The sequence below is a fragment of the Ruminococcus sp. B05 genome (genome assembly GCF_003628495.1).
Classification (GTDB): domain Bacteria; phylum Bacillota; class Clostridia; order Lachnospirales; family Lachnospiraceae; genus Schaedlerella; species Schaedlerella hominis.
In genome coordinates, this window is sequence record NZ_RBZR01000027.1 from 1 (window position 1) to 40,461 (window position 40,461).

Sequence of the window (40,461 nt, forward strand, 5' to 3'; positions counted from 1 at the left end):
GTTTTTGTGTGTTACCCAAACGTTTTGTGCACCTTATTTTTTTTTTTTTTAGTGGCTTTTTTGCTCGAAAAAAAGCCACTAAACTCCTTCCCTATCTGGTCCACTAAACTCCATCCCGGTTGGTCACATCTGATACTTTTTCAGATCCACCTTTCCATCTATAACCTCCACACCATCTTCTCTCAAAAGTTCTGCCTGCACATTCGCTCCGCCAAACGCAAATGCTCCGGCAAGCTCTCCTTTTGCATTCACGACACGGAAACATGGAATATGCTCCGGATCTGGATTCTTGTGAAGTGCATTCCCAACAGCCCTAGACATCTTTTCATTTCCTGCCATCTTCGCAACCTGACTGTAAGTTGCCACATGCCCTTTCGGAATCTTTTTCACAGCCTCATAAATCCTTTTCGTAGGGCTGTCTGTCACAAGGTCATAGCTCTCGCCGATCATCTGCTTAATATCCTTGTCCGGAACAGATCCATCCAGAATAATTGTATTCCAATGCTCTTTGTTCTGATGATATCCTGGAATTACTGACGGATACGCAGCACGCCAGAAATCTCTCCATCTAAAATCAGTCTTTACATTCAAGCAAATCTTTTCGTCTTTTTCATAAATCCACAAAAATATCTTTTTACTTGGCTTTACACGGATTACTTGCCATCGTTGGTCTTTGAAGGGTCTGTCTTCATAGCTGTCCTGAAAAGTCAGACCATAGGTAACTGCTTCCTCTCTTGTTTTCATCTTATCTCACCACTCTTTTTTTGTTTACTCTAAGCATAAAGTATATTTTCCAAAATGAACACCCCTTGGAGCAAAATTTGTCACCTATTAGAAATGTGCACCGCAAGGCGCACAGTAACAAAAACAGGAACAATCTCTGCTCCTGTTTTTGTTAACCATATTATATTCTTACAGCATAGCTCCAAAATCTGTTACAATTGCCTGTCCTGTAATCGCCTTTGATTCATCACTTGCAAAGAACAAAATTACATTTGCTACGTCTTCGGCTGTACAAGATGGTGTTCTAAGATTACTATGTGTTGACATCGCACCAATCATATCCGGATCAAGTGCTGCCGGATTTGTTCCTGATGTCATTGGTGTAATAATATTTCCCGGGCAGATTGCATTACAACGAATACCTGTTGCCTGGAAACGAAGTGCTGTATGCTTTGTCACACCTACGATTGCTGCTTTTGATGCTACATAAGCAGCTCCGCCACATCCCTTTACTCCGGCAATAGAAGCAACATTTACGATGGATGCTCCTGCCTGCATCTTCCGTGCTGCTGCACGCATGCAGCGCATAGTTCCTTTTTCATTCGTCTCTACGATACGATCAAGATCTTCATCTGAGAATCGATCGATTGGTTTCAGCCCTTCCTCAAGGATTCCTGCATTATTCACAAGAATATCTACCTTGCCATACTTTTCAATCACGAGATCCATCAGTCGCTCCGGATCCCCTTTCTTCGAGATATCTGTTGAAACAGCATAAACTTCTCCGCCTGCTGCCTTAATCTCTTCTGCTACTTTCTCCAATGCAGCCTCTCTTCTTGCTGTGATAACAACAGTTGCGCCTTCTTTAGCGAACATTTTTGCTGTTACTTCTCCAACTCCTGAGTTACCTCCTGTAATAATAGCCACTTTACCTTTCAAACGATCCATTTCAAAGATCCTCCTTTGTTGTTATAGGTAAAATTATACAATTTTTCTTTCTGTTTTTCAATCTTTTTATATATATTCTATATTTTAATATAACATAAATACTTTACTGAAATTCTGCCCCAAAATTGCAAGCCTTAGTTATTTTCCATCCCCAGCGGCTCTAACCTCTTTCGGTGTCTTCCCATAATACTTCTCAAACAAATGATAGAAATGACTCACGTTCTCATATCCCACCTGCTGTGCGATCTGCTTCACCGGAAGTGTCGTCTGCTCCAGCAACTGTTTCGCATACTTCATACGCACCTCGATCAGATATTGCTGAAACGATTTTCCACGATATTTTTTTAGGATCAGAGAATAATAGTTCCACTGCACGCAGACGTTGAAGATGCCGGTAAACTGGCTGCATTCGGTTCTGCCAATCCGATTACGGAGGAGAATTATACTACGGGAGATTTCACTTCCTATCGTGGAGTTGCAACAGCGATTGTTCAGAGCGGATATGAGGCGGGGCTGTGTACTCTGACCGTATCCGGTGAGGGATTTGAGGCGAAATCCGTAGAATTAGAAATAAAATAAAATCAACTACCTAAAATATCGAGAGCAGAAAATGATTTTCCTGCCCTCGATATTTTTAATTTCTATCTATAATTAAACCTGTCCCAATGCCGCATTCAGCATCTTCTCCTGCTCTTCTTCCATCTCTCCTGCAAACATCTTTGCCACATCTCTCAAGGACATGTCATATACGATATCCGGAATTGTATCCACATCCATCATAGAACCAAGGAAACTTCTCGTCTTCGGATTACTTAGGATCTCTTCCATCGTGGAATCCACGCTGTAAGTTTTCTTCAGCGGTTCTGCCGCTTCATAGGTCACTTCATAGTTTCCGGCTTCTACCAGGCATACTCCGTCTTTCACATTTGCAAACAATGGATTCTCTTTCTCTTCATATACACTGTCCGGTGCATACGGCAGACTGATTTCCGCTTCACATCCAAAAGGGACAGAAAATCGAAGTTGTATTTTATTTCCATCCAGTATCTTCCAACTGCTCTGATAGGTTCCACAGGCAGAATCATAGGAAGCATCTACATAACCTAATTCCGCATTTATCTTTGGATAAATCTTCATCTTTCTTCCACCCGGATTCTGTTCTGTTACATCAATACCTGCCACATGTCTGTAAACCCATTCCAGCACTGCTCCGTAAGAATAATGGTTTAGGCTGTTCATCCCTGTACTTGAGACATGTCCGCTCTCATCTAGTGAGTTCCATCTCTCCCACACAGTTGTCGCACCCAGTTTCACCTCATAGAGCCATCCCGGAAATTCTTCATTCAGAAGCAGCCGGTAAGCAAGATCTGACATGCCATTCTCTGTAAGTACATTACACAGAAGTGGAGTGCCCACGAATCCGGTATTCAGCTTATATCCATTCTGTCGGAACAGTGTTTTCAGCATCTTGGCTGTCATTGTTTCATTTTCTGACAGGTGATATTTTAATGCAAGAGTAAGACCTGTCTGTGTCTTGATCGCGCATCTTCCAGTTGCTGTAAAGTATTCGTCCTTCACTACCTTCCACTGCTGATCGGCAATCTCCTGATATTCCTTCTGCAACTCAGATTTTCCTAATACTTCTGCTGCTTTCGCAACAATCTGCGCACTGGCTGCATAATAGACGTCTGCAATATAAGCTTCGTCTGTCGCACCATATACATTTCCTTCTTTTGCTCCCGGACGGTCGAGTGCCAGCCAGTCACCGTAATGGAAAGAGTTTCTCCATCCATGATGCTCGCCATCCACCTTTCTGATATAATCCACCCATGCTTTCATGCTGTCAATCTGCTGTTCCAGTATGGTCTTATCTCCACTGAACAAATAGACATTCCACGGAATGATACATGCTGCATCTCCCCATGCACAAGATGTCTTACTCGGACCAAATGTTGGTACAACTTCCGGTACCATACCATCTGCAAGCAACTGTTCCTGATACATGTCATATAAAAATTTTCTGTAAAACGCATAAGTATCCGCAAGATAACTTGCTGTTGCAGAGAATACCTGTGTATCTTCCGTCCATCCCATTCGTTCATCTCTCTGTGGACAGTCCGTCGGGACATCCAGGAAGTTTCCTCTCATTCCCCACTCTACATTGGAAATCAACTGGTTCACAAGCTCATGTCCTGTCTCTAAGCGTCCTGTTTTCTCATAGTCACTGCAAAGAACAAGCGCTGTAAAATCATCACAGGACAGATTTGTAACACCACTCACTTTCACATATCTGTAGCCATAATAAGTAAAATGCGGAACGATTTCTTTTTCTGTTCCATCGGAAATATAATGATATTCTGACTTTGCAGTTCTCAGGTTTCCATTATAGAAGTTCCCATCCTGAAGCACTTCGCCTGTCTGAATCAGGATTTCAGTTCCTGCTGGTTCCTTTACATGGAACTTGAAAATTCCCGTAATCTCCTGTCCGAGATCAAATACTTGTTCTCCTGCCGGCGTATGAATCAGCTCAATTGGTTTCATTTCTTTATAAACCATTACAGGAAGAGATAAGCGTTCCATCAGTCTGCCCTTTGGCTCCTCTGTAAGAATCGCCATTGATTTTGGAACATCCGGTAAAGTATCATCTCTCTTCTCCCCATCATAGATATTTGAAAAAGAAATCTTACTTTCCGTTACTTTCCAGGATTCATCTGTACCGATCACCTCTTTGGATCCATCCATATAATCGACATGAACTTCTGCGATCAACTTCCATGCATCTCCAAAGAAACATTTCTTCTCCGGCTGACTGAAACCAAATCTTCCCTTGTACCAGCCATCTCCGAGAAGAACAGAAAGTTCTCCTCCAGCTTTCATCTGCTCTGTAACATCATACGTCTGATACTGGATCCACTGATCATAATTGTTGCAGTATGGAGCCAGATATTCCTTTCCGATTTTTTCTGGTTTTCCGATCTTATTCGAGGTAAAATATGCCTCGTACAGTCCCAGACCACAGATATAGAGTCTTGCCCGCTCAACTTCTTTTTCTGTTGAAACCGGTTTGGAAAAGATTGGATGTCTTCCCTCTTTCCATCCACAGGTGATCCATTTTCCTACCCATGGTTCGTCCTGCTTTGCCGTCTCAAAAAACTGAACATCGGATTCTACTACTTCTTCCTGATCTGTTGTCACAATAACTTTCCAGTAATATCTCGTATACGGTGCTGTCTGGAAATCCACTTTTGTTCCACAGCTGTCAAGCTCTGCTTCCTTTGTATCAAAGAGGATTTCTGAAAAGTCTTTCTCTTTACTAATCAGAATTCTTGCATTTTTCTGCTTCTTCCCCTTACATTCCTTTACTTTCCAGGAAAATACAATCTGCTCCATATAAAATCCAACCGGATTTGTAATGTGATTTGTCTTTGCCGCGTAAATCTTACCCATAACGTTCTCCTTATACTACATTACCGGCCATTCCCATACAAATGACCGGTATCCATGAATCTATTTTATTCTGCTTTGTCTGCGGAATGTCTTTCCTGCAGAATTCTTGTCTGCTCCGCCAGTTTTTCACTTGTCAGAGGATATGCTTTTGCAAAAATACCAATTCCAACCACGTTGATGATTGCCGGAAGGATAATCAGACAGAAAATGATTACATTGATTACACTCTGTGTCTGTACTTCAGCTGCTGCATTGAATCCTGCCATCTGAAGCATATATCCCGGAATTGCTCCTCCAATTCCCATTGCACATTTTGAAATAAAGCTGGAGAGAGAAGCAACTGCGCCCTCTGCACGGATTCCCATTTTCATCTCAATATAGTCTGTGTTGTCTGCCTGAATTCCATAATTCAGTGGAGCCGCAAAACCACTTCCAATTCCTGTGATCAAAGCTGAAATAATCAGAATCGGAATACTTCTCACATCGATCAGACGCATCAATGGTGTTAAACCTGCAATTGCAAGTCCGATTGCGTACATCTTTTTCTTTCCATATTTCGCAATGAATTTTGTCACAACCATGGTTGCCGGAAAGATTGTAATACACATTACTAATGACAAAATTGCTGCCCAGCTTAAGTCTCCTAATATATAAGTATAAAAATATGTGTTAACTGCACTGACAATATTGGTTCCAATTGTATAAAGCAATATAACGAGGAATGTAATATATACCGGTTTCTGTGCTAAAATCTGGAATAACTGTTTAATCGTATAACTCTTTTCTTTCTGTGGTTTGATACGCTCTTTTACACCAAGTGTTCCGATAATCGAACAGAAGAAAATCACTGCAACTGTAATGATGATCAGTTTAATATATCCATCTTTATTTGATGTATCTCCGAGGATCAATGGTGCTGCAACACCAACAACCAGCGCACCTACCACATAAGCAAGGCCTTTTACCGAACTAAGAGAGTTTCTTTCGTTCATACCCTCTGTCATAACCGGAAGAAGACTGTTCAGGGAAATATCCATAACTGGGAACAAAACTCCAAGTAAAATGTAGGAAACATAAGCAATCGCCAGTTTTCCGGATGGAGCCATCATCGGTCCAAACCACAACAGCAGGAAGTTTGCACTGCAAAGAATGGTTCCTACAATTAATGTCGGACGGAAATGTCCAAATTTCGTGTTCGGACAGTGATCGATCACGAATCCAACCAGAGGATCATTTAAGCCATCCAGGATTCTTGCAATCAGGAACAATGTGGCGCATGCCGCCGGACTTAATCCACAGATATTCGTATAGAAGATCAGCAGATATCCGTTAATGATCGTCATAATCGGTATGTTACCAAAGTTTACGGTTGCATAGGCCAGTTTTTCTTTGAATTTGATTTTGTCTTTGCCCATCTTTCGTTCTCCTCTCCCTTTTAACACAACTCATTCAATTTATGAATAATTTCTTCTGTCATCTCTCCACTTACACCTGCAATAGATAATGATTTTAGCGGCAATCCTTCCAAAATTGCCTGAATCATCTGCTGATCCGCCTCACTAATCTCTTCTCCATTCTCTCCTGTCTGCTGCAGTGGTGCAAGTAATTCCATTGCCGCTGCGGCTGTTCTTGAATCTGCAAGCAGTTCTCCGATCGTCGTAGCACCTGTAACATGGAATGGAAGCTGCTTCTTTGTTGTGAACTGAATCTCACATCTTACCCGGATATCATCACTTGCATGTCCCACCAGAAGTTCGTAAGTTCCTGACGGTGCATACCAGTCTTTGATTTCTTCATTGTAGAAGGACAGATCTCTGGCACTGATCTTCATCTGTGCTCTCTTCGTTTCGCCTGGCTGAAGAGCTAGTTTTGTAAATCCTTTCAGTTCTTTTACCGGTCGGTTTACAGTTCCATTCTTGTCTGCTACGTATAACTGTACCACTTCTTTTCCTGCACATGCTCCAACATTTGTAACATCTACTTCTACTATGATTTCGTTCTCGTCATTCAATTCTTCTGATGAAACTGTCAGGTTATCATACTTAAATTCTGTGTAAGATAATCCATGTCCGAACGCCCAGCGTACCGGCTGTTTCTTTGCCTCGTAATAACGGTATCCGACATAAATTCCTTCTGTATAATCCACTGTTTTTCCATCTCCGCCAAAGGAGAGATAACTCGGATTGTCTTCCAGACGAAGTGGAAATGTCTCAGCAAGTCTTCCGCTTGGATTTGCCTGACCGTAAAGTAATCGGTCACATGCTTCTCCGACACCCTGTCCGCCAAGATACAGTTCCAGAATTGCAGCGGTCTTCTCAGCCCATGAAGTCTCAACCGGACTTCCGTTGTGAAGCACCACAACAAGATTCGGCTGTACCTTAGCCACCTCTTCGATCAGATGATTCTGACACGCCGGAAGCTTCATATCTTTCCGGTCATAACTCTCGGACTCGAATGCATCTGGCAGACCTGCGAAAACAACTGCAATGTCTGCTTCTTTTGCAGCCTGAACGGCCTTCTCTACTTCCTGTGCCTCGATCTCATCCCGCTCACTGGAAAAGCCTTTCACATAAGTTACATTCCTGTTCTTTTCCTGTGCTGCTTCTAATGCGGACACTACTTTGCTTGAATTGATATGGCTCGATCCACCGCCCTGATAACGCGGCTTTTCTGCGAATTCACCGATGTAAACAATCTTCTGAGTCTCTTTCAGAGGAAGGACACCGTTATTTTCCAGAAGAACCGCACATTCTGTCTCAATCTCTACGGATTTCTCATGATCTTTGTCTCTGTCAAAGACTGCTTCCGGATGTCTGTGATCCACATAAGAAAAGATCACTTTCAGAATTCGCTCCACCGCACGGTCGAGCACTTTCTCGTCCAGTTCTCCACTCTTGACCGCTTCCACAATCTTCTTATCATTATAACCACCGGTTGATGGCATTTCCAAATCTACTCCGGCTTTCAGTCCTTTGACTCTGTCGTTGACTGCGCCCCAGTCTGTCACAACATAACCTTCGAATCCCCATTCGTCTCGCAGGATCTTTGTCAGCAGATTTTCATTCTCGGAAGCAAACACTCCGTTGATCTTATTATAACTGCACATTACTGTTTTCGGTTGAGATTCTTTCACTGCTTCCTCAAACGCCGGAAGATAGATTTCATGTAGTGCGCGTTCTGACACTTCCGAAGACACACACATTCTCTTATATTCCTGATTGTTTACAGCAAAATGCTTGATGCTTGTTCCAACATCCCAGCTCTGCACACCATTGATATAAGCAGCTGCCATCTTCCCTGCAAGATATGGGTCTTCTGAAAAATATTCAAAGTTTCTTCCGCATAATGGACTTCTTTTTATATTCACTGCTGGTCCAAGCAACATACTCAAATCTTCCGCCTGACACTCTTCTCCGAGGATCTCTCCCATCCTCTGAATCAAATCCACGTCAAAGCTGCTCGCTGTTGCACAGGCTGCCGGAAAACAAACCGCTTCAATGCTCTCATTTAACCCCAGATGATCTGCTTCCCCTTCTTGCTTGCGCATTCCATGAGGACCATCAGACATCATCACGCTCGGGATTCCGATCCGTTCCACAGCCTTTGTATTCCAGAAATCTGCCCCAGAACACATCCCGGCTTTTTCTTCCAGTATCATGGACACTACCAACTTCTTCAAGTCACGTTCCATTGCTTTTCCTCCATTCTCTTTTTTCTGATGAGTCCATGCTAACAAATTTCAAGTCTTGTTTCTGTTATAATTTCTTGTTTTCTATTACATTTTCATGTTCTTTTTTTATCTTTCATTAATTTTTGATAGAAATTCTTATTTTTTAATATATAATGGTGAATAGAAGTTTAAAAGTTGATAGCGCGAAAGAACTGGGAGGAACTACATTTGAGCAATTATGCATATCTGAACTATATGGAAGACTTATTTTTAAATACTGCATCACTCTATTCCTGGCACCTGACACCGGAATACGATTTTTCCTACAGCAACCATCCGGATTCCGCTCCTTTAAAGAATATTTTTTCTTTAAGTTCCTGCAATGCATATATGAAACAGCACTTTCAGACTTCCATGGCGCCGGTCTTCTTATTCGATGACTTTTTCTTTCTGTGGGCGGCCATTCCTGCCTATACGGAACAGAAGCAACTTGTCAACATTCATCTGCTTGGACCAGTCTTCAGTTCCTACACTTCTGACAGTTATATAAAAGAAAAAATGGACATCCAAAATATGTCCGTAAAATCAAAAACAGAGCTGCTCAGCCTGATTGACCAGATCCCGGTTCTTCCAACCGCTTTTCTAAGTCACTACGTCTGTCAGCTCTACTATACACTGAATGATACACCAATTACAGTGAACGATATTAAATTACAAGAAAATCCAATGTCACAGAGAAGGGAGAAGAAAGAGGATTTCACCGCTTCCAAACATTCCCCTTACTACTATGAAACACTCCTTTCCCAAAGTGTACAGGATGGAATTCCTTTTTCTGATTTTTCAAACCAGATTTCTTCCGCACAGGTCGGTACGATGTGTCCGGGAGATCCTCTGCGCCAGAAGAAAGATGAAGGAATCGGTCTTGTCACGATCTTCACACGTGCTGCCATTCAGGGGGGAATTTCATTCGAGAAAGCTTACACCTGCAGTGACTACTATATCCAGTCGATTGAAGCTGCAAGCAACATTACAGAAGTCATACAGTTGATCGAGACGATGTATTTTGATATCACGAATCAGGTACATGAAGCCACACTCTCTGCAATTAAAAATCCAATGATCTGTGAATGTATCACTTATTTGGACACACATTATAGAGAGAAGAGCGATCTGGAAGAACTTGCCAGCACACTCGGCTATACAAAATACTACCTCTCCACCTGCTTTAAAAAGGAAACCGGTGTTTCTATCTCCGAATATATCACGGAGAAACGGATTGCCTATGCAAAATTAATGCTTAAAAATCCTTCGATCGACATGCAGGAAATCAGTGATGAACTGTGTTTTGCCAATCCGAGTCATTTTTCTGCTGTGTTCAAAAAAATGACTGGATTGACACCTACGCAGTATCGGAATGGAGAGGATTGTCATCTATATTAACCTTATATACCTTCACCGTACTATAAATTCCGATTGGTGCCTGTTTTCCTTTGTTCGCTCCACGTTCCCGTTCCAGAGTTGTAGCCACTTCAATCCGGATGTCATTCTCTCCATCCTGTACTGCCTCCGTAATATCATAGAGAAACGGTGGTAGAATCTGGATTCCCTGGCTTGCTCCATTTACAAAGAGCTCCACATCCTCTCCTGCTTCCGTGATAAATAAAATATATCTTCTATTCTGCTCTTTCGACAACTCCATCTGATTTCTGTAGGCAATGAATCCTGAGAATTTCTTCTCCTTCTTTCCATAATCTTCAAATTTCGTGATTGGCTGGAAAGTGGAGAACTTCGGATAATCAATTGAACGAATACCTGCGCAACCAGAAGATTATTGCACTCACACCGGAATACTATCCTGATTTTGTGGAAGAATTGAAGAAATCTCTCACACTCTTTGCAACTGATGAAAGGCAAATAAAAAAATGGCGGTTACTGTATCGTCCGCTGATCTGCCCTACCACTCTGTTTGCATTCTCAACCAGCCATTTGCTGCTTGAGTTTCATCCGGATTACCAAAAATACTATTCGAAAATTCATGCGTGCTGCATGATGCTTAAAGATTATCTGGACAGTAAAGAAGGCGAGGAGTTTAAAACTCTTCTCGCCTGTGCTTTTCAAGATAGTTATGATTTTGAAGAAAGTAGTTATGGGGAACTCGAAGTTGCTGCCGCTTTTCATAAGAGTGTGTATAATATGATGACTGTAGATGAAATCGAGACGTTTTTATATTAACATCTCCTGCTCGATCTCCATCTTATTTTCCAATATGCACTGTTTCAGCGTTTCCAATTTACCGGCATTTAATGCCTCTAACTTTTTCTGCTTTTCGCTGCTTAGCTTAATTCCTTTTCCATTTTCCAACGCTGCCTTATAAGAGGGAGCGTCCATCTTCCATGGAATCAGATTTGGGAAAATATTATTCTCATTGTATAAAAAGATCTGTATTCCACCATAATCCATATCTCCCCAATGATAACACCGGATTTCTTCCGGTGCTGTCTTCATTAACATTTGCAAAAAGCGAACTTCTTTTGGCGAAAAGTAGCCATGACAAAAGAGATACAAAACTTTTGAATCATACTCCATACTTTCATAATTCGCTTTGTTCTCAATCACTATGATTTTTTCAACACCATTTCGTAAAGTTGGAATAGCATGCTCTAATGTCTGTGCATTAATTACTGTACCATAATAATTCAAAGAAGTGTCAATTTTCTCCTCGCTCGCTATGCCATTTCGATCTGTCAGGCAATACTCTACAGCACCTTTCCATTCTAATGTCTGAGAATAACTCAATATTCCATGTACTGCCAGTATCTCATCATCTGACATGCCCTCTTCATATTGCGGAGAGTATTTCAAAGCTTCAATAACTGCACCTTGATAAATGCGTTCGAAAACTTTAGATGGTGTGATATCATTTTTCTTTTCAAATACTTTGGAGCTGAACACACGCTTCCATTCCGGTTCTTTCAGATCAGCTAATGCTTTCAGGCATTTAAGAAAATCTTCATCCTCCGCTTTGGATAACTCTTTTGTATTTCCTTTATTCAGCTTTTCTAACACATGATCGCAATAAGCGCACAGACAGCTTTCAGATACATCCACCTGCAGTTTGCATATTCTTGAAATTGCCTGTAACTGGCGTTCTCCAGGATCCATGATTCCGATCAATTCACATAATCTTGGAATCACTTCTACGCGATAATCAATCTTCGTGATATCCGTATTCATTTCTCTCCAGTCAAAATGCAGATATTCTTCTCCACCTAATGCTGGAATTCGTTCCAAAACTTTTGCCTGTCTGACCAGTTCATCTCTGCCACCCACAGTTTTCAAAAGATCCCCATCCACCTTTGGGTGCTTCATTCCTGAGAGATTTCCTATGCGATAGTCCTTTGTATTCGTCTTATCGATCAGCCATTTTGCCAATGGCAGATTCTTTTCGTTCAATTCCATATTTTATCCTTTGATTCTCATCATACTCTATATTGATCTCAACGTTTTCTAATCTGTGAGTAGTCTATCAAGCAACATCTGCCTATTATTTATGAACATTTCCGTTATCTGATAACTCTCTGTTTCTTCATATTCACATAAATGAATCCGCCCATTATCAAAACAATAGATGTCTGCATCTGGTATACCTAATAGAATAGGTGAATGGGTAACTATAAAAAACTGTGCTCCTTCTTTTGCAAATCGGTATATTTGCATTAACAATGTAAGCTGTCTTTGGGGTGATAATGCAGCTTCTGGTTCATCAAAAAGATACAGGCCATTTGAATGCAAATTATTCTGTGCTAATTCAAGAAAACTTTCTCCATGTGACTTTTCATGATATTTAGCGGAAGGGTGTGTTAAATCTGCATATTCTTCTTCCTGCGTTGCAACATTATAAAAACTTTCGGCTCTAAGAAAATATCCCCACTTTTCCTTACGATAGCCTTTTGAAATTCTTATTGCATCACATAATTCTGAATGTGTATCATGAGTAGAAAAAATATAATTCTTTGTTCCACCCTCTGGATTAAAACCATGTGCCACAGCAAGTGCTTCTAACAAAGTCGATTTACCGCTGCCATTTTCTCCCACAAAAAAAGTTATCGCTTTGTTAAAATCAAGTTTCTCAATGCCTTTAAAAGCCTCAATTTTCTTTAAATAGCTGTCATTATCAATTCTATCCCAATCGAATATTACTCCGTGTATAAATTGATCATTCATTTTAAACCTCTATTCTTCTATTTTCATCATAACCTTACATTTCTTTTTATAACATGCGATTCCATACTTTATAATCTTGTGAATGCCTTCCTGTTCCAAAGATTCTGTATATCTGACATCTGTGATCTGCTGAAGTGCATTTTCACATTCTTTTTCCATATTTCCGTCAGATGCATATTTCACCTCTATGACAATTCCAACATCCTCATCTTCGATACGAATCAAAATATCACTGAATCCATCTCCTGATTCCCTGTTTGACATGACAGACCAGTTTTCTTTGAATCCGAGAATTCCAAGAAGTAATCCGTGATAAAAGTTCTCTTTCGTTGGTTTTTTCACAAAAGTATCTCTGATACTGACTGTTTTCCTCATATAGTCTGTGAAAATACTTTCGACTTTTTCCGGATTTTGTTTTAATAATGCCTCACAAAACTCACCAACGGTTTTCCCGTCCTCTTTAATGCTTTCTTTAAACATCTTTAAGATATGATTCGTAATGATATTTCGTATCTCACGGTTTGGAATCACCAGATTGTATCTGTCCCCATTCGGTTCACCTCTCTGTGTCAGATATCCTGTCATGAAGAGCGTACTCCACAGATTCTCAATAGAAGAATACAATTCCTTATAGGTCAGTTCTGGATTGATTTCTTTCTGCACAATTCCGCCGTTCACCAATTGTTCCAATTCCATTTTTGTCAGCTTATGTGGCTCATTTACGCTTTCAATAAAATGGCTGATCACACTATTCCCACTGGTATTCGCCCAATAATTCTTCGGTGCAAGCTTAGGATCTGTCCGATGATCACTACAGAAATTGATTACGTCCCAAGGGCAATAAACTTCTACATCACCAAACCGATATCCATCGTACCATGCTTTTACTGTCTCATAATATTCTTCCTGCCCATAATACTTGAGGAGTTCTCTTACTTCATTATCTGTAAATCCAAATGTTTCATCAAAACTTTTATCTGTAATCGAATATATTTTGAAATTGTTAAGACCTGTAAAAATACTTTCTTTTGCAACCCTGAGACATCCTGTTAAAATTGCAAATTTCAGGCTCTTATTCGTCTTCAGGCCATTCTCAAACAAGTTACGGATAAGTAATACCATCTCATCGTAGTAACCATTTTCATTTGCTTTTGCTAATGGAACATCATATTCATCAATAAGCACAATGACTTTCTTCTCATAATGCTTCTCCAATAATTCTGTAAGCTCTCTGATACTATATACCAATGAATCATTTGACATTTCTTTTTTCTTTAGTTGATTTAATAGTTCCTGATCTGTCTCATCAAGTTTTTGACTCTCGGAAAGAAATGACAATCTCCGCCCCTGATTAGTTTCTTAAAGTGTCGTCCTTATCCACTCATCTGCCAGCTCCGGCCAATCCTTTACTTCTTCATTCACCTGTTCTTTCTCACGCTTCGTCTGTCCGGTGAACATTTTCGCCATCTCATTCAAAGCCTGTTTCACTTCATCCGGCACTGGAAATGTCCCATCGTTCACAGCCTGACCTAATGCGAAAGTCTGCTCCAAAGTATACGGTTCTCCAAACTCTTCATTTGCCCATGCTTCATCAGCAAGCGACAATCCGTGCTTTCCTTTTGAAAATGCATGGATTGCATACGGAATCTTCTTTTCCTGCAGAGCCTGTGCAAATAAAAAGGAATTCTGAACCGGAACCAGCTCATCCGTTACAGTCTGCCATAAGAAGCATGGAGGCATATCTTCTGTCACTTGTTTTTCCAACGACATATATTCAAGTTCTTCCTCAGAAGCATCCGCTCCTAAAAGTGCTGTAAAAGAACCTCTATGTGCACAGTCACCGGAAGTAATTACCGGATAAGAAAGAATTACCGCATTTGGTTTTGCTGAGACAGATGCATACTCACCCGTCTCAGATTCTTCAAATTCCTGCCAGTGTACAGCAACACTTCCACATGCATGTGCGCCTGCCGAAAATCCACAAAGCATGATTTTATCTTTCTCTACATGTAATTCTTCGGCATGTTTTCTAATATAACGGATTGCACGCATCAGATCCTGCATTGGCTGCATTTTTAATGGAATCATCTGCAACAGATTGGTTGTATACGTTACAACTGCTGTCTGATATCCCATCTCATAAAATTTCTTTGCTACAATCTCGCCCTCTGATGGAGAAACCACAGTATATCCACCACCTGGAACAATCAGCATACATGGTCGTATTTTTTCGTCTTTATGAAAATATAATCTCATATTCGGAATAAATCCACATGCTGCTGCATAATTGTATTCCAATTCATTCCATAATTGCACTTTATTCATAACTAGCTGCCTCCCCTACTACTGTCAGATTGCATTCTTATCCAACTGAAACTTCCCATTTTCATACTTCAGTGGCATGAAAGATGGATGTTCTTTTCCGAATTTATTCGGATAATGTAAAACCAAATAATATTGATCTGAAAAGCTTTTAAAAATCATTCCATGCCCTCCATCATGATCATATAATGGCTGACTGTCAATTTTCCATTTTCCGTTAATTTCATTATTATCTGAATATGCCATAGCTTCTACATATCCTGTCTTTGCATTCGTTGACCAGAGCATATGCAATTTTTCATCCTCTGTTCGAATCAAAAATGGTCCATCTGTAATATAATTTCGGAAGAAATATCTCTTTATAAAAGGCTTTGCTTCGGATGCTGAAAATAAAACAAATGGCTTGCCTACGCTTTCTTTTAAATCTTTACTCAACTCGATTGCACACATTGTCCCATCATGAATTTCTCTCCATTCATGACAGAAAATCATGTATGGGGTTCCATTTTTTGCAATATATAACGTTCCATCCAGACATCTCCAGTTCTTTGGTGTCACATAACCATCTGACCAGAGTGTAAATGGTCCTTTTGGATTTTCTGCCACAAGTACAGCTGTCCCAAGCCCTTTTTTCTTATTTGCAAATGTCGCAAACATATAAAATTTTTCCTGGTAAAAATACACTTCCGGAGCCCAATAGCTCTTCTCACTCCAGAATCCTTCCGGTCTGTGAAAGACCTCGAAAGGTCCTTCCCAGTTTTCCAGATCATCACTTACATATACATCAAAGCCATACGCCTGCCCTACAAATGCAGTTTCACTTCTGGTCCCGTAAAGGTAGTATTTTCCATCATATGGCAAAATATATGGATCTCTTATATTAATTTCATTACTCTTCATACTTAATCATTCTCTTTTTCTTTTTCCTTCTGATTCAACGCATTAACAACTGCTTCATACATCGGTCTTGCCTCCGGTGCAGCTCCAAGAAGCTCAGCCAGTGTCATTCCATATGCGAACTGAATCATAGGTCCTTCCAGCATTCCCGGTGCCATCTGATTAAACATTTCTACAGCAAGTGGTTCCGCAACGATTTCACCAAGTGTGCTGTCCATACTGAATCTCTCTACTGCAAGACTTGTCTCTGTGTCATATTCATAATCATATACACCGGAACCAACTTCGTGTACTTTCTCTTTTTCCGGAAGAACAATCACAGCTGTTGTATTGGCCGGAACTTCTACATGGACATGAATTTTTCCATCCTTACAAGATGTATTAGCCACGATTTTTCCGTAAACAGATTCAAATTCTGTACCACACTCTTCAATGCCTTTTACAAACATCGGTTTTACCTGGAATCTCTTATATCCCGGCTCTAACTGAAACAATCCAGCAACTTTACGGTACATCCAGTCACCTACAGAACCATACGCATAATGATTCAAAGAATTCATTCCTGACTCATCAAATGTTCCATCTGGCTTAATTGAATTCCAACGCTCCCAGATTGTTGTTGCTCCCATGTTTACTGCATAGAGCCATGACGGATAATCTTCTTTCATAAAGAGTGTTGCCGCCATCTCATGTGCTCCATTTTCAGAAAGTGTATGACAGATATAAGGTGTTCCGACGAATCCTGTAGCCAGGTGATTTTTGTGGTTTCCAATATTTGTAAGAAGCGTATTCAAGATACGTTTTCTGTCTTTTTCTCTTGCAAGATTAAAGTATAGGGAAATGATAGCACCTGTCTGTGTTTCACTTACAATACGACCTGTCTCTGTATAATATTCTCGCTGGAATGCATCCAGAGTTGTTTTATAAAGATCCGCATACTTTTTCGCTTCTTCGTCTTTTCCCAGTACCTCTGCTGTATTCTTCACAAGCTCTGTCACATACAGATAATACGCATTTGCAATCATATATTTGTCTGTTGCTCCGGTTCTGTCCGCACCCTCTTCTTTATCAAGTGCAAGCCAGTCTCCGTACTGGAATCCACTCTGCCAGAGACCATTCTCTTCACAGTTGTTCTTAATGTAGTCTACCCACTCATGCATACATTTCCAGTTTTCTTTCAGGATACCTTTATCGCCATACATCTGATAAACAACCCAAGGAACAATAACTGCTGCATCACTCCATGCAGAGGAACTGTAAGATTCCAGAATATCCGGCACAACATGTGGCACACCTTTTTCCAGAGAAGATTCTGCTGCCACATCACGCATCCATTTCGTGTAGAACAGTGCTGTATTTCTGTTAAATGCGGCTGTCCAGGAGAATACCTGCGCATCTCCGGTCCATCCAAGACGCTCGTCTCTCTGCGGACAATCTGTCGGGATATCAAGGAAATTATCTCTCTGGCTCCATGTAATATTACTTTGCAGCTGATTTACTTTTTTGTTAGAACAATGGAAATCGCCTGTCTTTTCCATATCAGAATGTGTCACACAGGCAATAAACTGATCTGCTGCAAATTCTTCCATTCCTTCCACACAGATATAACGGAATCCGTGGAATGTAAAATGCGGTCGGAAAATCTGTTCTTCTCCGTTGCAGATAAATGTGTCGATTGATTTTGCCTGGCGAAGTGTCTCTGGATAGAAGTTTCCATCTTTGTCCAGAACCTCTGCGTGACGGAGCACAATCTTCTGTCCCTTTTCACCTTTCACATGCACTTCTACAACGCCTGTAACGATCTGTCCGAAATCAACAAGTTTTTCACCCTTTGGTGTCACAATCAACTCTTTACCCACAATTTTCTCTGTGATACGAACAGGCTCATTTTCCTGTGCTGTTAATACTGCTTTGTCAAATTCTTTAACGACAACATTTCCTTCTGTGATCTCCGGTGCATCTGTGTCGATTGTCTCACCCATGTAGATTTCACTGTAACGGATCTCTCCTGTTTTTACAGACCATGTTTCATCTGTAGCAATTACATCTTTGCTCCCATCTTCATATTCAACATGAAGCTCTGCAAATGCTCCTGCCTGTGTACCGTACTGATTTGGCAGACAATAGAAACCTAAGATTCCTTTGTACCAGCCGTTTCCAACTGTGATTGCAATTTCATTTTCTGCTGTAAGCTGCTCTGTCACATCATAGATCTGATACTGCAGTCTGTTGTGATAGCTTGTCCAGCCAGGTGCCATACGGTAATCACCTACTGTCTGTCCATTCAATGTCACCTCATATACACCATGTGCAGTTGCATACAGACGGGCTTTCTTTACCTTTTTATCAATTGTAAATGTTTTTCCAAATACCGGGCATGCTGTCTCTTCTTCCGGAAAATCACTTGTGATCATCTGTGCTTTGAATTCTGTCTGATCAAAAATTCCTGTTTCAAAGGAACCTTCCACTGACTCTACATTTCCATGATTATCAGCTACAGTTACTTCTACTGTATAAAAAGTCTCATCTGCCAGTACTTCGCCTTCATATGAAATCAAGACAGACTGGTCAGACACCTTTTTTCCACTATCCCATACAAGTTTTCCACTCTCATCTGTCACTTTAATCTCATAGGATGTCTGTACTGTATCTTTCTCATCAGACTCTATTTTCCAGGAAAATCGTGGTGCCTTCTCTGTAAGTCCGATTGGATTTTCTCTGTATTCGGTTCTAAAATCATATAATCTCATTCTATTTCCTCCATTTTCAATAAATCCACAAAAGGACAGAACCTCATTAGCAGTTCCGTCCCTTCATTTTATTCTATCATTACTATTTTGCTTCTTTTCTCTTCTGCAGTTCAGCTACAATCTCAGGATATCTCTTCTCAAGGTCATTCTTCAAAAGAAGGATAAACATGATTACGAAAAGTGCAAGTGGAATGTAGATACCAAATGCGAAGATTGCTGTATCTACTGATGCAGGTTGCACTTCAAGTGCTGCATTGTATCCAGCCGCTGCCAGAAGCCATCCAATCAAAGATGCTCCAATACCGGATCCAATCTTACTTCCAAAAGAGTTTGCACTGTTTGTCATACCTACGATACGTTTTCCGAACTTGTAATCATTGTACTCAACACAGTTATTTACCATTGCTCCGAACAGACACATCAGAGGAATGTTAGCAAATGTTGTTACTGCTCCACCTACAATACATGTCATAAGACTGTACGGTGTAAATACTCTCACCAGGCAGGCTGCTGCTCCCATTGCACAGGAAACCATACAAGTTTTTGTCATACCTAATTTAGATGCCAGTGGTCCTGTCAAAATAAATCCAAGGAATGTAGGAATCAGTCCGACTGCACCAAGAAGCGCAACGATATTATCGTTTCCAAGAATATATTTTGCATAATATGTACCACCTGAAGAACTCAGTCCATATGAAATATTCATCATAAACTGGAGTACAAGCATGATGACCCAGTATTTATTCTTGAAGAGCATTTTAATTCCTTCTCCAAAAGTTACATCTTCATCTTCACTCTTCTCAACAATATGTGCATTTTCTTTTGTTACTTTATAAAGTACAAGTAATGAAAGAAGTGAAATCAATGCGAAAATTACTGATACTTTGATCCATGCGCTCTGAGTACCACCAAGCATATTTGTGATTGGAATCAAAAGGATTGCGATTACCATTCCGGCAATATATCCAAATGCTGCACGGAAGACACCCATCTTACCACGTTCCTCTGAACTCTCTGTACGCATAGCCATTAATGCACCGTAAGGAATTGCAACTGCTGTATAAACTACTGCTGTGATCAAAATATTAGTGATCAATACATATGCTGACTGAAGACCGCTGGCTGCATTCTTCGGTACTGTAAACAGAAGAACGATCATTACAGCCGCTGGTATTGCCATTCTAAGAAACCATGGACGACATTTTCCCTTTGGTGACTTTCCTTCATCCATAATCTTACCCATGATAAGATCTGAAAATGCATCAAAAATCTTTGCAATCAGAAGCATTGTAGCAACCATTCCTGCTGCCAGTCCAACTTTCTCTGTGTAAAAGTAAGTCAGCTGTCCAACCAGACCAGCCATAATATTCAGCGGTAACTGTCCGAGACCATCACCAAGATAGTCTGTAGTTCTCATTGATTTCTGAACTCCCATTGAGTCCAGGCCAAGTTCTTTTTTTGTTTTAGCCATCTTTATCCCTCTCTAATTTTTCCTTATCCTAATATTCTTGTCTTACTGTGAATAACAACTCTTTGTTACAATCTCATCCTATAATTGATTCAACGCATTTACCATCTGCTCAAGCATCTCTCTCTTAATTCCCGGAACAAAGCTTAGAAGCTGACGAAGCGGCATACCTTCCATCATCGCTGCCATCATTTCCTGATTCACAACTCCTGACTGATCATTTTCATTTGCTTCTGCCATATCCATTGCCGCATCATTCTGTGCCATTCCTTGCATAAATGGTGCCATTACAGTCTGTGCTTTTGGATCACGCATCAGTTCACCAAGGCAAGTATTTAAGGAATATGTTTTTGGAAGTTCTTTTGTAGGATGTACTGTGATTTCTTCCCCTACACACATCTGATCTGCATTTTTGCCGATCATGACTTTATAAGTGCCTTCCTCTGCATACCAGTCATGGATCAATGTATTCCAGTAAGCAAATGCTCTCTCGCCCAGTATAAATGTAACGGTCTTTTCTTCTCCGGCTTCTAAGAAAATCTTTTCAAATCCTCTCAGTTCTCTGACCGGACGTACCACTTCTGTCTCCGGCGCCCCAACATAAAGCTGAACAACCGTTTTACCGGCACGTTTTCCTGTATTTTTAACCTTTACACTTACTTCTACATGTTCTTTGTCGGACATTTCTTTCTTATCCAACTGAAGATCACTGTATGCAAATGTTGTATAAGATAATCCGTAGCCAAACGGGAATGCTGTTTCCATCTTTCTGGATGTGTAATAGCGATATCCGACAAACACACCTTCCTGATAAACTGCATTATCAAATCCTTTTCCATAAATCAGATAACATGGTGTCTCTTCCAGACGAAGTGGAAATGTCTCTGCCAGACGTCCACAAGGATTCTTGATTCCTGCAAGCACTTCCGCAACCGCTTTTCCTACAGCCTCTCCTCCAAGATAAGCTTCCAGAATTCCTTCCACCTGATCCTTCCAAGGCATAAGTACTGCAGAACCATTGTGAAGAACAACAACTACATGTTTCTGTACTTCGAGCACTTTTTTCACAAGCTCATTCTGGCAATTTGGAAGATTCATATGCTTTCTGTCATATCCTTCCGATTCAAAGTTGTCCGGAAGTCCAAGGAAAAGAACCGCTACATCAGCCTCCTCTGCAATCTTCACCGCTTCGCTCTGAAGTGTTTCTACAACTTCGTCTTTCTCATCCTGATATCCTTCTGCGAAAGTCACGTTCGCAAGTTCCGGAATTTCTTTTGCCGCATCCAGTGCTGACTCTACTTTCCAGCTATTGATGTGAGAACTTCCTCCCCCCTGATATCTAGGTGTCTTTGCATATTTTCCGATAAATGCAATTTTCTTATCAGAAGTCAGTGGAAGAATTTCATTTTCATTCTTTAATAATACCATACACTCCGCTTCGATTTCAGCCGCTGCTTTATGATCTTTTTCATAATCAAATACAGCTTTCTCATCACGATTCTCTGTGTAACGGAAAATAATATTAAGAATTCTTTCACAAGCCTGATCAACTACGCTCTCATCAAGTTTTCCTTCCTGAACAGCTTTTACGATCAGTCGGTCATTTTCATAATCTCCAGGCGGCATCTCCAGGTCAAGCCCCGCTGCAAGAGATGAAATTCTGTCATTGACTGCACCCCAGTCAGAAACAACATATCCGTCAAATCCCCATTCTTTTCTTAAAATATCTGTCAGATATTCTTTACTGTCTCCAACAAATTTTCCGTTGATACGATTGTACGAACTCATTACCGTCCATGGTTTTGCTTTCTTAACTGCACCCTCGAAAGATGCCAGATAAATTTCTCTTAATGTTCTTTCATCTGCATCAGAAGAGTTTGTCATACGACGCTTTTCCTGATTGTTCGCCACGAAATGCTTTGCACTGGTTCCTACATTTTTGCTCTGAATTCCTTCGATCAGTGCTGCTGCTATCTCTGTAGATACATACGGATCCTCTGAATAGTATTCAAAGTTTCTTCCACAAAGTGGTGAACGCTTAATATTCAGGGCAGGTCCTAGAAGTGTACTTACGTTCATTGCCTGACATTCCTGTCCAAGCAGCTCTCCCTGTCTGCGAATCAAGTCACGGTCGAAACTAGATGCTGTTGCACATCCGGCCGGAAAGCAAATTGCTTTTTCGCTCTCATTGATTCCAAGATGATCTGCTGATTCTGCCTGCTTTCTGATTCCATGCGGTCCGTCTGTCACCATGATTTGTGGAATTCCAAGTCGCTCAACGCACTTAAGTTTCCAGAAATCTGCACCGGAACACATTCCGGCTTTCTCTTCCAGTGTCATCTGAGAGATCAAGTTCTGAATCTTTTCTTTCTCCATACTGTCGTTTCCTCCTTATTATGATGTATTGCTAGTTACATTGTTATCGGGTTTTCATCATGGCTATATCATAACGGGATTACGCGTTATTTTATTTCATTTTTAAATTTTTATTTATATATTTATACTTTTATTATGCTTTTTTCTATTGACTTGGGAAATATTTTCGATTACGCTGATGACAGAAAGAATTCAAATCGAACGTCTATTTTATATAAAGAAAAGAAAGTGAAAACTTATGAAAAAGAATTATTCTCTGATTAATTTTATAAAAGCTTATTACCCAGATTCGAATATCCCCATGTATCTTTTTTCGGCTGAAAAATGTATTTTCTGCATGCCGGAACAGGACGAACTGACTTATCCTCCATTCCAATATCTTCAAGAACTTTTTTCAGGTTCCGAGCGTATCACTTACTGTATAACTGAATATGGCATTATTTTTTGCTCTCTTAGATTAAATCACTTGAAAAACGGTTACATTGTTTTTGGTCCAGTCACAACTGTGCCTTATTCTGAGTCCGATCTGCAGCGTTTATACAAAGACTACATGGTATCAAATGACATTCACTCTGATTTTAATTCTTTTCTCCGTCAGATTCCGTGTCTGTCTCTGAGTTCTCTGTTAAAGAAATGTATCTTCCTCAACTATTGTCTGCACGAAGAACTGCTTTCATTTGAAGAGCTTCCTTCTGTCGGACAGGCATTGTCTGATGGTGACGTTATGTCAGATACCTCTCTTCTTTTGGAAGAAACTTATCAGAAAAAGGAAAATGAACAGCACAACCAGACTTATATTCTTGAGGAACAGCTTCTAAGACTTGTCCGCACCGGTGACTACGAAGGCTTCAAAAGATTTGCTTATAGTGAAAGCAATTTTCATACCGGTGTCACAGGATCTACTGCTCTTCGTCAGTTAAAGAATAATATTATCATCACAACGACCTTATGTACCCGTGCCGCGATTGAAGGCGGACTGGATTACGATACTGCTTATCAGCTCTCCGACTATTTCATTCAATCTTCAGAGCGTCTGACAAGTGCAGATCGTTTAACTGATCTTCTTGGGAAAATCAGTTATACTTTTGCCGAAAAAGTAGCGCAAGCAAAAACGCCCGTCTCTACAGACGAGCGTATGCAAAAAGCAATTCGATATATTCAGCAGAATACAAACCAGCATCTTACAGTCGGAAATGTTGCTGATTATGTTGGATTTAGTAAATCTTACTTCTCTGCTTATTTTAAGAAAACGCTTGGTTTTTCCGTCAGTGCATTTATCCTTCGCTGTAAACTGGAAGAAGGAAGAGAACTTCTGCAATACACGGATAAGTCTATCAGTACGATCAGCGAATTCCTGTGCTTTTCCAGCCAGAGTCATTTTCATACCGCATTCAAAAAACAATTCGGAATGACACCTTCTGAATATAGGAAGAGTACCAACGGGTGAGCCAACGGGGACGGGGTTAGTGGCTTTTTGCTACGCAAAAAAGCCACTAACTCCGTCCCCATTTGGCTCACGTCCCCTGTTGGTTCACCTAATTTTCTTCTTCACTATCTTATACCCAATCACACCTGACAGGATTCCAAACACAATTCCACCCAACACATCTGTTGGAAAATGTACATAAAAATATAATCTTGAAAATGCAATCAATACTGCCAAAACTCCTGCAATTTTCCATCCTTTTTTTGCACCTGCCAAATACAGAGCCGCTACGGAAGCAAAGGATGCTGCCGTATGCCCTGATGGAAATGAATAATCATGTGGTTTTGCTATAATAATCTGCACCGCAGTATTTATATCATATGGTCTTGTCCTTGCAATCAGATTCTTTAAGATTACATTGCACAATATTAAATCTACGATTAAAGCAGCCGCTACAATAATTCCTGTCTTTCTAGTCTTCGGATAAATCAATAACACCGCTGCCAGTATAATCCAGATAATGCCTGCATTTCCCAAACTTGTAATTGCTGCCATGCACTTGTCCAATATTGGTGTATGGATTTTCTGTAAAGCATCCAGAATTTGAAATTCAATTCCCATGTTTCTTATACCTAATTAGTTAATAAATGTTTCATGCAATTTACGCATTGCAAGATCTGTGTATTCTTCATCGATCAGAACTGTAATACGGATTTCTGAAGTAGTGACCATCTCTGTATTTACACCGATACTAGCCAGTGCCCCGAACATTTTAGCAGCGACACCGGAATGTGAACGAATACCCGCACCAATGACAGATACCTTAGCAACTTTTTCATCGGAATCTAATTTTTTAATTCCAAGATAATCTTTGTTGTCGTTCAATAAATCTAACGCACGAAGAAGGTCTGGTTTAGCTACTGTAAATGAAACAGATTTTGTTCCGTCTTTGCCAAGTGACTGGATCATAACATCGATATTGAGGTTATTCTTGTCTAATAAATTCAATAAACGGAATGTGCTGTCTGGGTCATTTCCGAGTCCGGCAACACGAATTTTAGCTACATTTTTATCGGCTGCTACACCGCTGATTAACATTTTTTCCATTTTTGTATTCTCCCTTACAATTGTTCCGGAATTTCGGTTCAGGCTGGAGCATACTAAGAGTTCCACACCATATTTTTTTGCGATTTCCACACATCTGCTATGGAGGACTTTTGCCCCAAGAGAAGCCATTTCCAGCATCTCGTCGTAAGTAATCTCTTCCATCTTTTGTGCATCCGGTACGATACGTGGGTCTGCAGTATAAACACCATCTACATCTGTATAAATCTCACAGACATCTGCATGGAGTTCTGCTGCTAAAGCAACTGCTGTTGTATCCGATCCGCCACGGCCAAGAGTTGTAATATCTTCATATTTGTTAATCCCCTGAAATCCTGTTACAACTACAATCTTATTGGCATCCAGCTCTTTTCGGATACGCTCTGAGTCGATTCGTTTAAATCGTGCATTCTGATAAGTTGACGTTGTCTGCATCGGTACCTGCCATGCATTTAACGATACTGCGCTGACTCCCATCTGGATCAGCGTCATGGCCATCAACGATACAGATACTTGCTCTCCTGTTGAAAGCAGCATGTCCAGTTCCCTTCTGGACGGCTGTTCAGTAATCTGCTTAGCTGTTGCAATTAAATTATCTGTTGTTTTTCCCATTGCGGAAAGAACAACAACAACCTGACTGCCGGCCTGCTGTTTTTCGATACAGCGTTTTGCTACATTGCGGATGTGTTCCAGATCAGCGACTGAACTTCCGCCAAATTTCATTACTGTAAGCATATTTTTTAATCTCCTTTGATTCCTCAATAAGCCTTCCGTGAAATGACAGACCTAACAAGGAATTTAATACTTGAATAGTATAGCACAATTGATTTCACGGAACAACCATCGATAAATGCCACCTTCTATTACGTTATTGTTCACAGTGCCAAATAACTCTATTGCACCAATATTACACACTGGTTGCCCCTTGATTCAAAAACAGACTCGAATTGTTCTTTTTCATATTCAACCACACCGGTTATCGGGTCTGCAATTGTGACATGATTCTCATCGTATCCAATCAGCACCGCTCCGTGGTCATTCTGGCTCCACTCAACATAATCACCATTTTCTGTATACCACCCACTTGTTTCATAACGATCTGCCATATCTATGGTACACCACACCACCACAGGTGTATCTTCACTTACCCATTGATATAATTTTTCCAGTGATACTCCTTTTTTGGCGATTGAGCGCATAGTGCTTCCATTCTCATCCAAATATTGATTTACCGCTGTAACAATTGCCTCTGTTCCGCAAATGATTCCATTTACAGTAGTAGGATCCCCTATAAAATATTTATTTATATCACTCCCATAAATCTTCCCGTCTTCACCCACATACATTTCTGCTTCATATAATACAGGTAGATATTGTGTTGCCATCTCTATTTTATCTGCCTGATATCCGTAATAATTCAATACCATTGTCATTGCTGTAATCTCGCATCCTGTCGGTAACTCCGGCATCTGGTTTATAATCGGGAATTCCTCAATTATATACGACTTTGGTAACTCTTTTTTTTCACTTTTTTCTTGTGTGCTTTTACTTTTTGAATCTTCGTTGGAATTAACCATACTGATTGGTTTTATACTTTCTAGTATCGCTGTTAGATCCACGCGCTTCAAATTACTCGTATTTTCTTTTTTTATTGCAACTATTTTATTCTCAGACTTTGCTATTGCCGAAATTGGGCAAAGCCCTACACCCCCTGCAATACATGTAATTGTCACTAATGTAAAAATGTGACTCTTATTTTTATTCATCTCACAAATGTTACTTCGCAAACTGACTTTCATACAAATGCTTATAAAATCCACCGACCTGCAATAATTCGTCATGCGTTCCCTGCTCGATAATATTTCCATCCTTCATCACAAGAATCACATCTGCTTCCCTGATTGTAGACAATCTATGGGCTACAATAAAACTCGTTCTTCCTTCCATCATCTGATGAAAAGCTTTCTGAATTCGGATTTCTGTACGTGTATCAATAGATGATGTTGCTTCATCCAAAATCAACATTGGTGGTAAATTTAACATTACCCTTGCAATACAAAGCAATTGTTTCTGTCCTTGCGAAAGATTTCCTCCTTCTTCCTGGATCATCGTATCATACCCTTCCGGCATTTTCTTAATAAAGCTGTGGGCATGGGCTGCTTTTGCTGCCGCTATGATCTCTTCTCTTGAAGTCCCCTCTCTTCCATATGCAATATTCTCAGCAACAGTCCCTGATTTAAGCCAGGTTTCCTGCAAAACCATACCAAAATTTTCTCTCAGACTGTCTCTTTTAATTTCCTGAATGTCATGACCACTGACAATAATCTGCCCTGCATCAATATCATAAAAACGCATCAACAAATTAATCAGTGTTGTCTTTCCACATCCTGTCGGGCCTACGATAGCAATCTTCTGTCCCGGCTTTACCTGCAGATTCAAATGTTGAAGTAACGGAACATCTTTTCTATAAGAAAATGATACTTCTTTTAATTCCAGACTTCCGTCTGCCTGTTGTAAATCAACCGCCTGCTCATAATCAGGGATTTCTGGTGTTTCTTCTATAAAATCAAACACTCTTCTCGCACATGCCGCAGCATTCTGAAGTTCCGTAATGACACTGGAAATCTCATTAAACGGTTTTGTATACTGATTTGCATAGCTTAAAAAGCAAGATAATTGTCCTACGGAAATATATCCCCGGATTGCACTTAACGCACCTGTAATTCCAACACCTGCATATACAAGTCCATTTACAAAACGAGTGCTTGGATTCGTAATTGATGAAAAGAAAATCGCACGCAGACTAACTTTTTGCAAATCTGCATTTATCTCATCAAATCTTTCCAAAGCCCTTGAACCATATCCAAATGCCTGTACTACTTTTTGGTTCCCCACCATCTCATTAATAAGCGATGTCATCTCTGCGCGCTTCTCTGATTGTGCTTTGAACATCGTATATGTTCTCTTTGCAATAAAGCTCGCAACAAACAATGACACTGGCGTGATTAAGATAACAACCAGAGAGATTTTCACATTAATTGTCAACATAAAGAGTAATGTCCCCACAATTGTAACAATTCCTGTGAATAACTGTGAAAATCCTATCAGCAGTCCATCTGAAAATTGCTCTACATCTGTTATGATTCTGCTGATTGTCTCACCATACTGATGTGAGTCAATATATTTTAGTGGAAGTTCCTGTAATTTTGCAAATGCCCGGATTCGAACATCTTTTACTACCCGGTAAGTAATTTTATTATTACATAAATTCATAAGCCATTGTGCCACACCTGTCAGAATGATCACAACCGCATATTTTTTTAAAATCTGAAATGCACCGGCAAAATCTACATGTCCTTTTGACAATATCAAGTCAATTGCATTTCCTGATAAGATTGGTGCATACAAAGTCAGTGCTACAGAAATTGCTGCAAAAATCAACGATAAAATCAGATAATGCATATATGGACGTATCAGCTTAAAAACTTTTTTTATTGTATCCTGATTCTTTTTTTCTAACTGATTACTCATGGTCCTGCACCTCCTCTTTTGAAAATTGAGAATAGCAGATTTCCTGATATACCTCACATTGTTTCAACAATTCCTGATGTGTTCCATAGCCAACCATCTGTCCGTCATCTAATACAATGATCTTATCTGCATGCATAATCGATGCAGCTCTTTGAGACACAATAAATACAGTCATATTATTTGTATCTTCCGCGATTGCTTTTCTTAAATTAGCATCTGTTGCAAAATCCAACGCAGATGCACTGTCATCCAAAATCAATACTTCCGGATTGCGGACCAATGCTCTTGCGATTGTGAGTCTCTGTCTCTGTCCTCCTGACAGATTCTTTCCGCCCTCACTTAACACTGTGTCTAATTTACCAGGTTTATTTTCTACAATTTCTAATGCCTGTGCTGTCTTAAGTGCCTCAAAAATTTCTTCATCGCTGGCATCTTCTCGTCCCATCTTCATATTATCTCGAATTGTTCCATGGAACAAAACTGCTTTCTGCGGAACCGTGCCGACTTTACTTCTCAGATTCTCTACTTTATATTCCCGGACATCTTTCTCATTGACAAACACCCGGCCTTCTGTCACATCGTAAAATCTTGGGATTAAACTTACCAAGGTTGACTTTCCTGAACCGGTACCACCGATAATTCCGATTGTCTCACCTTTTTTTGCTGTAAATGAAATGTGCTCCAGAGCAGGTTCTTTACTCTCCTGATAATAAAATGTTACGTCTTCCATGCTTACAGCTGTTTTTGGTTCTTCTGTCTGTTGCACTGCTGACTCTTTTTCATTACCATCTACAATGCCCGGCTTCATTGCAAACACTTCATTGATTCTTCCTGCCGATGCCAATGCTTTTGTAAATGTTATGATCAGATTTGCCAAGGCCACAAGTGCCAACAATGTCTGTGTCATATAGTTTACCAGTGCAATTACTTCTCCTTGTGTCATATCGCCTACATTTACCTGAATTCCACCAAACCAGATAACTGCAATAATCCCGGCATTTACAATAATATATGTCAAAGGATTCAATGATGCCGAAATTTTACCGACATGCATCTGAATATCCATCAACATATCACTCTTATGTTCAAAGGTCTCTCTCTCCAGCTTCTGAGTACGAAATGCACGAATCACACGAACTCCTGTCAAATTCTCACGGGTTGTCAATAATACTTCATCTAATTCTCTTTGAACCTTCTTGTATAAAGGAATCGTAATAACCATAATTCCATAGATAACGAATGCCAACAGCGGAACGGTCACAACAAATACCATTGCTGCCTTCCAGTTAATTGTAAATGCCATAACCAGTGCGCCGACAACTATAAACGGTGATCTTAAAAATAGTCGTAATACAAGATTCACCCCTGATTGTACCTGATTGACATCACTTGTCATTCGAACAACCAATGTTGAACTTCCGGCCTTATCAACTTCTGCATGTGACAAATTTTCAATATGCCAGAATAAATCATGCCTGAGTGCAGTTCCAAATCCAACTGCTGCCTTCGCCGCAAAATATTGTGCCAGCAATGAACATGTAAGCCCTAAAATTCCAAATATTACAAGCACGGCACCCATTTTCCAAATATAAAGCGTGTCGTGATTCTTGATACCAATATCTATGATGTGTGCCATAATAACCGGCACGATCAATTCAAACGTTGCTTCCAATAATTTAAACAATGGACCTATAATACTCTCTTTTTTATAATCTTTTAAATAAATAAGCAGTTTTCTCACAAATTTACCTCCATTCTAACCCACGTTTTTTTATTATAACATTTTTCTTCCCGAATGAATACTTACATCTTGCTTTTTTCTTTCTGACAATTTATTATGTAAGAAGGAATTTTCATACATTGCTTAGACGAAACGGAGGAACGAAATTATGAAAAAAAGAGCGGTTATTGCACTGGGTCATAGAGCGCTTGGCACAACATTACCAGAACAGAAAGTTGCTGTAGCTAAAACAGCCAAATCTATTGCTGATTTAATTGAAGAAGGATATCAGGTTGCGATCACTCACAGTAATGCACCTCAGGTCGGTATGATTCATACTGCTATGAATGAGTTTGGCAAAACTCATGATAATTATACATCTGCACCAATGTCGGTCTGCTCAGCCATGAGTCAGGGTTATATCGGATATGACCTGCAGAATGGAATTCGCGAGGAATTATTGAACCGTGGTATTTATCGTACAGTCAGCACAGTCCTGACGCAGGTTATTGTAGATCCGTATGATGAAGCTTTCTATACCCCAACAAAAGTACTCGGACGTTACATGAATGCTGAAGATGCCAACGAAGAACGTAAAAAAGGAAATTATGTAGTAGAAGAACCTGGTAAAGGATTCCGTCGAGTTGTATCCGCTCCAAACCCGGTTAAAATCGTAGAATTAGATGCTATCAATGCTCTGCTTAATGCTGATCAGTTAGTTGTTGCATGTGGCGGTGGCGGTATTCCTGTTCTGGAACAGGATAATCACTTACGCGGTGCCAGTGCTGTTATTGAAAAGGATCTTGTCGCAGGTAAACTTGCAGAAGGTGTCAACGCCGATCTCCTTATTATCCTTACAAGTGTAGATCAGGTTTGTATTAACATGGGCACTCCAGCTGAAGAAAAACTCGGTTCTATCTCCGTTGCTCAGGCAAAAGAATATATGGATGCCGGACATTTCGGTACTTACAATATGTTTCCTAAATTTAAGGCTGCTGTTGAATTCATCGAACAAAAAGAAGGTCGCGAGGCTCTGATCACTTCTCTTGAGCAATTAAAAGCCGGTTTACATGGAAAAGCCGGAACAAGAATTCATGGATAATTCTAAAATAGGATGTGAAAAATGTTATAACATTTTTCGCATCCTATTTTATTTTCCTCTTGCATTTTTTCTTTTATTGATATAATATAGGCATATGTTAGATGTAGTTTTGAATACTATATATAGCGTTATTTAATTCTATTTTGTATGTTAACTATTCATATAATCAAACAAACATGAATATATTTCAATTGATATAAAAGAGGAGGAATGAATCATGAAATCACAACATCATATTAAAGAACCCGGCAGTGCGATCACCCATTTTATAGGAATGTTAATGGCAATCTTTGCAGCTGTCCCATTACTGATCAAAGCTGCTCATGAACCTAGCCGTATTTACGTTATCTCACTCGCAATCTACTCTGCAAGTATGATATTATTGTATGCAGCCAGTACTACTTATCATACATTTGATATTTCTGCTAAAATCAATACGATTTTAAAAAAATGGGATCATATGATGATTTCTGTATTGATTGCAGGAAGCTACACGCCAATTTGTTTATTAGTATTAAAAGGAAAAACCGGACTTATTCTCCTGGCCATTGTGTGGAGCTTCGCTATCGTAGGTATTCTTATTAAAGCCTTCTGGGTTTACTGTCCGAAGTGGATTTCATCCATTCTCTATATCGGAATGGGCTGGACATGTGTTCTTGCTTTCACTCAAATATTAAACTCCATGAGCCATACTTCTTTTTTATGGCTTCTGACAGGCGGAATTATTTATACTGTTGGCGGTATTATCTACGCATTAAAGCTTCCGATTTTTAATAGTAAACATAAAAATTTTGGAAGTCACGAAATTTTTCATTTATTCGTAATGGGTGGAAGTATGTGTCACTTCGTAGTTATGTATGCACTATTACCTTAATCTTAATGAATACTTTTTCTTATTCAAGTCGAACGGTTGGGACTATGTTATAGTCCCAACCGTTTTAATACATCTTTTACTTTTTTAACCGGTATAATCTCCAGCTTTTCTTTTACTTCATCTGCAACGTCTTCAAGGTCTTCCACATTTTCATATGGTATAAATACCTTCGACACGCCTGCTCTCTGCGCTGCCATAAGTTTCTCTGGAAGACCGCCTATTGGCATTACCCCTCCACGTAACGAAACTTCTCCTGTCATCGCATATTGAGGACTGACCGCTTTGCCTGTCACCAATGACGCCAACGCCGTTGTCAGTGTTATGCCGGCAGATGGGCCGTCCTTTGGTACTGCACCGGCCGGAACGTGGATATGCAAATCATTTTCTTTCCACATTGCTGCTGATTCCGGATACATTGATTTAACCAGACTAACCGCAATCTGAACAGACTCCTTCATCACATCACCAAGCTGACCTGTCACCTGAATCTTACCACTTCCTTTTGTAAACATCGCCTCTATAAATAAAATCTCACCGCCGGCTGACGTCCATGCCAGTCCGGTAACGACTCCCGGCTGCTTTTCTTCTAAAATACTCTCATGATGGATTGGCTTTTGATCCAAAAATTCACGAAGCCGTTTTGGATTTACTGTAATGCTCTTTTGTTCCCCTTTTACCAATTTTACAGCGGCATAACGGCACAATGTATTCATTTGTTTTTTCAGTCCTCGAACGCCTGATTCTGCCGTATAATCTTGGATAATTGTTCTAATTGCATCATCCGTCACTTTCAGATTCTTAGCCTTAATTCCCATTCCTGCCATTGCTTTTGGAAGCAAATGCTTTCTTGCAATCTGAAATTTTTCCACTGCTGTATATCCCGGAAACTGTATTACTTCCATTCGATTTAGTAAAGGCTCCGGAATTGTATCCAACGAATTTGCTGTACAGACAAATAATACATCTGATAAATCATATGGTACATTCAAATAGTGATCTGTAAAATTGTTATTCTGCTCGGGGTCTAATACTTCGAGCAGTGCACTTGCCGGATCTCCGCTAAAATCTTTTGACAGCTTATCAACTTCATCCAATACCATAACCGGATTCGATGCTCCACATCTTTTCATTCCTTCCATGATGCGCCCCGGCATAGCCCCTACATAAGTTCTTCTATGACCACGGATCTCTGCCTCATCTCTTACGCCACCAAGACTGACTCTCACATACTCTCGGTGTAATGCCTTTGCAATACTCTGACCGATACTCGTCTTACCGGTTCCCGGTGCCCCGACAAACAACAAAATCGAACCCGATTGTTTTTTATTCAATTGCATAACTGCAATTTGTTGAATAATTCTTGCTTTTACTTTTTTCAAGCCATAATGTTCTTCGTCCAAAATATCTTCTGCTTTATCCAAATCAATAGCTTCTACTTCTTCTTTCTTCCAGGACAGTGTCGTTACAAAATCCAGATAATCGTAGAGCATGCCGTATTCATGACTATCTTTTCCTTCCTGCTTCATGCGGTTTAGAATCTTTTCTGCTTCTTTTCTCGCAGTCTCATTCATGCCGGATTCTTCTATTTTCTGCTCAAATCTACGCACATCTGATATATTTTCCGGATGCATCTCATCTAATTGACGTTGCAGAAAATCAATCTGTTTCTTAATTGCATCTTCACGATATACTTTCTCATGACGTTCTTGTTGCGCATTCTCTGCTTCTTCTCCAACTCTTGTCACTTCTATAAACTCATACACAGCGTGTTCCATCTTCTCTATACGCTGTGACAACACATCCGTCTCTACAATCTGGTATCTTTCTTCATTTGTCAGATTCAGATAGCTGGACAATGCAGATACAACTTCGCTTATTGATTTCCAATGCAATATGTAACTTCTGGCCCATACCCCCCATTGAAATCCCTGTGCGAAACGGAGCAGTGAGGTACGCATTTTTTCAAAACGCATCTGACACTCCTGTGCATCGATATCTTCTATCTCATCCCGATTCACTGCTTCCAGCGAAATATTTCCCTCTGTTACTTCTATATTATGAATATCTACTCTGTGAAATGTTCGGACATTGATATTACCATCCCGATCAATCCCTTCTACTTTTCCTTCTACACCAATTGGATAAAAATCCTCCTCCGTCAGGCTCTGTCTCGCCTTATCTTCTTTTTGATATAAAAAGATCAGTTCTTCTCCCTCTTTCACATCTTCTATCTCTAATTCCTGAAACACATCTTGCTTAAAGTAAAATGTTACTCCCGGCAAAATGATCATATCATAAATAGGTACTACGATCATATCATTCACCCTGCTTTCTATATCGGAAAATCTTAGTTCACATTTGTTAGCACTCTTTTTCTCTGAGTGCTAATTTATGATAACAATATCATATTCTCTTTATTTTGTAAAGTAGCTCCTTCGTGTAAACTCATACCTACCTTGAAAATTTATCTGCTCTTTGCTATAGTGACATTAACATCATTTTTCAAAGAGGTAAGCTTTATGAATCCAACAGTTAGTATTATTGTTCCTGTCTATAAAGCAGAGACTTTTCTCTCGCGCTGTATTGACAGTATTTTAAATCAAGAATATCGCGACTTTGAACTATTACTGGTCGACGATGGAAGTCCTGATTCTTCCGGTGAAATCTGCGATACCTATGCAAGAAATGATTCCCGCATCCGTGTCATTCATCAATCAAACAGTGGGGTATCGATTGCACGAAATCATGCTATAGATCAGGCCCGTGGAACATATCTTCAATTCCTTGACAGCGACGACTGGATTACCCCTGATGCCACCAAACTTCTTTTACGTTCGGCAGAAGATTTTCAGGCAGATCTTGTAATTGCCGATTTTTATCGTGTTATAGGTGAACGCGTTTCTCACAAAGGCGATATTGATGAAGATGAGGTCATTTCCCGTGAAGAATTCGCTGAGCATATGATGGAAAATCCTGCCGATTATTATTATGGTGTAATCTGGAACAAATTATATAAAAGAGAATTGATTGAGCAGCATCATTTACGAATGAACCCAGATATTAGCTGGTGTGAGGACTTTATGTTTAATCTGGAATATATTCGATACGCGACACGATTTTACGCTTTAAAGACACCTATTTATTATTATGTGAAAACAAAAGGTTCTCTTGTAACACAAGGTGCTAGCATTTCCAATACCATAAAAATGAAATTGAACGTATTTGAATACTATAATAATTTCTATAAGAATATTCTAGATGAAGAAGAATATGAAAAGAACCGACTGCAGGTATATCGCTTTTTCATAGATGCTGCGAAAGATGGGGCTGTTCCGCCAGCAATCCTGCCCGGTGCTACCCGCCTGGGAGAGGAACGTGCCAAAGTTTGCCAGGCAGCTATTGCCGGAGAAGGTGTTTTGATGGATAATTACCGTACTCGAAAATTATTGGAACGTTATCTGGAACCTGTTGCTTTAAAGCATGATTTATCTATGACTGAAATCTGGGTTCTTTTTTATCTTTGCCACCCACACAGTGTTACAACACGCAAAGAACTGGCCGATTTTATTGATATTTCCAAAAGTTCCCTCTCGAGAGCATTAAAAAAACTTACTTTAAAAAATCTAATCATGATAGAAGATTCGCGTTCACCAAGACAGCTTTTGATTACTCTTCTTTCAGCAGCTGATACAATTCTTGCCGATCTCTCTGTTGTTCAAAATGATTTTGACCAGACTCGTTTTTCTGAATTTACAGAAGAAGAGCTAATTCAATACGCACAGCTCTCTGATAAAATAAAGGACAATATACAGCGTAGATTACAATAAAGGTTTAATTCCTATGTACTTTCGAATAAAAAAGTGAGACAGATTTTTTTCCCCGTCTCACTTTTTTTATTCATTATTAAATTTTATTATCTTATTTCTGTGCATATTCCAGCATTCTCTTCAATGGGAGTTCTGCCTTCACTCTCAAATCTTCTGGCAATTCTACTTCTGGCTCCACTGTTTCAAGTGCCTGAGCTACTCCTTTCAGACTAATTCTCTTCATATTTGGACAGAACTGACGATGTCCTACGGAATAGAATTTTTTCTCCGGATTCTTCTGCTCTAATTCATAGAATACTCCGATTTCTGTACAGACGATAAATTCTTTCTTATCCGATTCTGTCACATAATCAATAATCTGAGATGTGCTTCCGATGTAATCTGCTTCTTCTAATACATCTGGTGTACATTCCGGATGTGCAACTACAACTGCTTCCGGTTTTGCCTCTTTTGCTTTTAAAAGCTCTTCTTTATGAATACTTTTATGTACATGACAGAATCCATCATTAAATATAAAATGTTTCTCCGGAATCTGCTCTGCTGTGTATCTTCCAAGATTGTTATCCGGAATAAAGAAAATATCTTTATTTGGAAGATTTTTAACAATCTTAAGTGCATTGGAAGATGTCACACACACATCAGATAATGCCTTGATCTCTGCTGTTGAATTTACATAACATACAACCGATACATCTGGATATTGTTCTCTTACTTCTTTAATTTTTAATTCATCCACCATATGTGCCATAGGACAGTCAGCGTTTTTATCTGCCATTACTACTTTCTTCTGCGGATTAAGAATCTTTGCACTCTCGCCCATAAATGATACTCCACAGAAAAGTATTACATCTGCATCGACTGTCGTTGCTTTTTTTGCAAGGAAATAAGAATCACCCACATAATCTGCAATAGCCTGAACTTCTCCATCTACATAATAATGTGCAAGAATTACTGCATTTTTCTCTTTTTTCAAACGATTAATCTGCTCTATTACTGTTTCACTCATTATTCTATACCTTTCGTTTCCACTACTAATCACATATATCTCTTCTAGGGTATAACAAATGTAAACTTTTTGCAAGCAAATGTTTTACATCTGTCTTGTCATCTTGTTTTTTTCTTTTCCTTATACATTACTTTATCAGCCTGTTTTACATACTCTTCCAGCAATAATTTTTCATCAGGTTTTGCACACACCCATCCTATACTAGTGGATATCTGAAATGGAATATCCAGGATTTCATTTGCCTGTTTTAATTCATCATAAATCGCCTCTTTGATCCTAAGACCTTTGTTATAGTCACCACCTGAGACTACAATAACAAACTCATCTCCACCATAACGAACAACAACAGAATGTTTCGGGCAAACTTTCTTCAGAACATTCGCTACAGTTGTAATTGCAATATCACCATTTTTATGTCCGTATGTATCATTGATCATTTTTAAACGATTAATATCACTAAACAGTATTAAGGTTTCTCTCTGTTCAAGCCGGTCATATTGCAAAATCTTTTCCGCATGCCTCGACAAGGCAAAGCGATTGTAAACTCCTGTCATAGCATCTTCCGCACTCAACTCATCTAACATACGGTTCATCTGCTTCAATGCCAGTCTCTCAATCATAACCTGCATTGACATATTGATACAATGTGACCCGCTAAATAAACTTTCATCATCAATCATTTGAAAACTGTCCTTGATTACACAATAGCCAATTGTTTTTTCTTGAAAATGAACCGGCATAATCATATAGGCATGCGCTTTTTCATCATCCTCTTCTTCTCCCGGAATTAGTTTTGAAATATCAAATAACTCCTTATACTCTACCAGCTTTCCTTTTTCCAATGCAAAAATCACAATTAATTTTGAATCGTATTCTTGATTGTTGAGGATTTGTCCTGTATGCTGCTCCAATTGCTCAGTTCTATTAAGCAATATATACATTGCACTACACGGAATATTATTTATTACATGTTCTGCCAATGTATTCGCATACTCATTCCAATTTTCACTTTGAACCAGTCTCTTTTGTAAAATCTGAAAATTATTCTGTACATAATTTCGATTTAACATCGTCTCGATTATATGTCTTTTTCCATTTTTGGGTTTTTCTTCATGATTTGTACATCCACAACTTGAACGATAGACTACCTCACTCTCCAAAGTTGTTTTTTGTGGAACATCCTCCCCATTTATCAAACGAAACAATACATCGCAACTTTGATAGCCTGCCTCTGTTTTTTTACGCTCTACTGTTGTCAGGCTTGGACGATATGTACTTGCAATTCTCAAATTATCAAATCCAGAGATTCTAAAATCCTCTGGTGCATGTAATTCCTGTTCACCAGCTGCAGCACAATATCCTATTGCCATCTCATCATTTGCAGCAATAACACAATCCGGAACTTCCAAACCCATTTTTTGAAAATCATAAAATGCCTGATATCCATCATGATATGTGTAGTTGTAATTTCGAAACCAGGCTTCTTCATATTGCAATCCTTTTAAATCCATTGCATCCTGAACACCTTTTTTTCGCTTTTGTGATTCGTAATTATCTTCTGGTCCGCCTATGAAATATATTTTTCTACACCCATGTTTTTCAATCATGTGTAATGTTATCTCTTTCACAGTTCGATAATTCTCACATCCGACATAATATAGACCTTCCAACTCATGTTCCATACTAACTGCCGGTTTTCCACTTGCAACCAGTTTCTTACGTAATTTCTCCCTCTCTTCTCCTGAAGTAATATTATTCGATGCCATAAGAAATCCGTCATATTCATTACAATCTAATAATGAAAAAATCTGATACTCTCCCTGATTGTACAACAAATCTTCTTTTTCTCCGCCATAACAACTGAATATATAAAGCTCAGCGCCTTCTTCTTGTATACGTTTTCGAATTCCTCGAATAGCATACTTCATTACTTCTCCATTAAATCCCCCTTGCAGCAGTGCTATTTTCTTCTTCATCTGCCACCTCCGCGTTATTTATATTTCTATTATAACGCAATTATATCCATTTGTCCTATATTAGATAATATAATTTCCTACATCTGTAGAATCCACTAATAAATCTGCTAATGTAATTCCATCAAAATAATCAAGAATTAACTTATACAGACCTTCCCACATTTTAATTGTTTTACACACGGTAACACGTTCACATAAATTTGGATTGTCCTCCAGGCATGAAATCGGTGCCAATGATCCCTCTGTAAGTTGTAAAATACTCCTGATCGTATATTCTTCCGGGGCTTTTGCAAGCTGATATCCGCCACCCTTTCCTCGTAGTGAGCGAACAAATCCATTTTTACTTAGTGATGCCACAATTGATTCCAGATATTTTTCTGAAATTTCCTGTCTTTTTGCTATATCCATCAATGGAATATATTCTCCTGTGTTATGTTCTGCCAAATCTAACATTACACGAATTGCATAACGTCCTCTTGTTGATATCTTCATAATATTCCTCCAATCCTATATACCTATTATATCACAAGGTTAATATACTTTTCAAGGCTAACAAAAAAATACGTACAAGAAAAAGACTATGCACTCCTGCTCAGCTTCGTCGGGCAAACCCGACTCCAATTCGCTGGATTGCATAGTCTTTTCTTGCTTTGAGGTGTACCGTGATTGAAATAGGTGGAGCGATAATGTATTTACTTTTCTGCTGTCTGATGTATCTATATCATGGGTTATTTGCTTGTGCAGATGCCTTTAGTTCACGACGACCCCCTAGTAAAAAAACACCTCATAAATCTATGAGATGTTCTTCTAACCTCCCCGAGTTGGGTTCGAACCAACGACCCTTCGGTTAACAGCCGAATGCTCTACCGCTGAGCTATCGAGGATTACCTTTATTGAAGTATACCTTCAAAACTGCATACAAAGTTTTTCATCCATCTTGTTCTCCTATCACCTGTTCTGGTTATGCCCTCGACCTATTAGTAACAGTCAGCTCCATGTGTTACCACACTTCCACCTCTGCCCTATCTACCTCGTCGTCTTCAAGGGGTCTTACTAACTTGACGTTATGG

30 protein-coding genes, 1 tRNA gene and 1 rRNA gene are annotated in these 40,461 nt (G+C 39.6%); 6 read left to right on the forward strand and 26 right to left on the reverse strand.

What is annotated here, in order from left to right; translation table 11 throughout:
• Window positions 1-123: 123 nt before the first annotated feature.
• The 6 genes from D8Q48_RS14350 to D8Q48_RS14375 all read right to left on the reverse strand — a co-directional run bounded on the left by D8Q48_RS14350 (window position 124) and on the right by D8Q48_RS14375 (window position 8,809).
• Complete coding sequence (locus D8Q48_RS14350; protein WP_121056950.1) at window positions 124-744, reverse strand: methylated-DNA--[protein]-cysteine S-methyltransferase; 621 nt, start codon at window positions 742-744, stop codon at window positions 124-126.
• 168 nt (window positions 745-912) lie between these two features.
• Complete coding sequence (locus tag D8Q48_RS14355; protein WP_121056952.1) at window positions 913-1,671, reverse strand: SDR family NAD(P)-dependent oxidoreductase; 759 nt, start codon at window positions 1,669-1,671, stop codon at window positions 913-915.
• Window positions 1,672-1,809: 138 nt separating this feature from the next.
• Entirely contained in the window at window positions 1,810-2,046 is a 237-nt protein-coding gene (locus tag D8Q48_RS17285; protein WP_172697001.1) for a helix-turn-helix transcriptional regulator, read from the reverse strand.
• Between the two features lie 276 nt (window positions 2,047-2,322).
• Window positions 2,323-5,118, reverse strand: coding sequence for an alpha-L-rhamnosidase (locus D8Q48_RS14365; RefSeq protein ID WP_121056956.1), 2,796 nt, complete (start codon window positions 5,116-5,118; stop codon window positions 2,323-2,325).
• 65 nt (window positions 5,119-5,183) lie between these two features.
• Window positions 5,184-6,533: a glycoside-pentoside-hexuronide (GPH):cation symporter gene (locus D8Q48_RS14370; RefSeq protein WP_121056958.1), complete on the reverse strand. Its 1,350-nt coding sequence runs from the start codon at window positions 6,531-6,533 to the stop codon at window positions 5,184-5,186.
• A gap of 20 nt (window positions 6,534-6,553) precedes the next feature.
• A complete protein-coding gene (locus tag D8Q48_RS14375; RefSeq protein ID WP_121056960.1) occupies window positions 6,554-8,809 on the reverse strand; it encodes a glycoside hydrolase family 3 C-terminal domain-containing protein in 2,256 nt (751 codons plus the stop codon).
• A 207-nt stretch (window positions 8,810-9,016) separates the two neighbouring features.
• On the opposite strand from D8Q48_RS14375, the gene D8Q48_RS14380 reads away from it, so the two are divergent.
• A complete protein-coding gene (locus D8Q48_RS14380) occupies window positions 9,017-10,228 on the forward strand; it encodes a helix-turn-helix domain-containing protein (RefSeq protein ID WP_121056962.1) in 1,212 nt (403 codons plus the stop codon).
• On the opposite strand, the gene D8Q48_RS14385 is transcribed toward D8Q48_RS14380, so the two are convergent.
• Window positions 10,188-10,487, reverse strand: a complete 300-nt coding sequence (locus D8Q48_RS14385; RefSeq protein WP_121056963.1) for a hypothetical protein — start codon at window positions 10,485-10,487, stop codon at window positions 10,188-10,190. The genes D8Q48_RS14380 and D8Q48_RS14385 overlap by 41 nt on opposite strands.
• Before the next feature lie 101 nt (window positions 10,488-10,588).
• On the opposite strand from D8Q48_RS14385, the gene D8Q48_RS14390 reads away from it, so the two are divergent.
• Complete coding sequence (locus D8Q48_RS14390) at window positions 10,589-11,020, forward strand: hypothetical protein (protein ID WP_117991783.1); 432 nt, start codon at window positions 10,589-10,591, stop codon at window positions 11,018-11,020.
• On the opposite strand, the gene D8Q48_RS14395 is transcribed toward D8Q48_RS14390, so the two are convergent.
• The 8 genes from D8Q48_RS14395 to D8Q48_RS14430 form a co-directional block, all read right to left on the reverse strand.
• Window positions 11,012-12,247: a Wadjet anti-phage system protein JetD domain-containing protein gene (locus D8Q48_RS14395; RefSeq protein WP_121056965.1), complete on the reverse strand. Its 1,236-nt coding sequence runs from the start codon at window positions 12,245-12,247 to the stop codon at window positions 11,012-11,014. The two genes, D8Q48_RS14390 and D8Q48_RS14395, sit on opposite strands and share 9 nt — an antisense overlap.
• A 48-nt stretch (window positions 12,248-12,295) precedes the next feature.
• A complete protein-coding gene (locus tag D8Q48_RS14400; protein ID WP_121056967.1) occupies window positions 12,296-13,012 on the reverse strand; it encodes an AAA family ATPase in 717 nt (238 codons plus the stop codon).
• Window positions 13,013-13,021: 9 nt separating this feature from the next.
• Window positions 13,022-14,350: an AAA family ATPase gene (locus D8Q48_RS14405; protein WP_243116311.1), complete on the reverse strand. Its 1,329-nt coding sequence runs from the start codon at window positions 14,348-14,350 to the stop codon at window positions 13,022-13,024.
• A 21-nt stretch (window positions 14,351-14,371) separates the two neighbouring features.
• Window positions 14,372-15,337 carry an alpha/beta hydrolase gene (locus D8Q48_RS14410; RefSeq protein ID WP_121056969.1) on the reverse strand — a complete coding sequence of 322 codons (966 nt, stop codon included), beginning with the start codon at window positions 15,335-15,337 and terminating at the stop codon, window positions 14,372-14,374.
• A gap of 24 nt (window positions 15,338-15,361) precedes the next feature.
• Window positions 15,362-16,234: a glycoside hydrolase family 43 protein gene (locus D8Q48_RS14415; RefSeq protein ID WP_121056971.1), complete on the reverse strand. Its 873-nt coding sequence runs from the start codon at window positions 16,232-16,234 to the stop codon at window positions 15,362-15,364.
• A 2-nt stretch (window positions 16,235-16,236) separates the two neighbouring features.
• Window positions 16,237-18,981 (reverse strand): alpha-L-rhamnosidase, encoded by a 2,745-nt coding sequence (locus D8Q48_RS14420; RefSeq protein WP_121056973.1) that lies wholly within the window; start codon window positions 18,979-18,981, stop codon window positions 16,237-16,239.
• Between the two features lie 82 nt (window positions 18,982-19,063).
• The gene (locus D8Q48_RS14425) at window positions 19,064-20,452 is read right to left on the reverse strand and encodes a glycoside-pentoside-hexuronide (GPH):cation symporter (protein WP_117991788.1); all 1,389 of its coding nucleotides are present in this window, start codon (window positions 20,450-20,452) and stop codon (window positions 19,064-19,066) included.
• A gap of 78 nt (window positions 20,453-20,530) precedes the next feature.
• Window positions 20,531-22,825, reverse strand: coding sequence for a glycoside hydrolase family 3 C-terminal domain-containing protein (locus D8Q48_RS14430; RefSeq protein WP_121056975.1), 2,295 nt, complete (start codon window positions 22,823-22,825; stop codon window positions 20,531-20,533).
• 550 nt (window positions 22,826-23,375) lie between these two features.
• Between D8Q48_RS14430 and D8Q48_RS14435 the strand changes: the two genes are divergently transcribed.
• Window positions 23,376-24,272 carry an AraC family transcriptional regulator gene (locus D8Q48_RS14435; RefSeq protein WP_172697000.1) on the forward strand — a complete coding sequence of 299 codons (897 nt, stop codon included), beginning with the start codon at window positions 23,376-23,378 and terminating at the stop codon, window positions 24,270-24,272.
• 84 nt (window positions 24,273-24,356) lie between these two features.
• On the opposite strand, the gene D8Q48_RS14440 is transcribed toward D8Q48_RS14435, so the two are convergent.
• The 5 genes from D8Q48_RS14440 to D8Q48_RS14460 all read right to left on the reverse strand — a co-directional run bounded on the left by D8Q48_RS14440 (window position 24,357) and on the right by D8Q48_RS14460 (window position 30,627).
• The gene (locus tag D8Q48_RS14440; protein ID WP_118724780.1) at window positions 24,357-24,872 is read right to left on the reverse strand and encodes a phosphatase PAP2 family protein; all 516 of its coding nucleotides are present in this window, start codon (window positions 24,870-24,872) and stop codon (window positions 24,357-24,359) included.
• Between the two features lie 15 nt (window positions 24,873-24,887).
• Window positions 24,888-26,090: an aspartate kinase gene (locus D8Q48_RS14445; protein WP_117992159.1), complete on the reverse strand. Its 1,203-nt coding sequence runs from the start codon at window positions 26,088-26,090 to the stop codon at window positions 24,888-24,890.
• 158 nt (window positions 26,091-26,248) lie between these two features.
• Window positions 26,249-27,154 carry a C39 family peptidase gene (locus D8Q48_RS14450; RefSeq protein WP_243116312.1) on the reverse strand — a complete coding sequence of 302 codons (906 nt, stop codon included), beginning with the start codon at window positions 27,152-27,154 and terminating at the stop codon, window positions 26,249-26,251.
• The gene (locus D8Q48_RS14455; RefSeq protein WP_121056984.1) at window positions 27,132-28,886 is read right to left on the reverse strand and encodes an ABC transporter ATP-binding protein; all 1,755 of its coding nucleotides are present in this window, start codon (window positions 28,884-28,886) and stop codon (window positions 27,132-27,134) included. Before D8Q48_RS14455 ends, D8Q48_RS14450 begins: the two co-directional genes overlap by 23 nt.
• The gene (locus D8Q48_RS14460; protein WP_118688788.1) at window positions 28,879-30,627 is read right to left on the reverse strand and encodes an ABC transporter ATP-binding protein; all 1,749 of its coding nucleotides are present in this window, start codon (window positions 30,625-30,627) and stop codon (window positions 28,879-28,881) included. The genes D8Q48_RS14455 and D8Q48_RS14460 overlap by 8 nt, the downstream gene beginning before the upstream one ends.
• A gap of 145 nt (window positions 30,628-30,772) precedes the next feature.
• Between D8Q48_RS14460 and arcC the strand changes: the two genes are divergently transcribed.
• Both arcC and D8Q48_RS14470 read left to right on the forward strand, forming a co-directional pair.
• Entirely contained in the window at window positions 30,773-31,708 is a 936-nt protein-coding gene (gene arcC, locus D8Q48_RS14465) for a carbamate kinase (RefSeq protein ID WP_347562308.1), read from the forward strand.
• 217 nt (window positions 31,709-31,925) lie between these two features.
• A complete protein-coding gene (locus tag D8Q48_RS14470) occupies window positions 31,926-32,582 on the forward strand; it encodes a hemolysin III family protein (RefSeq protein ID WP_117992155.1) in 657 nt (218 codons plus the stop codon).
• Window positions 32,583-32,629: 47 nt separating this feature from the next.
• Here the strand turns inward: D8Q48_RS14470 and lon are convergent, their stop codons facing one another.
• Window positions 32,630-34,897 (reverse strand): endopeptidase La, encoded by a 2,268-nt coding sequence (lon, locus tag D8Q48_RS14475; RefSeq protein WP_121056986.1) that lies wholly within the window; start codon window positions 34,895-34,897, stop codon window positions 32,630-32,632.
• Window positions 34,898-35,101: 204 nt separating this feature from the next.
• Between lon and D8Q48_RS14480 the strand changes: the two genes are divergently transcribed.
• Window positions 35,102-36,409: a glycosyltransferase gene (locus D8Q48_RS14480; RefSeq protein ID WP_121056988.1), complete on the forward strand. Its 1,308-nt coding sequence runs from the start codon at window positions 35,102-35,104 to the stop codon at window positions 36,407-36,409.
• Window positions 36,410-36,500: 91 nt separating this feature from the next.
• Here the strand turns inward: D8Q48_RS14480 and nadA are convergent, their stop codons facing one another.
• The 5 genes from nadA to D8Q48_RS14505 form a co-directional block, all read right to left on the reverse strand.
• On the reverse strand, window positions 36,501-37,415 hold the full coding sequence (gene nadA / locus D8Q48_RS14485; RefSeq protein ID WP_118688783.1) for a quinolinate synthase NadA: 915 nt from the start codon (window positions 37,413-37,415) through the stop codon (window positions 36,501-36,503).
• Between the two features lie 98 nt (window positions 37,416-37,513).
• Window positions 37,514-39,391 (reverse strand): GGDEF domain-containing protein, encoded by a 1,878-nt coding sequence (locus D8Q48_RS14490; protein ID WP_118688782.1) that lies wholly within the window; start codon window positions 39,389-39,391, stop codon window positions 37,514-37,516.
• 60 nt (window positions 39,392-39,451) lie between these two features.
• The gene (locus D8Q48_RS14495; RefSeq protein WP_022075369.1) at window positions 39,452-39,883 is read right to left on the reverse strand and encodes an RrF2 family transcriptional regulator; all 432 of its coding nucleotides are present in this window, start codon (window positions 39,881-39,883) and stop codon (window positions 39,452-39,454) included.
• Window positions 39,884-40,203: 320 nt separating this feature from the next.
• A tRNA-Asn gene (locus D8Q48_RS14500) sits at window positions 40,204-40,275 on the reverse strand.
• A 73-nt stretch (window positions 40,276-40,348) separates the two neighbouring features.
• Window positions 40,349-40,461 (reverse strand): 23S ribosomal RNA (locus tag D8Q48_RS14505); the annotation flags it as partial.

Excerpts from the sequence above, each read along its gene's own strand:
- D8Q48_RS14445 (WP_117992159.1), bottom strand. The coding sequence starts at position 26,090 with ATGCTTACAGTAATGAAATTTGGCGGAAGTTCAGTCGCTGATCTGGAA.
- D8Q48_RS14450 (WP_243116312.1), bottom strand. The coding sequence starts at position 27,154 with ATGAAAGTCAGTTTGCGAAGTAACATTTGTGAGATGAATAAAAATAAG.
- D8Q48_RS14375 (WP_121056960.1), bottom strand. The coding sequence starts at position 8,809 with ATGGAACGTGACTTGAAGAAGTTGGTAGTGTCCATGATACTGGAAGAA.
- D8Q48_RS14490 (WP_118688782.1), bottom strand. The coding sequence starts at position 39,391 with ATGAAGAAGAAAATAGCACTGCTGCAAGGGGGATTTAATGGAGAAGTA.
- D8Q48_RS14440 (WP_118724780.1), bottom strand. The coding sequence starts at position 24,872 with ATGGGAATTGAATTTCAAATTCTGGATGCTTTACAGAAAATCCATACA.
- lon (WP_121056986.1), bottom strand. The coding sequence starts at position 34,897 with ATGATCGTAGTACCTATTTATGATATGATCATTTTGCCGGGAGTAACA.
- D8Q48_RS14415 (WP_121056971.1), bottom strand. The coding sequence starts at position 16,234 with ATGAAGAGTAATGAAATTAATATAAGAGATCCATATATTTTGCCATAT.
- D8Q48_RS14370 (WP_121056958.1), bottom strand. The coding sequence starts at position 6,533 with ATGGGCAAAGACAAAATCAAATTCAAAGAAAAACTGGCCTATGCAACC.
- D8Q48_RS14350 (WP_121056950.1), bottom strand. The coding sequence starts at position 744 with ATGAAAACAAGAGAGGAAGCAGTTACCTATGGTCTGACTTTTCAGGAC.
- D8Q48_RS14400 (WP_121056967.1), bottom strand. The coding sequence starts at position 13,012 with ATGAATGATCAATTTATACACGGAGTAATATTCGATTGGGATAGAATT.
- D8Q48_RS14480 (WP_121056988.1), top strand. The coding sequence starts at position 35,102 with ATGAATCCAACAGTTAGTATTATTGTTCCTGTCTATAAAGCAGAGACT.
- D8Q48_RS14425 (WP_117991788.1), bottom strand. The coding sequence starts at position 20,452 with ATGGCTAAAACAAAAAAAGAACTTGGCCTGGACTCAATGGGAGTTCAG.
- D8Q48_RS14420 (WP_121056973.1), bottom strand. The coding sequence starts at position 18,981 with ATGAGATTATATGATTTTAGAACCGAATACAGAGAAAATCCAATCGGA.
- D8Q48_RS14410 (WP_121056969.1), bottom strand. The coding sequence starts at position 15,337 with ATGAATAAAGTGCAATTATGGAATGAATTGGAATACAATTATGCAGCA.
- D8Q48_RS14385 (WP_121056963.1), bottom strand. The coding sequence starts at position 10,487 with ATGGAGTTGTCGAAAGAGCAGAATAGAAGATATATTTTATTTATCACG.
- D8Q48_RS14430 (WP_121056975.1), bottom strand. The coding sequence starts at position 22,825 with ATGGAGAAAGAAAAGATTCAGAACTTGATCTCTCAGATGACACTGGAA.
- D8Q48_RS14470 (WP_117992155.1), top strand. The coding sequence starts at position 31,926 with ATGAAATCACAACATCATATTAAAGAACCCGGCAGTGCGATCACCCAT.
- nadA (WP_118688783.1), bottom strand. The coding sequence starts at position 37,415 with ATGAGTGAAACAGTAATAGAGCAGATTAATCGTTTGAAAAAAGAGAAA.
- D8Q48_RS14365 (WP_121056956.1), bottom strand. The coding sequence starts at position 5,118 with ATGGGTAAGATTTACGCGGCAAAGACAAATCACATTACAAATCCGGTT.
- D8Q48_RS14495 (WP_022075369.1), bottom strand. The coding sequence starts at position 39,883 with ATGAAGATATCAACAAGAGGACGTTATGCAATTCGTGTAATGTTAGAT.
- D8Q48_RS14435 (WP_172697000.1), top strand. The coding sequence starts at position 23,376 with ATGGTATCAAATGACATTCACTCTGATTTTAATTCTTTTCTCCGTCAG.
- D8Q48_RS14395 (WP_121056965.1), bottom strand. The coding sequence starts at position 12,247 with ATGGAATTGAACGAAAAGAATCTGCCATTGGCAAAATGGCTGATCGAT.
- D8Q48_RS14355 (WP_121056952.1), bottom strand. The coding sequence starts at position 1,671 with ATGGATCGTTTGAAAGGTAAAGTGGCTATTATTACAGGAGGTAACTCA.
- D8Q48_RS14455 (WP_121056984.1), bottom strand. The coding sequence starts at position 28,886 with ATGAGTAATCAGTTAGAAAAAAAGAATCAGGATACAATAAAAAAAGTT.